At 72.0% G+C, this 53,929-nt stretch carries 57 protein-coding genes (2 of these 57 running past the window's edge); 35 read left to right on the top strand and 22 right to left on the bottom strand.

Features of this window, described 5'->3' with window-relative positions:
* Positions 1-740, bottom strand: partial view of a LuxR C-terminal-related transcriptional regulator gene (locus tag ABT041_RS27440; protein WP_351189031.1) — the 5' portion only. 247 nt of this gene lie to the left of the window's left edge; 740 of the gene's 987 nt are visible here — the first part of the coding sequence; its start codon is at positions 738-740; the stop codon falls past the left edge of the window.
* A gap of 161 nt (positions 741-901) precedes the next feature.
* Between ABT041_RS27440 and ABT041_RS27445 the strand changes: the two genes are divergently transcribed.
* Together ABT041_RS27445 and ABT041_RS27450 are read left to right on the top strand one after the other, a co-directional pair.
* On the top strand, positions 902-1,249 hold the full coding sequence (locus ABT041_RS27445; RefSeq protein WP_351189033.1) for a hypothetical protein: 348 nt from the start codon (positions 902-904) through the stop codon (positions 1,247-1,249).
* A 109-nt stretch (positions 1,250-1,358) separates the two neighbouring features.
* Positions 1,359-1,526: a hypothetical protein gene (locus tag ABT041_RS27450; protein WP_351189036.1), complete on the top strand. Its 168-nt coding sequence runs from the start codon at positions 1,359-1,361 to the stop codon at positions 1,524-1,526.
* Between the two features lie 11 nt (positions 1,527-1,537).
* Here ABT041_RS27450 and ABT041_RS27455 read toward each other — a convergent pair whose 3' ends face one another.
* The 3 genes from ABT041_RS27455 to ABT041_RS27465 are packed head-to-tail and all read right to left on the bottom strand — an operon-like array spanning position 1,538 to position 3,207.
* Positions 1,538-2,446, bottom strand: coding sequence for an isopenicillin N synthase family dioxygenase (locus ABT041_RS27455; protein WP_351189039.1), 909 nt, complete (start codon positions 2,444-2,446; stop codon positions 1,538-1,540).
* Positions 2,439-2,891, bottom strand: coding sequence for a nucleoside deaminase (locus ABT041_RS27460; protein WP_351189041.1), 453 nt, complete (start codon positions 2,889-2,891; stop codon positions 2,439-2,441). Before ABT041_RS27460 ends, ABT041_RS27455 begins: the two co-directional genes overlap by 8 nt.
* 31 nt (positions 2,892-2,922) lie before the next feature.
* The gene (locus ABT041_RS27465) at positions 2,923-3,207 is read right to left on the bottom strand and encodes a GntR family transcriptional regulator (protein ID WP_351189043.1); all 285 of its coding nucleotides are present in this window, start codon (positions 3,205-3,207) and stop codon (positions 2,923-2,925) included.
* Positions 3,208-3,357: 150 nt separating this feature from the next.
* On the opposite strand from ABT041_RS27465, the gene ABT041_RS27470 reads away from it, so the two are divergent.
* Positions 3,358-3,543, top strand: a complete 186-nt coding sequence (locus tag ABT041_RS27470; protein ID WP_351189045.1) for a hypothetical protein — start codon at positions 3,358-3,360, stop codon at positions 3,541-3,543.
* Positions 3,540-3,869, top strand: a complete 330-nt coding sequence (locus ABT041_RS27475) for a hypothetical protein (RefSeq protein ID WP_351189047.1) — start codon at positions 3,540-3,542, stop codon at positions 3,867-3,869. Before ABT041_RS27470 ends, ABT041_RS27475 begins: the two co-directional genes overlap by 4 nt.
* Before the next feature lie 21 nt (positions 3,870-3,890).
* Here the strand turns inward: ABT041_RS27475 and ABT041_RS27480 are convergent, their stop codons facing one another.
* A complete protein-coding gene (locus ABT041_RS27480) occupies positions 3,891-4,355 on the bottom strand; it encodes a hypothetical protein (protein ID WP_351189050.1) in 465 nt (154 codons plus the stop codon).
* A gap of 247 nt (positions 4,356-4,602) precedes the next feature.
* On the opposite strand from ABT041_RS27480, the gene ABT041_RS27485 reads away from it, so the two are divergent.
* Entirely contained in the window at positions 4,603-4,953 is a 351-nt protein-coding gene (locus ABT041_RS27485; protein WP_351189052.1) for a hypothetical protein, read from the top strand.
* On the top strand, positions 4,950-5,201 hold the full coding sequence (locus ABT041_RS27490; RefSeq protein WP_351189055.1) for a hypothetical protein: 252 nt from the start codon (positions 4,950-4,952) through the stop codon (positions 5,199-5,201). The genes ABT041_RS27485 and ABT041_RS27490 overlap by 4 nt, the downstream gene beginning before the upstream one ends.
* Before the next feature lie 60 nt (positions 5,202-5,261).
* On the opposite strand, the gene ABT041_RS27495 is transcribed toward ABT041_RS27490, so the two are convergent.
* Complete coding sequence (locus ABT041_RS27495) at positions 5,262-5,867, bottom strand: flavodoxin family protein (RefSeq protein ID WP_351189057.1); 606 nt, start codon at positions 5,865-5,867, stop codon at positions 5,262-5,264.
* Between the two features lie 168 nt (positions 5,868-6,035).
* On the opposite strand from ABT041_RS27495, the gene ABT041_RS27500 reads away from it, so the two are divergent.
* A complete protein-coding gene (locus ABT041_RS27500; RefSeq protein WP_351189059.1) occupies positions 6,036-6,959 on the top strand; it encodes a DMT family transporter in 924 nt (307 codons plus the stop codon).
* Here the strand turns inward: ABT041_RS27500 and ABT041_RS27505 are convergent.
* Both ABT041_RS27505 and ABT041_RS27510 read right to left on the bottom strand, forming a co-directional pair.
* The gene (locus ABT041_RS27505; RefSeq protein ID WP_351189062.1) at positions 6,862-7,746 is read right to left on the bottom strand and encodes a LysR family transcriptional regulator; all 885 of its coding nucleotides are present in this window, start codon (positions 7,744-7,746) and stop codon (positions 6,862-6,864) included. The genes ABT041_RS27500 and ABT041_RS27505 overlap by 98 nt on opposite strands.
* A complete protein-coding gene (locus ABT041_RS27510; protein WP_351189064.1) occupies positions 7,746-8,150 on the bottom strand; it encodes a PLD nuclease N-terminal domain-containing protein in 405 nt (134 codons plus the stop codon). The genes ABT041_RS27505 and ABT041_RS27510 overlap by 1 nt, the downstream gene beginning before the upstream one ends.
* A gap of 89 nt (positions 8,151-8,239) precedes the next feature.
* Between ABT041_RS27510 and ABT041_RS27515 the strand changes: the two genes are divergently transcribed.
* The 3 genes from ABT041_RS27515 to ABT041_RS27525 are packed head-to-tail and all read left to right on the top strand — an operon-like array spanning position 8,240 to position 11,288.
* Positions 8,240-9,691, top strand: coding sequence for a menaquinone biosynthesis decarboxylase (locus ABT041_RS27515; protein ID WP_351189067.1), 1,452 nt, complete (start codon positions 8,240-8,242; stop codon positions 9,689-9,691).
* Complete coding sequence (gene mqnP, locus ABT041_RS27520) at positions 9,688-10,590, top strand: menaquinone biosynthesis prenyltransferase MqnP (protein WP_351189069.1); 903 nt, start codon at positions 9,688-9,690, stop codon at positions 10,588-10,590. Before ABT041_RS27515 ends, mqnP begins: the two co-directional genes overlap by 4 nt.
* A gap of 23 nt (positions 10,591-10,613) precedes the next feature.
* Complete coding sequence (locus tag ABT041_RS27525; RefSeq protein ID WP_351189071.1) at positions 10,614-11,288, top strand: UbiX family flavin prenyltransferase; 675 nt, start codon at positions 10,614-10,616, stop codon at positions 11,286-11,288.
* Here the strand turns inward: ABT041_RS27525 and ABT041_RS27530 are convergent.
* The gene (locus tag ABT041_RS27530) at positions 11,285-11,422 is read right to left on the bottom strand and encodes a hypothetical protein (RefSeq protein WP_189806327.1); all 138 of its coding nucleotides are present in this window, start codon (positions 11,420-11,422) and stop codon (positions 11,285-11,287) included. The genes ABT041_RS27525 and ABT041_RS27530 overlap by 4 nt on opposite strands.
* Before the next feature lie 113 nt (positions 11,423-11,535).
* On the opposite strand from ABT041_RS27530, the gene ABT041_RS27535 reads away from it, so the two are divergent.
* The gene (locus ABT041_RS27535) at positions 11,536-11,991 is read left to right on the top strand and encodes an Lrp/AsnC family transcriptional regulator (protein WP_030691729.1); all 456 of its coding nucleotides are present in this window, start codon (positions 11,536-11,538) and stop codon (positions 11,989-11,991) included.
* Between the two features lie 50 nt (positions 11,992-12,041).
* Entirely contained in the window at positions 12,042-13,205 is a 1,164-nt protein-coding gene (mqnE, locus tag ABT041_RS27540) for an aminofutalosine synthase MqnE (RefSeq protein WP_351189074.1), read from the top strand.
* A gap of 62 nt (positions 13,206-13,267) precedes the next feature.
* Here mqnE and ABT041_RS27545 read toward each other — a convergent pair whose 3' ends face one another.
* The gene (locus tag ABT041_RS27545) at positions 13,268-13,801 is read right to left on the bottom strand and encodes a GNAT family N-acetyltransferase (protein WP_351189076.1); all 534 of its coding nucleotides are present in this window, start codon (positions 13,799-13,801) and stop codon (positions 13,268-13,270) included.
* Between the two features lie 135 nt (positions 13,802-13,936).
* Between ABT041_RS27545 and ABT041_RS27550 the strand changes: the two genes are divergently transcribed.
* From ABT041_RS27550 to ABT041_RS27560, 3 genes are all read left to right on the top strand, one after another.
* Positions 13,937-14,203 carry a DUF4229 domain-containing protein gene (locus ABT041_RS27550; RefSeq protein ID WP_351189079.1) on the top strand — a complete coding sequence of 89 codons (267 nt, stop codon included), beginning with the start codon at positions 13,937-13,939 and terminating at the stop codon, positions 14,201-14,203.
* 358 nt (positions 14,204-14,561) lie between these two features.
* Positions 14,562-15,872, top strand: a complete 1,311-nt coding sequence (locus ABT041_RS27555) for a dicarboxylate/amino acid:cation symporter (protein WP_351189081.1) — start codon at positions 14,562-14,564, stop codon at positions 15,870-15,872.
* A gap of 262 nt (positions 15,873-16,134) precedes the next feature.
* Positions 16,135-18,015 carry an AMP-dependent synthetase/ligase gene (locus ABT041_RS27560; protein WP_351189084.1) on the top strand — a complete coding sequence of 627 codons (1,881 nt, stop codon included), beginning with the start codon at positions 16,135-16,137 and terminating at the stop codon, positions 18,013-18,015.
* 102 nt (positions 18,016-18,117) lie between these two features.
* On the opposite strand, the gene ABT041_RS27565 is transcribed toward ABT041_RS27560, so the two are convergent.
* The 4 genes from ABT041_RS27565 to ABT041_RS27580 all read right to left on the bottom strand — a co-directional run bounded on the left by ABT041_RS27565 (position 18,118) and on the right by ABT041_RS27580 (position 22,685).
* Positions 18,118-19,401 (bottom strand): phospholipase D-like domain-containing protein, encoded by a 1,284-nt coding sequence (locus ABT041_RS27565; protein ID WP_351189087.1) that lies wholly within the window; start codon positions 19,399-19,401, stop codon positions 18,118-18,120.
* 82 nt (positions 19,402-19,483) lie between these two features.
* Complete coding sequence (locus tag ABT041_RS27570) at positions 19,484-20,140, bottom strand: pyridoxine/pyridoxamine 5'-phosphate oxidase (RefSeq protein ID WP_351189089.1); 657 nt, start codon at positions 20,138-20,140, stop codon at positions 19,484-19,486.
* Positions 20,137-21,411 carry an FAD-dependent monooxygenase gene (locus ABT041_RS27575; RefSeq protein WP_351189092.1) on the bottom strand — a complete coding sequence of 425 codons (1,275 nt, stop codon included), beginning with the start codon at positions 21,409-21,411 and terminating at the stop codon, positions 20,137-20,139. The genes ABT041_RS27570 and ABT041_RS27575 overlap by 4 nt, the downstream gene beginning before the upstream one ends.
* Positions 21,412-21,521: 110 nt before the next feature.
* Positions 21,522-22,685: a thiolase C-terminal domain-containing protein gene (locus ABT041_RS27580; RefSeq protein ID WP_351189094.1), complete on the bottom strand. Its 1,164-nt coding sequence runs from the start codon at positions 22,683-22,685 to the stop codon at positions 21,522-21,524.
* A gap of 106 nt (positions 22,686-22,791) precedes the next feature.
* On the opposite strand from ABT041_RS27580, the gene ABT041_RS27585 reads away from it, so the two are divergent.
* Both ABT041_RS27585 and ABT041_RS27590 read left to right on the top strand, forming a co-directional pair.
* Positions 22,792-23,937 carry an acyl-CoA dehydrogenase family protein gene (locus ABT041_RS27585; protein ID WP_351189097.1) on the top strand — a complete coding sequence of 382 codons (1,146 nt, stop codon included), beginning with the start codon at positions 22,792-22,794 and terminating at the stop codon, positions 23,935-23,937.
* On the top strand, positions 23,938-24,408 hold the full coding sequence (locus ABT041_RS27590) for a nitroreductase family deazaflavin-dependent oxidoreductase (protein WP_351189099.1): 471 nt from the start codon (positions 23,938-23,940) through the stop codon (positions 24,406-24,408).
* A 170-nt stretch (positions 24,409-24,578) separates the two neighbouring features.
* Here the strand turns inward: ABT041_RS27590 and ABT041_RS27595 are convergent, their stop codons facing one another.
* The gene (locus ABT041_RS27595) at positions 24,579-25,226 is read right to left on the bottom strand and encodes a TetR family transcriptional regulator (RefSeq protein ID WP_351189101.1); all 648 of its coding nucleotides are present in this window, start codon (positions 25,224-25,226) and stop codon (positions 24,579-24,581) included.
* A 307-nt stretch (positions 25,227-25,533) separates the two neighbouring features.
* Between ABT041_RS27595 and ABT041_RS27600 the strand changes: the two genes are divergently transcribed.
* Positions 25,534-26,325: a VOC family protein gene (locus tag ABT041_RS27600; RefSeq protein WP_351189103.1), complete on the top strand. Its 792-nt coding sequence runs from the start codon at positions 25,534-25,536 to the stop codon at positions 26,323-26,325.
* Between the two features lie 163 nt (positions 26,326-26,488).
* Positions 26,489-28,936 carry a protein serine/threonine kinase AfsK gene (afsK, locus tag ABT041_RS27605; RefSeq protein WP_351189105.1) on the top strand — a complete coding sequence of 816 codons (2,448 nt, stop codon included), beginning with the start codon at positions 26,489-26,491 and terminating at the stop codon, positions 28,934-28,936.
* Here afsK and ABT041_RS27610 read toward each other — a convergent pair.
* Positions 28,933-29,550, bottom strand: a complete 618-nt coding sequence (locus ABT041_RS27610) for a hypothetical protein (protein ID WP_351189107.1) — start codon at positions 29,548-29,550, stop codon at positions 28,933-28,935. The genes afsK and ABT041_RS27610 overlap by 4 nt on opposite strands.
* Positions 29,551-29,676: 126 nt before the next feature.
* Between ABT041_RS27610 and ABT041_RS27615 the strand changes: the two genes are divergently transcribed.
* Positions 29,677-30,276, top strand: a complete 600-nt coding sequence (locus ABT041_RS27615) for a hypothetical protein (protein ID WP_351189109.1) — start codon at positions 29,677-29,679, stop codon at positions 30,274-30,276.
* 52 nt (positions 30,277-30,328) lie between these two features.
* Here ABT041_RS27615 and ABT041_RS27620 read toward each other — a convergent pair whose 3' ends face one another.
* Genes ABT041_RS27620 through ABT041_RS27630 form a run of 3 tightly spaced genes read right to left on the bottom strand, consistent with a single transcriptional unit; the run spans position 30,329 to position 32,695 of the window.
* Positions 30,329-31,123: an enoyl-CoA hydratase/isomerase family protein gene (locus ABT041_RS27620; RefSeq protein WP_351189112.1), complete on the bottom strand. Its 795-nt coding sequence runs from the start codon at positions 31,121-31,123 to the stop codon at positions 30,329-30,331.
* On the bottom strand, positions 31,120-31,545 hold the full coding sequence (locus ABT041_RS27625) for a Zn-ribbon domain-containing OB-fold protein (protein ID WP_351189114.1): 426 nt from the start codon (positions 31,543-31,545) through the stop codon (positions 31,120-31,122). The genes ABT041_RS27620 and ABT041_RS27625 overlap by 4 nt, the downstream gene beginning before the upstream one ends.
* 7 nt (positions 31,546-31,552) lie before the next feature.
* Positions 31,553-32,695 (bottom strand): lipid-transfer protein, encoded by a 1,143-nt coding sequence (locus tag ABT041_RS27630; RefSeq protein WP_351189117.1) that lies wholly within the window; start codon positions 32,693-32,695, stop codon positions 31,553-31,555.
* Between the two features lie 87 nt (positions 32,696-32,782).
* On the opposite strand from ABT041_RS27630, the gene ABT041_RS27635 reads away from it, so the two are divergent.
* Genes ABT041_RS27635 through ABT041_RS27645 form a run of 3 tightly spaced genes read left to right on the top strand, consistent with a single transcriptional unit; the run spans position 32,783 to position 35,043 of the window.
* Complete coding sequence (locus ABT041_RS27635; protein ID WP_351189119.1) at positions 32,783-34,318, top strand: FadD3 family acyl-CoA ligase; 1,536 nt, start codon at positions 32,783-32,785, stop codon at positions 34,316-34,318.
* A gap of 42 nt (positions 34,319-34,360) precedes the next feature.
* Entirely contained in the window at positions 34,361-34,651 is a 291-nt protein-coding gene (locus tag ABT041_RS27640) for a hypothetical protein (protein ID WP_351189122.1), read from the top strand.
* Positions 34,648-35,043 (top strand): PIN domain-containing protein, encoded by a 396-nt coding sequence (locus ABT041_RS27645; protein ID WP_351189125.1) that lies wholly within the window; start codon positions 34,648-34,650, stop codon positions 35,041-35,043. The genes ABT041_RS27640 and ABT041_RS27645 overlap by 4 nt, the downstream gene beginning before the upstream one ends.
* 7 nt (positions 35,044-35,050) lie before the next feature.
* Here ABT041_RS27645 and ABT041_RS27650 read toward each other — a convergent pair whose 3' ends face one another.
* Entirely contained in the window at positions 35,051-36,424 is a 1,374-nt protein-coding gene (locus ABT041_RS27650) for a DUF2079 domain-containing protein (RefSeq protein WP_351189127.1), read from the bottom strand.
* A gap of 94 nt (positions 36,425-36,518) precedes the next feature.
* Here ABT041_RS27650 and ABT041_RS27655 point away from each other — a divergent pair, with 94 nt between their 5' ends.
* The 4 genes from ABT041_RS27655 to ABT041_RS27670 all read left to right on the top strand — a co-directional run bounded on the left by ABT041_RS27655 (position 36,519) and on the right by ABT041_RS27670 (position 39,810).
* Positions 36,519-37,193, top strand: a complete 675-nt coding sequence (locus ABT041_RS27655; RefSeq protein ID WP_351189129.1) for a response regulator transcription factor — start codon at positions 36,519-36,521, stop codon at positions 37,191-37,193.
* A gap of 22 nt (positions 37,194-37,215) precedes the next feature.
* Positions 37,216-38,664 carry a sensor histidine kinase gene (locus tag ABT041_RS27660; protein WP_351189131.1) on the top strand — a complete coding sequence of 483 codons (1,449 nt, stop codon included), beginning with the start codon at positions 37,216-37,218 and terminating at the stop codon, positions 38,662-38,664.
* A gap of 82 nt (positions 38,665-38,746) precedes the next feature.
* On the top strand, positions 38,747-39,277 hold the full coding sequence (locus tag ABT041_RS27665; RefSeq protein WP_351189134.1) for a matrixin family metalloprotease: 531 nt from the start codon (positions 38,747-38,749) through the stop codon (positions 39,275-39,277).
* On the top strand, positions 39,274-39,810 hold the full coding sequence (locus ABT041_RS27670; RefSeq protein WP_351189137.1) for a hypothetical protein: 537 nt from the start codon (positions 39,274-39,276) through the stop codon (positions 39,808-39,810). The genes ABT041_RS27665 and ABT041_RS27670 overlap by 4 nt, the downstream gene beginning before the upstream one ends.
* A 205-nt stretch (positions 39,811-40,015) precedes the next feature.
* Here the strand turns inward: ABT041_RS27670 and ABT041_RS27675 are convergent, their stop codons facing one another.
* Both ABT041_RS27675 and afsR read right to left on the bottom strand, forming a co-directional pair.
* A complete protein-coding gene (locus ABT041_RS27675; RefSeq protein ID WP_351189140.1) occupies positions 40,016-40,246 on the bottom strand; it encodes a hypothetical protein in 231 nt (76 codons plus the stop codon).
* Between the two features lie 211 nt (positions 40,247-40,457).
* A complete protein-coding gene (gene afsR / locus ABT041_RS27680; RefSeq protein WP_351189143.1) occupies positions 40,458-43,577 on the bottom strand; it encodes an SARP-family global regulator AfsR in 3,120 nt (1,039 codons plus the stop codon).
* 247 nt (positions 43,578-43,824) lie between these two features.
* Here afsR and ABT041_RS27685 point away from each other — a divergent pair, with 247 nt between their 5' ends.
* The 8 genes from ABT041_RS27685 to ABT041_RS27720 all read left to right on the top strand — a co-directional run.
* Positions 43,825-45,042: an amidohydrolase family protein gene (locus tag ABT041_RS27685; protein ID WP_351189146.1), complete on the top strand. Its 1,218-nt coding sequence runs from the start codon at positions 43,825-43,827 to the stop codon at positions 45,040-45,042.
* A 219-nt stretch (positions 45,043-45,261) separates the two neighbouring features.
* Positions 45,262-46,755, top strand: coding sequence for a hypothetical protein (locus tag ABT041_RS27690; RefSeq protein ID WP_351189149.1), 1,494 nt, complete (start codon positions 45,262-45,264; stop codon positions 46,753-46,755).
* 142 nt (positions 46,756-46,897) lie between these two features.
* Entirely contained in the window at positions 46,898-47,815 is a 918-nt protein-coding gene (locus ABT041_RS27695) for a TIGR03619 family F420-dependent LLM class oxidoreductase (protein ID WP_351189152.1), read from the top strand.
* Between the two features lie 17 nt (positions 47,816-47,832).
* The gene (locus ABT041_RS27700; protein ID WP_351189154.1) at positions 47,833-48,594 is read left to right on the top strand and encodes an SDR family NAD(P)-dependent oxidoreductase; all 762 of its coding nucleotides are present in this window, start codon (positions 47,833-47,835) and stop codon (positions 48,592-48,594) included.
* Positions 48,595-48,693: 99 nt separating this feature from the next.
* On the top strand, positions 48,694-49,818 hold the full coding sequence (locus ABT041_RS27705; protein ID WP_351189157.1) for an LLM class flavin-dependent oxidoreductase: 1,125 nt from the start codon (positions 48,694-48,696) through the stop codon (positions 49,816-49,818).
* Between the two features lie 612 nt (positions 49,819-50,430).
* Positions 50,431-52,158, top strand: a complete 1,728-nt coding sequence (locus ABT041_RS27710; protein ID WP_351189160.1) for an N-acyl-D-amino-acid deacylase family protein — start codon at positions 50,431-50,433, stop codon at positions 52,156-52,158.
* Positions 52,155-53,612 (top strand): aldehyde dehydrogenase family protein, encoded by a 1,458-nt coding sequence (locus tag ABT041_RS27715; RefSeq protein ID WP_351189163.1) that lies wholly within the window; start codon positions 52,155-52,157, stop codon positions 53,610-53,612. Before ABT041_RS27710 ends, ABT041_RS27715 begins: the two co-directional genes overlap by 4 nt.
* Positions 53,613-53,872: 260 nt before the next feature.
* Positions 53,873-53,929: the beginning of an APC family permease gene (locus ABT041_RS27720; protein WP_351189166.1), read on the top strand. 1,515 nt of this gene lie beyond the right edge of the window; only the first 57 of its 1,572 coding nucleotides appear in the window; it begins with the start codon at positions 53,873-53,875; the stop codon falls past the right edge of the window.

Raw genomic sequence — 53,929 nt, forward strand, 5'->3', positions numbered from 1 at the left:
TCGAAGAGGGCGCAGAGCGCGGTGACGGTCCCCTGGCCGGTGATGACCACCGCGCCGGCCGCCGAATCGTCACTGCTGACCGGCATCACCGCGGTCGCACGGTCGATGATGATCAGCCGTACGGGCAGCGTGGGGACGGTACGGGCCTGCCGGCCGAGCGTGCCGAGCCACTCCGCGTACGCCATGGTGTGCGGGCTGTTGCGGATGCTGTCCAGGTAGACGGTCCGCATCCGGACCCCGCGCTCGAGCAGGGCGACGTCCAGCGGTTTCGAGGCGTCCAGGTTGTCCTGCGACTGCGCGCCCTCGGGCGCGAAGATCATGACCTCTTCCCGGACCTGCCGGTGCAGCGAGGCCAGGCGGTCGCGGATCTCGTCCAGGCCGATCAGGTGCTCGACCCCCGGCTCGGCGGTCTGCGGCCGCAGCTGCGTGTACTCGGCGATGAGCTGCGCGGCGGCCGCGCGGCTCTCCTCGACCCGCTGCTGCTGGGCGAGGAGCTCGGCCTGCTGCCGGGCGAGCAGCAGCTCGAGACCGACGTCCGGGCTCACCGCGCGCAGCGTCCCGGGGGAGTCGTACGAGGAGCGGACCAGGCCGATCTCACTGAGCCGGTCGAGCGCTCCCCTCACGTCCTCCTCCGCGAACCCGATCCTCGTCCCGATGGCGACGACTCCGTCGCCCGGATACGCCAGCATGGCGCGGTAGACGGATTCGGTCTTCTGGTCCAGTCCCAACAGCGTGAGCATCCTGGAGGCCCCCCCTCGCACGATGGTTGATCACAGGGATCGTCGCACGACGTTCGTGATCATGGTGGACGGGAGGGGAGGTTGGACGTTTCCGTCCAGGGCATGAAGGGGCCACCGGGAGTTGTCGTGGAATCGGGTCCCGGCTTGACACTCTGGTTCCCATGTACCTGATCCACGCCCAACTCGCCTCGCCCGCCGGAATGTTGATGCCCTGCGACGCCGCCGCCAGGGCGCTGGGGCTCGCCCGCCCCGAGGAGGGGGTCGAGCACGTCAGCGCCCATGCGAACGGGCCACGCGGCCCCGTCCTCGGGGTCTACCTCCTCGCGGACTCGCTCGCCCAGGCCGAGGCCCGTACGGCGGCGCTCTGCGAGCGGCTCCTCAGCCGGCACCCGGGCTTCACCGGCTGGCGGCTGCGGCGGGCCGAGGCCGCCTTCCTGGCCCCATTGGGTCATGGCCTCTTGGGGCCACCCGGCAGGCCTACCCGAGGCCCGTCCGGCCGAGCAGAGTAGGACGTGCCGAAGGGGCGAGGAGCTCCGGAGGCGACCACCGGCCCGCACCACCGCGGGGTACGAGGCCGGACCCGTTCCCACTCCGTATCACCCCTGAAAGGTGCCTCCCATGACCAGCAGCATCCGTCCCGTCCGGACCACCGCGGTTCTCGTCTGCGCCCTCGCCGCCCTCCTGCTCCCCACGGTGGCCGCGGAGGCCGCCCAGGACACCGTGGTGTCGGCCCAGTCCGTCACCGGCGACACCGGCACCGGCACCAACGACTTCGGCTGGCAGTAGTCCGGGGAGCGTCACTCGGCGGCGATGGCGTCGAGTTGGCCGCGCAGGTACGCGTGCGACTCGATGCCGTGGATGGTCGTCCCTGGCGTGCACTCGTAGAAGTAGACCAGCGACATCAGCTCCTCGGCGGGCGCGTCGGCCGGCGGCGGCAGCACACGATGCCGCCCGGACCGCCACCGCCCACCGGTCCACCCCGCCATCAGATCGCCGATGTTGACGGTGAACGCGGCCGGGTCGAACGGGGCGTCCTGCCACCCGGCACCGTCGGTGAACACCTGAAGTCCCCCCTTCCCCGCCTCCCGGTCGAGGACGGTGACCGTGCCGAAGTCCGTGTGCGGTCCGATGCGGAACTGCCCGGGCTCCGGATCACCGGTCCGCTCGCGCCCCGGGTACCAGTTGATGTTGAAGCCGAAGGTGGGATGCCCGGTGTGCCGGGTGAAGAAGTCGCGCTCCTCGCCGAGCGCGACACCGAGCAGATCGAGCACCCGGTCGGAGAGCGACTTCATGGCGCCCAGGTAGGTCTCGACCAGCGGCCTGAGCTCGGGCACCTCGGCGGGCCACGTGTTGGGCAGGAACCACTCGGCGTCCACCGCGGGATCCCCGGTGGGCTCCTCGGCCGCGAAGGAGAGCGACTCCTTCAGGTCGGGCGGGGTCGCCGTCCCCTCCGCGTACCCGTTGGCCTCGGCCCCGGGCCCGAGCCACCCCCGCCCGCCGACGCGCACGGCGTACGGCTCCTTGACGGCGGCCGGGAGGTGGAAGAAGGCGCGGGCGGTCTCCCGAATGGCGGCCCGCAGCCCGGGATCCACCCCGTGCCCGGTGACGAGAAGGAACCCGGCTTCGCGCAGGGCGCGGTCGACGGCGGGGAGCTGGGGTGCGGGATCGCGGGTCAGGTCGATGACGGGCAGGTCGGCTTCACTCATCACCGATGTCCTCGTTCCACAGCGCCGGGTTCTTCTCGATGAACTCCCGCATCAGCGCGACGCATTCGGGATCGTCGAGGACGGCGATCTCGACGCCGTGCTCCGCGAGCCAGTCGTGCCCGCCGTGGAAGGTCTCCGCCTCCCCGACGACCACCCGCGAGATCCCGAACTGCCGCACGAGCCCGGAGCAGTACCAGCAGGGCGAGAGGGTGGTGACCATCGTCGTCCCCCGGTACGAGCGCTGCCGGCCGGCGGCCCGGAAGGCGTCGGTCTCGGCGTGCGTGGAGGGGTCCCCGTCCTGCACGCGCCGGTTGTGCCCGCGCCCGAGCAGGGCGCCGTCGGCGCCGTAGAGGGCGGCGCCGATGGGGATCCCGCCCTCGGCGAGCCCGGTGCGGGCCTCGTCGAGGGCGGTGCGGAGCCACCGGCGGTCTTGTTCCTGGTCCATGCGGGAAGGCTTCCCCGACGGACCCGGGCCGTCACACCTGCTGGTGGCCCTCGTCGGTCGGAAGCGGGTCGACGACGAAGGTCCCCTTGCCGTGAACGGTGAGGATCAGGCCGCGCTCGCGCAGGACTCCGGCTGCGCGGCGGACGGTCAGGTAGGCGACGCCGTACTCCTTGGCGAGGTCCCGCTCGGCGGGCAGACGGGCGCCTGCGGCCAGCTCTCCGGCCGCGATGCGGGCGGCGATGTGATCGGCCACCGCGACGTAGACCAGCTGGGGGCCTTGCGGGTTGAACTCGGGGATCTCTCTGCGGTCGGTCACACGACCAACGTAAGCATCGAAGACCTGTGCTAACCAGTAGTGAGCTATGCAGAGCTATACATGCCTCGTAAGGTCGTATGACACAAAGACCCCGGCGAGGTGGCTAGACCTCCCGGGGCATGGCCACCAACTACCAACGGAGTTGATGACGTGCGGAACCTTATCGCGCACCCCCTGGTCCCCCTCCTCCTCTGGCTGCTCACGCTGACCCTCCCGCCCACCGGCAGGCACCGCACGCGGACCGCGCAGCGGCGCCGCCGCAGGGCGTTGTGGCTGGCCACGGTCGGGGTGAACGTCGACCGCCGCAACATCCACGCCGTCGGGAGCGCCCGATGAGCCGCTGCGGGGCCCGGCGCTCCGTGTACGCCGTCGCGGAGGTCGTACGCCCGGTGTGGGGCGGCTCGGTCTGCGTGCGCACGGTGGGACACGAGGGCCCGCACCGCGACCGCGCGGGCGACGGCTGGTGGGTGACGCCGGAGATCGCCGACGTGGTCACCGTCTCCCTCCTGGCCCACGCCCTCACGCCCGAACCGGAGTTCCGCTCACCGCGCTGCATGATCGGCCGCCACGACCGCTGCCGCGACCACGTGCCCCGCGACAGCGGCGTACCGGGAGTCCGCTACCTCGTGTGCGGGTGCCTGTGCCATCCGGCGCGTCCGTGAGGCGGCGGCCGGGGTGACGGGTCAGACCGGGGCGTCGCCCCGTACGAACGCGGAGATCGAGCCGGCGCCGACGCTGACGCCGGAGACACGCGCCCGCGCACCCGAGCCGTCGACGGTGAGATCGAAACAGCACGGATCGGCGGAGTCGGGATCCCGGACTTCCAGATTCATCAGCCGGGGGTCGTCGGAGTCGCCGAAGTTCCAAGTCGCCGGTATCGCCCGGGGCTCGGGCCTCGGCGCCCCGCCGCAGAGGTCGGCCTGAGCCTCCCGCGTCAGCTCGGCCGAGCCGTCCCCTCGGACGACCAGTCGCGCGCCGTCATCCTCGGCGGCGATCCACACTCCCTCCACGTCGGACACGTGGAGGGGGGACCGGCCGCCGCCCCGGAGGTCCGTGAGGATGTCGTACCCGAAGCCCACCACCACCGCGATGACGGCCACCGCCATGCCGCCCGCCACCCAGGGCCGTACGCGCGCTACGTCGGTCATAGGAGTCCTTGTTCGGTTTGCAGACAGGCCGGGCGGCTACTTTTTCACGCGGCTCTGCCCCGGACCAGTAGCGTCCCCGTCCTCTTCCTTTCCGGGGGCGCGACATCTCGGTCACCCGGCGTCCTGCCCGCGAGACGCCACAGCCGTACGGCCACGCTCCTCGTGGTCTCCGCCTGGATCGACTTGCGGTCGGCGCGGGCTGTGCCCCGGCTGGTTACGCTGGCCGGGGCACCCCTTGGAGGACATGGTGACGACACAGCCTGACTGGACCGGAGAACTCATCCCGCGCCCCGAGCAGACTCCCGCAGCGCTGCGGGCAGCCCTCGCGGTCGTTGCTCCCGAGCGGTTGCCCGAGATGGACACCAGCCAGCGCGCGGCGGTGACGGAGGCCATCGAGCAGAGTGGCATCACCCCCCTGCGCATGTTCCTGATCCAGTGGGCTGCCGTCATCGAGATCGAACGGTTCCCCGACGTCGCCCGCGAACTGCGTCGCGCCGAATACCTGGCCCAGATCACCGAGGACCCGGAGGAGAGTCGCCGGTACGTACGAGCGGCCGGGGACATCGTCCGTGCCGCCCACAAGGCGGTAGGCGGGTGAGCTGGAGGTGGGAGTACGACCCCAGCGAGGAGTACGTCGTCGGGGGCGCCCCGCCGGCTTTCGTCGCCGAGGTGGAGAAGCGAGCCGATGAGCTGATCAGGGCAGCGGAAGCCCTCTACCTCGACGGCACCCTGTTCCAGGGGGAGAACCCCAGGAGCGAACACGTGCGGGTTCCGGGCGGGATGTTCGTCTTCCTTCTCGTCCCGCGCTACGAATGCGGATACGTCCTCCAGGTGACCTACCTCTGACAACACCGCACCGGCAATCTCGCGGGCGTGGGGTCAAGGCGCGGGACGGCGACCGGGCCCTCACGCCAGGGCGGCGGTCTCCTCCTCGTACGGGAAGCGGGCCAGCGGGGTCTCCTGGTGGAAGAAGGTCTTCGCGCGGATCAGGGCCTGCTCGTCCTCGCGGATCTGGCCCGGGCGGGAGGCCGTGCCCTTCAGGACTCCGCCGAAGTGCATTCGCAGGTAGGCCGCCGAATGGTTCAGGCTCGTCACCAGGCCGTCCGCGACCTCGTGCTCGTCGTGGGCCATCGCCGTCACCCCCCAGAGCGTGCCGCCCGCCATGCGCTCCTTGAAGTCCGAGCCGGGGACGTTCAACCAGCCCGACCAGTAGTCCAGGTAGCGCTTGGTCTGGGCGGAGAGGCTGTACCAGTACAGGGGCGAGACGATCACGATGTCGGTCGCCTCCACCGTGGCCCGCCGCAGCTCCTCCTCCGCCTCGTCGGTCTGCCGGCCGGTGCTCTCGTGCCGGCCGTCCTGGAAGTCGCGCAGGGCCGGCTCGTTCAGGTCCACCCAGCGCTGCGGGATGTCCGGCGGCAGGTGCGCGGCGGCCGCGCGGGCCAGGATCTCGGAGTTGCCGTCCGGGCGGGAGCTGCCCAGGACGAAGAGGAACGAGCGGTCTTCGGCGGTCATGTCTGCTCCGGGTTCAAGGGGGCCAAGGGAACCAAGGGGTGTCCGGTGCCAACTCCCTTTTTTCCGGAGGTATTCCGGGCCTCCATCGGCTGTGCCGATCGCCCCCATCGGGAGGACGCCCCAGTCGGGCGTGGACCCGTCCCCCGCCCCCTTCGTAGCGTCGTTCCCATGAGAAACGAGACCAGGGGAACCCTCGAACTGACCCTCGCCATGGTGCTCTCCGGCACCCTCGGCGTCTTCGTCGTCGAGTCCGGGGCCTCACCCTTCGAGGTGGTGTTCTTCCGGTGCCTCTTCGGGGCCCTCGCGCTCGGGGTCTACAGCCTCGCCCGCGGGTTCTTCACGGGGCACGGCTTCACGGCGAAGAAGCTGGGGCTCGCGGCGCTCGGCGGGGTGTTCATCGTCTTCAACTGGGTGTTCCTCTTCGAGGCCTACCGGGCCACCTCCATCTCCCTCGCCACCGTCGTCTACCACACGCAGCCGTTCTTCCTCGTGCTGCTCGGAGCTCTCTTCCTGAGGGAGCGGATCTCCGCCGCCAAGCTGGGATGGCTCGCCCTCGCCTTCGGCGGGCTCGTGCTCGTGTCCGGTGTGCGGCCCGGTGACACCGCCTCCCTCGCCGGGCTCGGGTTCGCCCTCGCCGCTGCCGTCCTCTACGCCCTCGCCACCTTCGTCACCAAGCGCATCACCGGCGTACGGCCCCATCTCATCGCCCTCGTCCAGGTGCTGGTGGGGATGCCGCTGCTGCTGCCCTTCGTCGACTTCGGAGGCGTCGGCGGAGGCGGCTGGGGCTGGCTCGTCGGGCTCGGGTTCATCCACACCGGGCTCATGTACGTACTCATGTACGCCGCCTACGCCAAGCTGCCCACCGCCAAGATCGCCGTCCTCGCCTTCACCTACCCCGCCGTCGCCATGGGCGTCGACTGGGCGGTGTACGGGCATCACATCGGGCTCGTCCAGGCGCTCGGCGTCCCGCTGATCGTGCTCGCCAGCCTCAAGGTCACCCTCGCTGCTCGGACACAAGGCGTCGCGCCTGCTCCACGAACAGCCGCACATGCGCCGGAAGCCGCTTCCCCCGCCGCCACGCGAGCTGCGTGAAGAGCGTGAACGGGGCCTTCCACGCCAACTCGACCAGGGTCCCCGACGCCAGTTCCTCCTCGACCGTCACCCTCGGCAGCAGCGCCACCCCCAGGCCCGCCGCCACCCCGCGCTTCGTCGCCTCGATCGTGCCGAACTCCATGAACGGCGGCGCCCACTCCCGCAGCTCCGCCTCGAACAGGTCGCGGTACGTGCAGCCCGGCTCGGTGCCCAGGAGCTGCGTCCCCGCCAGGGCCGCGTTCGTCAGATCCGTACGAGAGGTGAGGGGGTGGTGCGGGCCCGCCACCAGGACCAGCGGCTCCGGTGCCAGGACCTCCGACTCCAGGCCCTCGTGCTCCGTCTCCGGCTCCATCAGGAAACCCACGTCGTACGTGCCCTGGCGGAGGGCCTGGCGGGTCTCGTCGCCGAGGGTGGGGCGGAGGGTCAGGCGGACCTTCGGGTAGCGGTGGTGGAAGTACTCCAGGAGGGGTGGGAGACGGTAGGAGGTCAGGGATTCCATCGTGCCCACCGCTATCGGGCCCGACGGTTCCGCCGTGGCCGCCACCGCCGTACGCGCCTCGTCCGCGAGGTCCGCCATCCGGCGGGCGTACGGGAGCAGCCGTTCGCCGGCCTCCGTCAGGCGGATGCGCGAGCCGAGACGCTCGAAGAGGTCGACGCCGAGCGAGGACTCCAGGGCGCGGACCTGGCTCGTGACGCTCGACTGGGCGTAGCCGAGCTCGGCCGCCGCCCTGGTGAAGGAGAGGACGTCGGCCACCTTCTCGAAGGTCGCCAGGAGCCGTAGCTCCATCAGCTCTCGCCCTTGTCCTCGTCCTGCTCGCGCCGCTTCAGTTCCTCCTCGCGGCGGCGCAGGTCCGCCTCCCAGTCCTTGAGGAGGTTCTCGTCCTTCACGTCTTTGGAAGATGCAGCCTCTTCGCGCAGGGACTTCAGGAACTCGGGGTTGTCGTCCGGAGCCACCCACTCGTGGCGGTGGTTGCGGTGCCACTCGGAGGGCGTACGGCCTCCGGCCGGTGCGCGGCGCAGCTTGCCGGCGGCGAACCACACGATCGGGCCCACGATCCAGAACAGCAGGATGATGATGACCCAGACCACCTTCGGCAGGTGCTTGACCTCGTCCTCGGGGGTGTTCAGGCAGTCGATGAAGGCGTAGATCGTCAGCGCCAGCGGCAGGATGTACAGCAGTGCCCTGAGCATGTGGGACGGCCCCCTGGAAGCAGCGGCGGGGCCCGTTGCGACGGCCCCGGTGACAGGTCAAGCCTAGCCCGTGACCGATACTGGCCCCTATGGCTTACGACGATCTCCGCTCGCTGCTCAGGGCCCTGGAGCGCGAAGGCGACCTCAAGCGCATCAAGGCCGAAGTCGACCCGTACCTGGAGGTCGGGGAGATCGTCGACCGGGTGAACAAGGCGGGAGGTCCGGCGCTTCTCTTCGAGAACGTCAAGGGCTCCTCGATGCCCCTCGCGATGAACGTCTTCGGCACGGACCGCCGCCTCCTCAAGGCCCTCGGCCTGAAGTCGTACGGCGAGATCAGCGAGAAGATCGGCGGGCTTCTCAAGCCGGAGCTGCCGCACGGTTTCGTCGGGGTCCGCGAGGCCTTCGGGAAGCTGGGCTCGATGGTCCACGTGCCGCCGAAGAAGGTGAAGGACGCTCCCGTGCAGGAGGTCGTCCTCACCGGGGACGACGTCGACCTCGACCTCCTCCCGGCGCTCTTCACCTGGCCCAAGGACGGCGGCTCGTTCTTCAACCTGGGCCTCACCCACACCAAGCACCCCGAGACCGGTGTGCGGAACCTGGGGCTCTACCGGCTCCAGCGGCACGACAAGCGCACCATCGGCATGCACTGGCAGATCCACAAGGACAGCCGCAACCACTACGCGGTGGCCGCCGAGCGCGGTGAGCGGCTGCCCGTCGCCATCGCCTTCGGCTGCCCGCCGGCCGTCACGTACGCCTCCACCGCCCCGCTGCCCGGTGACATCGACGAGTACCTCTTCGCCGGCTTCGTGCAGGGCAAGCGGATCGAGATGGTGGACTGCAAGACCGTCCCGCTCCAGGTCCCGGCCCAGGCCGAGGTCGTCGTCGAGGGCTGGCTGGAGCCCGGCGAGATGCTGCCGGAGGGTCCCTTCGGCGACCACACCGGCTTCTACACGCCGCAGGAGCCCTTCCCTGCCCTGAAGATCGACTGCATCACCATGCGGAAGCGTCCGCTGCTGCAGTCGATCGTGGTCGGCCGTCCGCCGACCGAGGACGGGCCGCTCGGGCGGGCCACGGAGCGGTTCTTCCTGCCGCTCCTCAAGATCATCGTGCCGGACATCGTCGACTACCACCTGCCGGAGTCGGGCGGCTTCCACAACTGCGCGATCGTCTCGATCGACAAGAAGTACCCGAAGCACGCGCAGAAGGTCATGCACGCCATCTGGGGCGCGCACATGATGTCGCTGACCAAGCTGATCATCGTGGTCGACAAGGACTGCGACGTGCACGACCTCCACGAGGTGTCGTGGCGGGCTCTCGGCAACACCGACTACGCGCGCGACCTCACCGTCGTCGAGGGGCCCGTCGACCATCTCGACCACGCCTCCTACCAGCAGTTCTGGGGCGGCAAGGCCGGTATCGACGCGACGAAGAAGCTGCCCGAGGAGGGCTACACCCGGGACGGCGGCTGGCCGGACATGGTGGAGTCGGACCCGGCGACGGCGGCCCTGGTGGACCGCCGCTGGAAGGAGTACGGGCTGTGACCACCGCGGCCGTGCCCGGCGCCCAGCCGGGCCGCACCAAGGCTTTCCTGCGGCTCGTGATGATCGAGCACTCGGTCTTCGCGCTGCCCTTCGCCTACATCGCCTCCCTCACCGCCATGTTCCAGCTGGACCGGAACATCCACTGGTGGACGCTGTTCCTCGTCACCGTCTGCATGGTGGGTCTGCGGACCTTCGCCATGGCCTGCAACCGGATCATCGACCGCGAGATCGACGCGCGTAATCCGCGGACCGCGAACCGGGAGATCGTGACCGGTGCGGTGTCGGTGCGCTCGGCGTGGACCGGGGCCGGGATCGCCGTCGTCGTCTTCCTCGGCGCCGCCGCCCTCCTCAACCCGCTGTGCCTGGCGCTCGCGCCGCTCGCCGTCATCCCGATGGTCGTCTATCCGTACGGGAAGAGGTTCACGAACTTCCCGCACGCCATCCTGGGCCTCGCGCAGTCCATCGGGCCCATCGGCGCCTGGCTCGCGGTGACCGGCCAGTGGTCCTGGGACGCGGTCATCCTGGGCCTCGCGGTCGGCATCTGGATCGGCGGCTTCGACCTGATCTTCGCCTGCCAGGACGTGCAGGCGGACCGGGCGCACGGCGTGATGTCGGTCCCGGCCCGCTTCGGCGTCCCGGCGGCGCTGTGGGGGGCCCGGGTCTCGGCGGTCGTGACGACCGGCCTGCTCGTCTGGTACGCCCTGGCGACGGACGCCGGCCTCTTCTTCTGGGTCGGTCTCGTGATCGTGGTCGTCGCCTTCTGCTACGAGCACACGATCGTGAAGCCGCACGACCTGTCCCGGCTGAACAGGGCGTTCTTCACGACGAACGGCTTCATCGGGATCAGCCTCTTCGTGTGCGCCCTGCTCGACCTGCTGGTCCGCGGGCTCACGCCCTAGGCCCGGCGGATAGGCTCGACGGCATGAACGACGGCAAGCGCACCCCCTGGATCGTGGGGGTTTCCGGGGCGTCGGGTACGCCGTACGCCGCCGCCGTACTGAGGGGGCTGCTCGACGCGGGGGAGAGCGTCGACCTCGTCGTGTCGCGGGCCTCGCGGCTGACGCTGCTCGACGAGACGGGGATCGCCTTCCGCGACGCGCACTGGCGCGAGGACCTGGCGGCCTGGCTGGCGCGGGGCGCCGACGGGAAGCCGGGCACGTTCGACGTGGCGGACCGGCTCGACGACGTGCGGTACTGGGCTGCCGGGGATCTGGCCGCGGGGCCGTCCTCCGGCTCGTACCCGGCGAAGGGGATGCTGGTGGTGCCGGCCTCGACCGCGGCGGTGGCGGGAGTGGCACTCGGGCTCTCGAAGGACCTGCTGCAGCGGGTCGCGAGCGTGACGCTGAAGGAGCGGCGTCCGCTGGTGGTCGCGGTGCGGGAGACCCCGCTGAACGGACAGACGCTCAAGCACATGGTGGCGCTGGACGAGGCGGGCGCCGTGGTGCTGCCCGCCTCTCCGGCGTTCTACGCGGGGGCGACGCACATCCAGGATCTGGTGGACTTCGTCGCCGGGCGGGTGCTGGACGCGGCGGGAGTGCCGCACCAGCTGTACCGCCGGTGGGAGGGAGAGCTCGGTGGAGCCCTCTCGTCTGATTAGCGCTTCTTGGCGCGCTTCTTCGCGGCGCGCTTCGAGGCGGCGGTCGGCTGGTGGGCACGCGAGCGGTTGGCCAGGTCCTGCAGCTCGCGCATGCGTGCGTAGGCCATCTCGATCGTGTACACGGTGAACACCACTCCTGAAAGATCGTCTTTGATCTGCTGAAAGATTCACAGGGCGTCGACCCTGTGTACCTTAGATTCTATACCCAAACTCGCGGTATCGCTGGACAATGGAAGGCTTCATACCTATGGACGCCGTGGACAGGCAGCTCATCCAGGCTCTGCGCGAGAACGGCCGCGCCTCGTACGCCGAGCTCGGCCGGCTCGTCGGGCTCTCCGGCCCCTCCGTCACCGACCGCATCAACCGGCTGGAGGCCGCCGGGGTCATCACCGGCTACCGCGCCACGGTGAACGCGGCCTCGCTCGGCCTCGGCGTCACCGCCCTCATCGGCATCTCCCTCTCGGACGCCGCCGACCACGAGGACGTGGCCCGCCGCCTCAAGGACCTCGCCGAGATCGAGGACTGCTGGTTCATCGCCGGCGACGACTCCTTCATGCTCAAGGTCCGCGCCAACGACGTCGACGGCCTGGAGAAGACGATCCGCCGGCTCTCCGGCACCAAGGGCGTCTCCCGCACCCGTACGACGATCGTGCTCTCCACGAAGTGGGAGAACCGGGTCGGGGAGCTGCCTGAGGAGGGCTGAGAGTACGGTGGTCGGAGCTTGATTTCGGAGACAAAGGGAGGCGGCCGTACATGGACGCGGGACTCAAGCGCGAACTTGAGCAGAAGGTCCGGGACGGTGAGCGGCTGAGCCGTGAGGACGGCATCGCCCTGTACGAGTCCGACGACCTCGCATGGCTCGGCGGTCTGGCCCACGAGGTCAGGACCCGCAAGAACGGCGACGTGGTCCACTTCAATGTCAACCGGCATCTGAACATGACCAACGTCTGCACCGCCTCCTGCGCCTACTGCTCCTTCCAGCGCAAGCCGGGCGAGAAGGACGCGTACACCATGCGCATCGAGGAGGCCGTGCGCCTCGCGAAGGCGATGGAGAACGAGAACCTCACCGAGCTCCACATCGTCAACGGGCTCCACCCCAACCTGCCCTGGCGCTACTACCCGCGCTCCCTCTCCGAGCTCAAGAAGGCCCTGCCGAACGTCTCCCTCAAGGCGTTCACGGCCACCGAGATCCACCACTTCGAGACGATCTCCGGCCTGTCGGCCTCGGAGATCCTCGACGAGCTGATCGAGGCCGGCCTCGAGTCGCTCACCGGCGGCGGCGCCGAGATCTTCGACTGGGAGGTCCGGCAGCACATCGTGGACCACCGGACCCACTGGGAGGACTGGTCCCGCATCCACCGGCTCGCCCACGAGAAGGGGCTCAAGACCCCCTCGACCATGCTCTACGGGCACATCGAGGAGCCGCGCCACCGCGTGGACCACGTGCTGCGGCTGCGCGAGCTCCAGGACGAGACCGGCGGCTTCCAGGTCTTCATCCCGCTGCGCTACCAGCACGACTTCGTCGACATGCAGGACGGCAAGGTCCGCAACAAGCTCCAGGCGCGCACCACGATGGCGACCGGCGCCGAGGCGCTGAAGACCTTCGCGGTCTCCCGGCTGCTCTTCGACAACGTGCCGCACGTCAAGGTCTTCTGGGTCATGCACGGCGTCCAGACGGCGCAGCTGGCGCTCCAGCACGGCGCCGACGACATGGACGGCTCGGTCGTCGAGTACAAGATCACGCACGATGCCGACAACTACGGCACGCCGAACAAGCTGGGCCGCGAGGACCTGCTCGAACTGATCCGTGACGCGGGCTTCCGGCCGGTCGAGCGGAACACGCGGTACGAGATCATCCGCGAGTACCCGGGCCCGGACGCGGGCCGGCGCGAGTCGCCGCAGCCGATGCGGGTCTGACGCGATGTGACGGGAAAGGGCCGGTGGGGATGTCCCCACCGGCCCTTTCCCGTACCGCCGCGTCACGTCAGCGGCAGCAGCATGACGATGTCGTCGCGGTCGTCGCCGGGGGCGACCCGGATCGCGTCGGGGACGCGGCCGACCTCCTTGTAGCCGGACTTGGCGTAGAAGCCGTCGACGCCGGTGCCGCCCCGGCAGGTGAGCCGGATCGCCTCGATCCCCTCGAAGCCCTCGGCGGTACGGGCGGTGTGCTCGACCGCCGCCATGAGGTCGCGGCCGTACCCCCTGCCCTGGTGCCGGGGGTGGACCATCACGGTGTAGAGCCAGACCCAGTGGGTCATCAGCCGGTGCTTGTTGAAGGTGAAGAAGGCGGTGGCGGCGACCCTGCCCTCCTCGTCCCGGCCGACGAGCAGGCGGGTGCCGCCCTCGGTCATGGCGACGAGGTGCTTGAGCAGCTCGGGGCGGATCTCGTCGGGGGTCACGGGGGGTACGAAGCCGACGGCGCCGCCCGCGTTGGAGACGTCGGCCCAGAGGGAGAGCACGCCGTCGCGCAGGGCCGGGTCGACGGCCGGGTCCACCTCGAAGGTAAGGGTCATGAGGGAAGAGTATCTATTACTTCTGTGCGGCTCAAGAGGGCCGGTCCCGGAGCCGTCGCCGTCGCGTGCTTCACTGGAGAGCGCTCGTCCCGCATGGGAACTTTGGGATCTTTCGGAACGGAAGAGTGGACTGACATGCTCCGCTACACGCTGATGCGGCTCGGGATCTTCGCCGGGTGCTTCCTCGCCCTGTGGGGTCTCGTCTACGTCGGCGTGCTTCCGCGCGGCCTGGGCGACTCGAACCTCCTCTGGGTCCTCGTCCTCGCCATCGTCATCTCCGCCCCGCTGAGCTTCGTGCTCCTGCGCAAGGTGCGGGACGAGGCGAGCGCCGAGATCGTGGCGAAGGTCGACCGCGCCAAGGGCCGTCTCGACGCGAACCGGTCCCAGGAGGACGCGCTCTGACGGCGTAAGGGCTGCGTAAGCTTCCTCACAGACATCACACCCCGGGTAGGGCCTTCCAAGGTACCGACCTGGGGTGTTCTGCGTTTCGAAGGCGAAAGGGCGCCGCGCACCTCAAAGAAGAGCTTTGAGCATCTCAAAGTTCAAGTGTTAACGTGTTCGGCATGAAGACAGCAGTGCGCACCTCTGACGCCCCGGGCACCCCGCTCGTGGCGCGCCTGCACGTCGATCTCTGCCGCTGCCTGTCCGCGGTCTGTTGCCGCGCGCTCTGATCCGGCATCAAGCAGCGGCCCGCGCCCGAGCGCGTGTGTGCCGCACCCCCGTCCCGTATTCCCCCGATACGCACCTGTGGAGTGTGCCTGTGTCCGCGTCCGCGTCCGCCCCCGAGGCCAAGCCCTCGTCCCGGATACCCAAGGTCCCCTTCTGGGCCCAGATCATCGCCGGTCTGGCCCTCGGCGCCCTGCTCGGCTGGGTCGCCCGCAGCCAGGACGTCTCCTGGCTGAAGGAGACCCTCGGCCAGATCGGCGACATCTTCGTCCAGCTGCTCAAGCTGGCCGTCGCGCCGCTCGTCTTCTTCGCGATCCTGGTCTCGATCACCAACCTGCGGAAGGTGAACAACGCCGCCAGGCTCGCCACCCGCACGCTCCTCTGGTTCATGATCACCTCGCTGATCGCGGTCGCCATCGGCCTCGCCATCGGCCTGATCACCAACCCGGGCGCCGGCACCGGACTCACCCCGCAGGACGGCAAGCTGCCGAAGCGCGAGGGCTCCTGGATCGACTTCCTCACCGGCATCGTCCCGACGGACGTCATCACGCCCTTCACCGAGCTGAACGTCCTCCAGATCGTCTTCATGGCCGCCGTCGCCGGCATCGCCGCCCTCAAGCTCGGCGACCGCGCCAAGCCGATCCTCACCCTCTCCGAGTCGGTCCTGGAGCTCCTCCAGAAGGCCCTGTGGTGGGTCATCCGCCTCGCCCCGCTCGGCACCGTCGGCCTCATCGGCTTCGCCATCGCCGACTACGGCTGGGACCTGATCGGCAAGTACGCGACCTTCACCGCCGACATCTACATCGGCTGCGCCCTGGTCCTCTTCGTCGTCTACCCGACGCTGCTCGCCACGGTCGCCAAGGTCAACCCGCTCCGCTTCTACCGGGGCGCCTGGCCGGCCATCCAGCTGGCCTTCGTCTCCCGCTCCTCGGTCGGCACCATGCCGGTCACGCAGAAGGTCACCGAGCGCCTCGGCGTCCCGAAGGAGTACGCCTCCTTCGCCGTCCCCTTCGGCGCCACCACCAAGATGGACGGCTGCGCCGCGATCTACCCGGCGCTCGCCGCGATCTTCATCGCGCAGATCTTCGACGTCCAGCTCGGCATCGGGGACTACGTCCTGATCGCCTTCGTCTCGGTCATCGGCTCGGCGGCCACCGCCGGCCTCACCGGCGCGACGGTCATGCTCACCCTGACCCTCTCCACCCTGGGCCTCCCCCTGGAGGGCGTCGGCCTCCTCATGGCGATCGACCCGATCCTGGACATGATCAGGACGGCCACGAACGTTGCCGGGCAGGCTCTGGTCCCGGTGATCGTCTCCGCCCGAGAGAAGATCCTCGACGTCGACAAGTACGACACGGTCACGTCGTCCCCCGTGGACGAGCCGGAGCCCGTACTCGCGGCCTGACGTCCCACGCCCGTACCGCCGCGTGCCCCCACCCGTGATGAACCGGGTGGGGGCACGCGGCGTTCTGGCGTACAGACCCATGTCCCGGCGTTGAAAAGCGAGCGGTGGTCTCCCCGCCGGGGCCTACCCCGCAGTAAAGTTACCGGCTAGTCAGGGCAGTTGAGGCCGTCGAGTCAGGAAGCGGTCGAGGCGGTCGAGGCATCACAGGGCTCAACGCACCGTCGCACGACCTCAGTTCATCGCGCAGACCGAGGAGCCGCCCGTGTCCGTCGTCACCGCCGCATCCGGGGCCGAGTCCGCCGAGCCCGCCGAGCCGCACACGGTCGTCGTCGACGGCGTGGTGCGGGAGGCGTCCGTCCCCGCGCTCGTGCCGCAGGTGGCCCGCGGCTCGCTCGCCGACCTGCCGTACGACAACGCCCGCCAGGACCCCGAGGCCGTCGTCTTCTCCAGGAAGGGCGCCGACGGGCAGTGGCACGACGTCACCGCCGCCCGCTTCGCCGCCGAGGTGCACTCCGTCGCCAAGGGGCTCATCGCCCACGGCCTGCGCCCCGGCGACCGGCTCGCCCTCATGGCCCGCACCACCTACGAGTGGACCCTGATCGACTTCGCCGCCTGGGCCGCCGGACTCGTCACCGTCCCCGTCTACCCCACCTCCTCCGCCTTCCAGACCTGCTGGATCCTCCAGGACTCCGGCGCCACGGCCTGTGTCGTCGAGGACGCCGAGCAGGCGCGGCTGGTCTCCGCCGAGCGGCGCCAGCTGCCCGGCCTCGCCCACCTCTGGGTGCTCGGCACCGGTGCGGTCGACCAGCTCCGCAAGGCCGGCGCCCGGGTCGCCGACGAGGCCGTCACCGCCCGCCGGGGACTGCTCACGCCGGAGACCCTCGCCACCCTCATCTACACCTCCGGCACCACCGGCCGGCCCAAGGGCTGCGCCCTCACCCACGCCAACTTCTTCGCCGAGGTCGACAACGCCGTCCGGCTCCTCCACCCCGTCTTCGTCTCGGAGAGCAAGGAGCCCGCCGCCACCCTCCTCTTCCTGCCGCTCTCCCACGTCTTCGGCCGGATGGTCGCCATCGGCTGCGTCCGCGCCCGCGTCCGCGTCGGGCACGCGCCCTCCGTCGAGGGCGAGGAACTCCTCACCGACCTGGCCTCCTTCCGCCCCACCTTCCTCCTCGCCATCCCGTACGTCCTGGAGAAGGTCTTCAACAAGGCCCGCGCCACCGCCGAACGCGGCGGTAAGGCCGCCGCCTTCGACCGCGCCGCGAAGATCGCCCGGCGGTACGGGCACGAGGCCTCGCCCTCGCTGTCCCTGCGGGCCGCCCGGGCGCTGTACGACCCGCTCGTCTACCGCCGCATCCGCACCGCGCTCGGCGGCCGCGTGAGGTACGTGATCTGCGGCGGCTCCCCGCTCGGCGCGCCGCTCGCCGAGTTCTTCGCGGGCGCCGGCGTCGAGGTCTTCGAGGGGTACGGCCTGACGGAGACCACGGCCGCCGCCACGGTCACCCCGCCGCGCCTGCCGCGCTCCGGGACCGTCGGCCGGCCGCTGCCCGGCACGGCCGTCCGGATCGCCGACGACGGCGAGGTCTGGCTCAAGGGCGGCCACGTCTTCGCCGGCTACTGGGACGCGCAGCGCGGGGCGGCCCTGCCGTACACCGACGACGGCTGGTTCCCCACCGGCGACCTGGGCGCCCTGGACGCGGACGGCTATCTGCGGATCACGGGACGGAAGAAGGACATCCTCATCACCACGGCCGGCAAGAACGTCGCCCCGGCCCCGCTGGAGGACTGGTTGCGCGCCCACCCACTGGTCGCCCAGTGCATGGTGCTCGGCGACGACCGCCCGTACATCACGGCCCTGATCACCCTCGACCACGAGGGGCTGACGCACTGGCGGCGGATGCGCCGCAAGGACCATCTGGCGCTCTGGGAGCTGGCCCGGGACCCGGAGCTGCTCGCCGCGCTGCAGCGGGCGGTGGACGAGGCCAACCGGCTGGTCTCGCGGGCCGAGTCGATCCGCGCCTTCCGGGTCCTGACCTCCGAGTTCTCCGAGACGTCCGGGCATCTGACGCCGTCCCTGAAGCTCAGACGACGGGCGGTGCTGCGGGACTTCGCGCGGGACATCGACGAGATGTACGCGGAGTAGGGGGCGCATCCCGGGACGCGCCCCCGCGGTTCAGCGGGTGCCGCACCGGGGACGCGCCCCCGCGGTTCAGCGGGTGCCGCACCGGGGACGCGCCCCCGCGGTTCAGCAGGTGGCGTCGACCGGGTCGCCGTTGGCGGGCTGGTGCGTGGTCGCGGCGCGCAGCTGGTTGTAGTTGGCGACGTACGCGTCGTGGACCGCGGAGTCCTCGTACTGGAGCATCGTCTCGTCGCTCTGGCGCAGCGAGTTGGTGGACCAGTTGTGGCTTCCGGTCCACACGATCTTGCGGTCGGGGGTGTTGTAGTAGTTGCCCTCGACCAGCAGGTACTTGTCGTGGATCCAGGTGGAGTCCTTGCCGCAGTAGTACTTGGTGATGACGCCGTTGTAGGCGTTGGTCGTCCGGGCGAGGAGCTTCTCCAGGGAGGTCTTGGCCAGGCCGTTGGTGCCGTCGTAGGTGAGGGCGACCTCGACGTAGCAGCCCTGGGCGTCGAGCTCGACGAGCCGGTCCGCGAGGTAGGGGCGGGAGAAGATCGTCATGGCGACGCGGATGCGGGTGCGGTGGTTGTCGGCGGTGCCGACGACCGAGTTGCCGAAGCACTGCACGTGGTCGAGGACGGTGGCGACCGTGTCCTCGGCGGGGTCGTTGTAGAAGACGGAGTCGCTGGTCGCGGCGCGCGGGTAGAAGTGGATCTTCGCGTTGCCGGCGGCGACGGGAGGCCGGCCGGTGTCGTAGTAGTTGTTGTTCGGGACCTTGGCGGCGAGGTCGTCGAAGTAGCCGTTGTAGGCGTTGTAGATGCCGTCGTTGCCGGTCAGGACGAGGGCGTTGTTCCAGCCGAGGTAGCCGTCGCGGCCGGTGTGCAGGTTCGCCGAGGACTGCATGACGACGCGGGGCGTGCCGTTCGTCTCGGTGAAGAGGATGAACTTGTTGTGGTTGATGGCGTCGACGCCGCCCTTGGCCAGGGTGCCGATGCAGCCGCGGGCGGCACCGCAGTTGGTGACCCAGGACGGCTTGGAGGTGTCGGTGCCGAGCTTGGCGACGAGGGTGTTGTAGGAGCTGTAACCGGTGGCCTTGGCGTCGAAGACCGCCTGGACGTTCACACCCCGGTCGTGGGCGGCGGTCAGGGCGTTCGTGACCGTGGCGTCGTTCAGGTAGTAGTACGACAGCCGGATCCGGGAGCCGGCCGGGGCGCCGTCGATCAGCTCGATCTGCTTGTCGGCGATGGCCCTCTGCTGGGCCGCGGTGCCGATCGGGTTGTTGAAGACGGCCTGGGTCGTGACCGCCGTCGTGCCCGCCGTTTCGGCGCCGGCGGGCGCGGTGGAGAACGCGAGGGCGGTCGTCAGGAGCGCCGCCGCGAGGGAGGCGGCGCGAAGCGTGTGCCGGATGCGCATGGACTTCCTTTCGGATGCGGGACGTCCGTACGACATGCGCCCGGCCCCTCGGGTTGCGGCTCTTTTCGGTCAGGTCCGCGGCTCAGGGCCAGAGGAGTTCGCGGGTCCAGTCCCCGTCCGGCGTGCGGCGGTAGCGGAGGCGGACGTGGCGGCGGCGGGCGTCGCCCTGGAAGAACTCGACCTCGGCCGGTTCCACGACGTACAGGGTCCAGCTGGGCGCGGGCGCGTCCGGTTCCGCCTCGGCCCGGCGCCAGGCCGCCTCGCTCGCCTCGGCGAGGGCCCCGGGGGAGTCGAGGACCTCGCTCTGCCGGCCCACGAGCGCCGCGGCGAGGGCGCCGGTGGTGCGGGCGTGGAGGTCCTCGTACGCCTCCTCGGGGGTGCCGGTGGTGACGTGGCCCCGGACGCGGACCTGGCGGGCCTGGACCGGCCAGTAGAAGCCGAGCGCGGCCTCGGGGCGGGCGGCGAGCTGGCGGCCCTTGGCGCTTCCCGCGTGCGAGGCGAAGTGCCAGCCGCGGGCGTCGGCGTCGTGCAGCATCACCGTGCGGACGTCGGGCCTGCCGTCCTCGTCCACGGTGGCCAGGGAGAGGGTGTGCGGCTCGGTCTGGCCGGCCGCGACCGCCGTCGTGAACCAGTCGTGGAAGAGGGGGAGCGGCTCGGGCGGGGCGCCGGCCGGGTCGAAGGTGGGGAGTTCGGTGTCCCAGACCCTGAGGGAGCGGAGGGCGTGGTGGAAGTCGGTCATGCGGTCACGGTAGGGCGTGCGGCGGTGCCGGCGGCGGCCGGTGCCGTGTAGTCGACGAGCGGGACCGCGTGGGCCGCGGACTGGATGCCGTCGCGGATCTTCTTCGCGATGAGGTTCTTCCAGGGGGTCTTCGGCAGCGTGCGGACCATGAACATGCGCAGGGCGATCTTCCACCTGGAGCCGACGGTCATCTCCTTGACGAAGCCCTCGGCCATCTTCTGGTTCTGCTCGACGCCCGGCCGCATGTGCTGCTCGTAGCGGGCGTAGGCGACGGTGTGGTCGCCGCCGGCGCGGGCGAGTTCGCCCGCCAGGACGTAGGCGCCGATGAGGGCGAGGCCGGTGCCCTGGCCGGAGGCGGGGGAGGAGCAGTGGGCGGCGTCGCCGAGGAGGACGACGCGGCCGCTGGACCAGCTGTCCATCTCGACGAGGGACATGGAGTCGAGGTAGAAGTCGTCGGCGTCGGCGGCGTGTCCGAGGAGCCGGGGGATCTCCCAGCCGTCTCCTGCGAAGGTGTCGGTGAGCAGCCGCTTGTGGGCGGCCAGGTCCCGGTGGTCCTGCGGGAGTTCCTTCTCCGAGGAGAAGACGAAGAGGTTCTTGGCGTCGGTCTCGCCCGACGAGCTGTAGACGCAGACCAGCTTCCCCGGGAGCGCGTGGTACGTCTCCCAGCGGTCCAGGCCCAGGTGGTTGGGGGCGGTGAAGATGGAGATGTACGCGCCGAGGTGGCGCTTGAACCGCTCCTCCGGGCCGAAGGCGAGCCGCCGGGTGTTCGAGTGGAGTCCGTCGGCGCCGACGACCAGGTCGAAGCGGCGGACGGTGCCGGACTCGAAGGTGACGGTGACGCCGTCGGCGTCCGCGGGGTCGTCGGCGATCGCGGCGATCGAGTCGCCGAAGACGTACTCGACGTCCTCGCGGGTGCGCTCGTACAGGATGCGGGCGAGCTCGCCGCGCATGATCTCGTCGTCCTCCTCGACGCGCCCGCCGAAGATGTCGGCGGGCAGCTCGCCGATGGTGCGGCCGGCGTCGTCGACGTACGAACCGCCGCGCATGTCGGTGGACTTGGCGCGGATCTCGTCGAGGATCCCCATCCGGCGGCAGACCTCGATCGCGGTGCCCCGGATGTCGACCTTGTAGCCGCCGGTGCGCAGTTCGGGAGCGCGCTCGACGACGGTGGGGGCGAAGCCGTAGCGGTGCAGCCAGAGGGCGAGGGCGGGGCCGGCGATCGAGGCGCCGGAGATCAGGACGGTCCGGGCGGTCTTCGTGCTGCTGGTCATGGCAGGACTCCTTGTCGGGTGTCTGCGGGCCGTTCCCCTGCCCGCGGACATGACTATACGGATGTCCTACACGCTTGTCTATGACGCTTGTATAGATCCTTGGCCGGGGGTCAGCCGCGGCCGAGCACCACCGTCCCCGAGGAGCAGAACCAGCCCCCCGTCCCCGAGGCCACCGCCAGCTCCGGCAGCGAACCGTCCGGCCGCCGCACCTGCAGGCCCGGCGCCTCGCCGCGCAGTTGGCGCACCGCCTCCACCAGCAGGAACAGGCCCCGCATCCCCGGGTGGCAGGCCGAAAGCCCGCCGCCGTCCGTGTTCACGGGGAGGCCGTCCTTCTCCTGGACGAAGGCCCCGCCCTCGCCCTTGGCGCAGAAGCCCAGGTCCTCCAGGGTCACCAGGGTCATGTAGGTGAAGGCGTCGTAGATCTCGGCGACGTCGATGTCCGCGGGCCGCACGCCCGCCCGCTCGAAGGCGAGCCGGCCGCTGACGGCCGCAGGGGAGACCGTGAAGTCCTCCCACTCGGACATCGTGGTGTGCGAGACGTGCTCGCCCGTGCCGAGCACCCAGACCGGGGCCGTACGGCAGTCCTGGACGTACTCCTCGGCCACGAGCAGCACCGCGCAGCCGCCGTCGCTGCGGATGCAGCAGTGCAGCTTGGTGAAGGGGTCCGCGATCACCGGCCCGTCCAGGACCTCGTCGACGGTGATCGGCTCGCGGAACATCGCCTCCGGGTTGAGCGCGGCGTTCGCCCGCGCCCGCACCGCCACCTCGGCGAGCTGCTCCAGGGTCGTGCCGTACTCGTGCATGTGACGGCGGGCGGCCATCGCGTACTTGGCGATCAGGGTGTGCCCGTACGGGACCTCGAACTGGAGCGGGCCGCGCGCGCCGAAGGAGAGGTTCGAGGTGCGGCGCCGGGCCCGGATGTCGGCGCGGGCGGTGGAACCGTACACGAGCAGGACCGCGTTCGCGTGGCCCGCGGCGATCGCGTCGGCGGCGTGCGCGGCCATGACCTCCCAGGTGGCGCCGCCGACGGCGGTCGAGTCCACCCAGCGGGGGCGCAGGCCCAGGTACTCGGCGACCTCGACCGGGGCGAGCGTGCCGAGGCCCGCCGAGGCCAGGCCGTCGACGAGCGAGCGGTCGAGCCCGCTGTCGGCCAGGGCGCGCCGGGCGGCCTGGGCGTGCAGGGCGTACGGGGTGGCCTCGTCGACCCGGCCGCAGTCGGAGAGGGAGACGCCGACGACGGCGACGCGGCGGGAGCTGCGTGTGGTGGTGGGCATGAATCTGACGGTACATCAGATTCTTTGAATCGGGACCGGCCCTTCTCTGGGCAACCGGCCCCGCACCGCCCTAGCATGACGCACCGTCAGATACGGAGGAAGCTCCATGGACACCTCGCCATCCGCCCCGCCGGCGGAACCGCTCACCGTCCCGCTCACCCAGGAGCAGCAGGAGATCCGCCGCACCCTGCGCGAGCTGCTCACCCGGCGGCCCGGACCGGGCGCGCACCACACGGCCACCGACGGGCACGACCCCGCGCTCTGGAGCCGGACGGGCCTCGCCGGACTCACCCTCCCCGAGGAGTACGGAGGCGCCGGCCACGGCCCCGTCGCCCTCGCCCTCGCCTGCGAGGAGACCGGCCGCGCCCTCGCCCCTTCGCCGCTCCTCGCCACCACCGTCCTCGCCACCCCGCTCCTCGCCGCCCTCGGCACCCCCGCCCAGCGCGCCGCACTCCTCCCGCGCATCGCCGCGGGCCGCCTGACCTGCGCCCTCGCCCTCCCCGCCGCCCCCGCCCTCGCCCTCGGCCTCACCGGCGACAACACCGCCGGGGACTGGGCCGGCGGCGGCCGGGCCGGCGGCGTCCAGGCCGCGCGCGCGGCGGACGGCGGCTGGCGCCTCTACGGTGAGGCCGCCCGGGTCGTCGACGGGCACAGCGCCGGACTGCTCCTCGTCGCCGCCCACGCCGGCGGCTTCGCCCGCAGCCGCACCCTCCTCTTCCTCGTCCCCGCGGACGCCCCCGGGCTCGTACGGAGCCGGGAGCCCGCCCTCGACGTCACCCGGAGCCTCGCCACCGTCCAGTTCCGGGACGCCGCCGCCGAGCTCCTCGGCGAGGAACCCGCCGACGTCCCCGGGGCCCTCGCCGCCACCGGCCGTACCGCGGCCGTCATGCTCGCCGCCGAGGCCGTCGGCACCGCGGCGGCCGCCCTCGACCGCGCGGTGGAGCACCTCGGCTCCCGGGAACGGGCGGCCAGGCACCGCCTCGCCGACCTGTACGTCCAGGTCGAGGCGGCCCGCGCGCTCACCTACTGCGCGGCCCGCGAACCCGGCCCCGGACCCGAGGGCGGGCCGCTCGCCCTCGCCCACGCCCTGGAGGCCCTGCGCGCCACCGCCGACGAGTCCCACGCCTGGGAGGGCGAGCCGCACCTCTGCTTCAGGCGGGCCGCCTCCGACGAACTGCTCTTCGGCCCCGCCAGGCGGCTGCGCGCCCGCGCCGCGGAACGCACCGGACTCTTCGGAGAGGAGGCGGCGTAGATGCCCGTCGGAAGGAAGCTCGTGCAGAAGGTGTCCTCGACCCGCGCCTTCGCCAGGGTCGCCCCGCACGTCATCCCGGCCATGGACCGGGCCGTGCACCGGCTGACCAGGGGAAAAGTGCTGCTCAGCGCCCGGATGCTGCCCGGCGTGATCCTCACCGCCCGGGGTGCGAGGAGCGGCCGGCCGCGGGTCACCCCGCTGGCGTGCATGCCCGAGGGGGACGGCCGCTGGCTCCTGATCGGCTCCAACTTCGGCCGCCCGGGGCACCCGGCCTGGACGGCGAACCTGCTCGCCCATCCGGACGCCGAGGTCAACTGGCGGGGCGAGGACGTACCCGTACGGGCGGAGCTGCTCACGGGCGAGGAGCGGGCGGCGGCGTGGAAGGCGGCGCTCGCGTTCTGGCCGCCGTACGCCACGTACCAGGCGCGGATCGAACGCGAGATCCGGCTCTTCCGGCTGACACGGAGATGAGTGCCCGGACATGAGAACCGGCCCCGGCTCGGGGACTCGCCGAGGCCCCGGCCCCGGGGAGCCGCCGAGGCCCCGGACACGGCGACGCCGACGGCGGTCCCGCTCCGGTTCGGGGGAGCGGGCCGCCGCCGGCGTCGGCGACAGGACGGGTGAAGGAGAGGGGTCTCGGGCTATCTGGTCGGCTTCTTGCCGGTGATGCCCAGGTGCACCAACAGGGCGAGGTTCGGCTTGAGTTCGGCCTGCTTCACGCCCCAGGTCTGGAAGCCCTTCTGGTGACCGGCGACCGAGGCCAGCATCGCCACCAGGGAGCCGGCCATCGCCGCGGGGCTCACGTCCTTGTCGACCTTGCCCTTGGTCTGGAGCTCCTTCACCGCGTCCGTGAGGGAGTTGGTGACCGAGTTCAGGATCTTCATGCGGATCTTGTAGAACCGCTTGTCGCCCTCGGCGGCGCCGAGGTCCACGACCCGCAGGATCGCGTCGTGCTTCCGCCAGAAGTCCAGGAAGCCCTCGACGAGTTCCTCGGAGGTCTGCCAGCCGGCCTTGCCGACCCAGGAGCGGCCGGAGACCAGCTCGGTCAACGCGGCGCCCTCCTTGGCCATTTCCTCCGCGATCTCGAGGACCGCTCCCTCGACGTCCGGGAAGTACTGGTAGAACGTCGCGGGTGAAGTCCCCGCCTTGCGGGCCACATCGATGACCTTGACGTCCCGGTAGGGCGAGGAGCTGAGCATCTCACCGAGGCAGTCGAGCAGCTTCTGCCGCGTCGCCTGACCGCGTCGTCCGGCCACGCGGCCGTCGACGGTGCGTACTTGTCCTGTCATGCCGTCAGCTTACCGAGGGGGGGTCGGCGCGCGATTCGGCCGACTGCAAATGGGGTGCACGGCCGTTCTGCGAGGTCGGGGAGGGTCCCGGCGCGGGAGCATGGGGGCGGGTTCGCGCCACTTCGGGCCGGCCGGCGGATCCTCGTGCCCGACCCGTACTCCGGCCCTACCCGAATAGGCTTATGAACAGGCTGTGGACAACTTCGGTGGACAACCCCGGCACCGCAAGGGTTCCACCCCGATAAATCGCCTCTTTGTTCGTATGTCGGGGCGTGCGGGACCGCCCCCGCCGTCCTAGCGTGGGGACATGGCCGTACGTACTGAGGGCACCCCCTGCTGGGTGGACGCACAGCTCCCCGACCTCGAAGCGGGCAAGCGCTTCTACGGCGAGCTCTTCGGCTGGACCTTCGACCCCGACCGCGACGAGGCCTTCCTCGACGGCCGCCGGGTCGCCGGGCTCGTCCCCAAGCGCGACGGACGCATGCCCACCACCTGGACCCTCTACCTCGCCACCGACGACGCGGGCACCCTCGCCGCCCGCATCAAGGCCGCCGGCGGGCAGATGGTCATGGAGCCCTACCCCGTCGGCCCCTTCGGCATCTACGCGCTCGCCGCCGACCCCGGCGGCGCCGTCTTCGGCATCCGCCAGGAGGGCGACCCCGACGGCTTCGAGGTCACGAACGAACCCGGCGCCTTCTGCTGGATGGAGATCTACACCCGCCGCCCGGAGGCCGTCGACACCTTCTACGCCACCGTCTTCGGCTACCTCGGCCGCCAGGCGGACGCCGAGGAGGAGGGCAGGGACGCCGACTTCGACTACCGCGTCTGGTCGCCCCCCGGCTCCCGGCCCGGCGACGACAGCGCCTTCGGCGGACGGGCCGTGATCACCGACGACTTCCCCGCCGAGATGCCCGGCCACGTCCTCGTGTACTTCGCCGTCGACGACTGCGACGCGGCCTGCGACACCACCGTCCGGCTCGGCGGCCGCGTCGCCACCCCGGCCTTCGACACCCCGCACGGCCGCATCGCCGTCCTCCACGACAACCAGGGCGCCCGCTTCGCCGTCCTCGCGGAACCGAAACCTGCCGCTACGGACTGATCCGTCCCCGCCTGTACCGCCCGGTACCCCCCGTACCGCAGCACCCCTGTATGAGGTGTGACACCCCGATCCGCCCCCGGGTTCGCAACCGGGCCCTCGGACAGGAAGAATCAGGGTCCACGGGGCCGTACCCTCATGGCCCGTACGGGGAGGTGGCAGGCAAGTGGAACAGCTGACGCAGCACGACCCGAGACGTATCGGGCCCTTCGAGGTGCTGGGCCGGCTCGGCGCGGGCGGAATGGGCCTGGTCTATCTCGCGCGCTCGGCCTCGGGCCGGCGCGTGGCGATCAAGACCGTGCGCACGGAGCTCGCGGAGGACCAGCTGTTCCGGGTCCGCTTCACCCGGGAGGTGGAGGCCGCCCGGGCGGTCTCCGGCTTCTACACGGCCGCCGTCGTCGACGCCGACCCGCGCGCCGCCGTGCCCTGGCTGGCCACCGCCTACGTCCCGGCGCCCTCCCTCGAAGAGATAGTGAACGAGTGCGGGCCGCTCCCGGCCCAGGCCGTCCGCTGGCTCGCCGCGGGCGTCGCCGAGGCCCTGCAGTCCATCCACGGCGCGGGCCTGGTCCACCGCGACCTCAAGCCCTCCAACGTCCTCGTCGTCGAGGACGGCCCCCGGGTGATCGACTTCGGCATCGCGTCCGGCGTCTCCAACACGCGGCTGACCATGACCAACGTCGCCGTCGGCACCCCGGCCTACATGTCGCCCGAGCAGGCCCGCGACTCGCGCAGCGTCACCGGCGCCAGCGACGTCTTCTCGCTCGGCTCGATGCTGGTCTTCGCCGCCACCGGACACGCGCCCTTCCACGGCGCCAACCCGGTCGAGACCGTCTTCATGCTGCTCCGCGAGGGCCCGGACCTGGAGGGCCTCCCGGACGAGCTGCGGCCGCTCATCGACTCCTGCATGCAGATGGACGTCAGCCGCCGGCCCACCCCGGCCGACCTCCAGGCGCAGCTCGCCCCGCACCTCTTCGGCCCCGGCAGCGACGACAGCGGCACCGCCTCCGCGTGGCTGCCGCAGAGCGCCACCGCCATGATCGAGCGGCGTCGCGGCGGCGGCCGCCAGGCGCCCCCGGTCACCGCGCCGCGGCCCCCGGCGGACCCGCCGGGCCCCCGCCACGACCCGCGCTTCCCGGCGCGTCCGGACGCGGCGCCCGAGCGGCCCGAGCACGCGCCGGAGCACGCGCCCGTCGGCGGCCGGCACGCCGGCCCCGCCGAGAGCGCGGGCGGTCCCGTGCGCCTCGGCGGCGCGACCGTGCCGATCGGCCCCGGCCCCCGGGTCGCCGACACCCGGGCGGCGCTCGCCGTCGGCCGGGGCGCCGACGCGGGCCCCGCGACCGGCTGGATCCGCCCGCCCGGCGGCGGCCCGCACGGAGCCGAGTCCGGTGCGGCACCGGGGCCCGGCCCGCAGAACGTCCCCGCGCAGGGGACCGGGCAGGGGACCGGTCAGCAGCCCCCGCCGGAGCCCGGCCACTGGCGGCCCTGGCGCTTCCGGATGTCGAACGACGTCTGGGGCACCCCGGTCGTCGACGGCGACCTGCTGTACGTGACCTCCTTCGAGGTGCACGCCCTGGACACGGGCAGCGGCCGGCGCCAGTTCAAGACCCGGGACGTCGCCTGGTCGATGGCGGTCTCCTCGGGCCGCATCCACGCCTCCGACGGCCCCACCCTGTACGCGCTCGACGCCGGCGACGGCAGCGAGCGCTGGCGGCTGCACACGGACGCCTGGGTGTACTCCCTCCAGGTCGACCGGGGCACCGTCGTCACCGGTACGCGCGGCGGCGGGGTGCAGGGCTGGGAGGCTTCCAACGGCGCCAAGCTGTGGGAGGTCACCGGCGCCCAGACCGACTTCGAGACCCCGGAGGCGGGGCCCGCCGTCCACGGCGACACTGTGTACGTCTGGCGGGACGCCCGGCTCCAGGCCCTCGACGCCCGCACGGGCGTGGAGCGCTGGTCGTACCCGATCGGCGACGCCGCCTCCTGCGGCAACGTGCCGGTCCGGGTCGCCCCGGCCGAGGACGGCTGTGTGTACGTCTCCGCCGGGACCCGGGTCCTGTCGATCGACATCGCCGCCGGCCACGTCCGCTGGCACTTCGAGGCGCCGGCCGTGTTCCTCTCCCCGCCCACGTTCGCGCCGGGACCGGCCGTCACCGGTGGCGGGGTGTACCTCTCGGACCACCTCGGCACGGTGTACGCGCTCGACGCCACCACCGGGCAGGACCGCTGGCGGATCGCGACCGAGCCGCGCCAGGCCACCGAGCCGGTGCTCGTCGCCGACGGCAACGTGCACGTCGGCAGCGGCAGCGCGCTCTACACGCTCGACGCGGTCACCGGCACGCCCCGGTGGCGGTTCGCGGCGGGCGGCGAGCTGGTCGGCTCCCCGGTCGTCGCCGACGGCCGGGTGCACTTCGGCTCGGCCGACCACGTCCTGTACACCCTGGACGCGACCGGCGGGCAGCTCCGCTGGAAGCTCGCGACCGGCGGCGAGATCACCGGCTCGCCGGTGGCGAAGGGCGGGGTCGTGTACGCGTGCAGCAAGGACCGCTGCGTGTACGCGCTGGACGCGGTCAAGGGCACGGCGACGGGCCGGGGCGCGGCGGCGCCGCGGGCCTAGCTCCTGTCGGGACCCGGGGGGCCGTCCTGCCTGGGCGGCTCCTGCGGGGACCACGTGAGCGTCTGCTCCCGGTCGGTGGGGGGCCGGTCGGGCGTGCGGTCCGGCGGGGGCCGGTCCGTCGAAGGTCCCGGCGGTCCCGGCGGTGGCCCGGTCCGGGGCGGGTGCGCGCGCCCCGGTGGCCCGTCCACCCGGTGCGTGCGGCTCTTGCGGCCGGACATGACGAGCGCGCCGAGGAGCAGCAGGATCCCGCCGCCGAAGGCGTTCGCGACCCCGTCGCCGAGGCCCGTGCCGTCGGCGTCGATGGTGAGGCTGCCCTCCGCCTCCCCGACCCGCACCATCCACAGGATCGTGAAGCCGAGGACGACGAGCCCGGCGAAGGCGACGAGCAGCCGGGACCGGAGCACCACGCCGACCACGGTGACGAGGGCCGCGAAGGCGAAGGGCAGCAGGATCGAGCCCAGGACGTCGGCCTTCGCGTCGGTGATGCCGGTGAACAGGTCCCCGATCGCGTAGTCGCGACCGTGACGGCCGTCGTACCAGGCACGGAAGGGGCTCCAGACGGCGGCCGTCGCTCCGGCGAGAGCCAGGACGGAGCCGACGATGTTGCGGATCATCGCAGCGGCCTCCTCGCGGGTGCGGCTCTCGTTCCCGACGCTACGCCGGGTGAGGGGCCCCCGCCATGCGGCGCAGCCCCGCCCTCTAGGGTGGCGCGGACACGACACTCAGATGGGATGGCGGCGATGGTACGGACACGCCTGAAGCTCGCGGCGACGCTCACGGTGGTGGTCCTCGCGCTGACCGGGTTCCACACCGGCAAGGGCGGCCACGGCAGCAGCGGCGGCAGCGGGAAGAGCAAGAGCGGCAAGAGCAAGAGCCGGAGCCACTCGGACTCCGACGACGATTCGGGCGGCGGCTGCTCCAGCGACGAGCAGGGCAACAACGACTACAGCGGCTCGGGCGGTTCGACGCCCAGCGCGAGCCCTTCGCCCACCTCCGCGACGGTGGAGGTCGTGGTCGTCGACTGTGTGAAGCCGGCCCAGAAGAAGCGCAAGGGGAAGCCCGCCCGCAAGGCGGACACCACGTCGACCCTGAAGATCACCTCGCACGACGCGCTGCCCGGGACGTACGAGGTGACGCTGGAGTTCAAGGGCGTCACGGGTTCGGCGGTCGACTCGACCACGGCCCTCGTCACCGTCGGAGCCTACGGAGACAAGACCTTCGAGGTCGCGATGAAGAACCCCAGGGCCGTCGACAAGGTGAAGCACTGCTACGTGTACGACGTGCGCGCGAAGGCGACCGCCTCGACGAGCCCCTCTTCGAGCGCCTCCCCGAGCAGCTGACCGCTTCCGCGACCGCCTCCCCGAACAGCTGACGTCTTGGCCGTCGCGGCCGCTACCGGAGCCGGTACGCGCCGCTCCTGCGGGTGAACAGCTCGCCCTGCCGGTCCGCCGGCAGGTTCCCGAGCGTCACCAGGTGCGGGGCGTGGGCGAGGGCCGGGGTGCGGGAGGCGTCCTTCGTGGACCAGAGGGCCCGGACCGTGCCCTGGACGGCCTCGGTCGGGTACGAGGCGATGACGGCGGCGGCTTCGCGGGCGGCATCGAGGGCTCGGCCGGGCTCCGTCACCTCGCTGACCAGTCCCGTCTCGTACGCGCGCCGGGCGGAGATCCGTTCGGCGGTGCCCATGAGGGCCATCCGGGCGATTTCCCCGTACGGCATCCGCTGCGCCATGTGGATGGTCTCGAAGGCGCTGACCATCCCGTAGGTGGTGTGCGGGTCGAAGAAGGTGGCGTTCTCGCCCGCGATCAGGAACTCCGCCTCGCCGAGCAGGTAGAAGGCGCCGCCGCAGGCCATGCCCTCGACGGCGGCGATCACCGGTTTCCACAGGTCGTTCGCCTTGGGGCCGATGGTGAGGAGCGGGTCGTCGATCGTGTACGGGGAGGAGGGCTGCGGGATCCTTCCGGCGTCCTCGCGGTCGATCCCGGTGCAGAAGGCCCGCCCGCCGGCCCCGGTGACGACGATCGCCCGGACCTCGTCCTCGTACCGGAAACCCCGCCAGATGGCGGTGAGTTCGCGGGCCATCTCCAGGGTGACGGAGTTGTGCTTCTCGGGCCGGTCGAGGATGACGACAGCGACCCCGGTCTCCTTGTCGCGCTCGACCCGGATGCCGCCGGCTCCGTGGGTGCTCATGCGCGCTCCAGGAGCCAGCGGGGGACGGCGATGCCGTCGATCTCGGTGAAGGCGACCCGGACGGGGGCGCCGATGCGGAGCCGGGCCGGGTCGACCGAGTTCAGGGGGGCGTCGGGGGAGGCGACGACGTTGCCGGCGAGGCGGATGCGGGGGGCGTCGGCGAGTTCGACGAGCACCGCGTTGTACGGGGCCTGGGCGGCGTAGTCGGGCAGGAGCGGCGGGTGGGGGAGGACGTACGACCAGATCCGGCCGCGTCCGGACATGAGCCGCCACTCGCTGTCGAAGGACCGGCAGTGCGGGCAGCAGGGGCGGGGCGGGAAGCGGAGCTCGCCGCAGTGGGCGCAGGCCTGGACGCGGAGTTCGCCCCGGGCGGCGTACTCCCAGAAGGGAGCGCCGTCCTCGTCGACGACCGGTGTCAGCATGACGGGATCAGCTCCTCAGGAGGATGGCGGAGGTGGGGACGCCCTCGCCCGCGGTGACCAGGCAGGTGGCCGCGTCGGGGACCTGGGCGGTGGAGGTGCCGCGGAGCTGCTTCACGCCCTCGTTGATGAGGTTGAAGCCGTGAACGTACGCCTCGGAGAGCCCGCCGCCGCCGGTGTTGAGCGGCAGCCGGCCGCCGATCTCCAGGGCGCCGCCCTCGGTGAAGGCGGCTCCTTCGCCTCTGCCGCAGAAGCCGTAGCCCTCCAGGGAGAGCGGGACGAGCGGGGTGAAGGCGTCGTAGATCTGGGCGACGTCCACGTCGGCGGGGCCGAAGTCGGCCTGCTTCCAGAGGTGGCGGGCCGCGGTCCAGGCGGGGCCGGAGAGCGGGTCGTCGTTCCAGTAGTTGACCATGCCGTGGTGCTGGGCGGGCAGGCCCTGGGCGGCGGAGTGCACGTAGACGGGCTTCTGGCGGCAGTCGCGGGCGCGCTCGGCGGAGACGATGACGCAGGCGAGCGCCCCGTCGGTCTCCAGGCAGTTGTCGAAGAGGCAGAGGGGTTCGCTGATCCAGCGGGCGGTCATGTACATCTCGCGGGTCAGCGGCCGCTCGTACATGATCGCGGCGGGGTTCTGGTTGGCGCGGTTGCGGCAGGCGAGGGCGACGTTGAAGAGGTGGTCGCGGGTGGCGCCGTACTCGTGCATGTAGCGGCGGGCGAGCATGCCGATCTCGTCGGCGGGGCGGAGCAGCCCGAAGGGCCGGGTCCACTGGCCGGGGGTGGGCAGCTGGACGGCGGTGTTCTTCCAGGGGCGGGGGCCAGAGCCCCGCTTCCGGGACCGCCAGGCGACGCCGACGCTCGCCTGGCCGGTGGCGACGGCGGCGGCCAGGTGTCCGACGGTGGCGCAGGAGCCTCCGCCTCCGTACCCCACCTTGCTGAAGAAGGTGACGTCACCGGCGCCGATGGCCTTCGCCACCTCGACCTCGTCGGTCTCCTCCATCGTGTACGAGGCGAAGGCGTCGACCTCGGAGGGGTCGATCCCGGCGTCGTCGAGGGCGGCGAGGATCGCCCGGCAGGCGAGGGTCTTCTCGGTCTCCTGGAGCTGTTTCGCGAAGGCGGTCTGTCCTATCCCGACGATGGCCGTGGCGTCCTTGAGCACCGAACCTCCTCATGGGGCAGCACTGCTGACAGCGCGTCAGGCTACAACTAATCTGACGGATAGTCAGCTACGGGAGGTGGGGTCAGGATGGAGCACGGCTCGATACCGGAGTTGGTCCGCTGGGCGGCCGAGCGCTACGGACCGGGGGAGGCGGTCGTCGAGGGCCGCACCCGCGTCTCGTACGCCGAACTCGGCGCCCGGGTGGAACGGGCGGCGGCCGCGTGCCTCGCCACCGGCGTACGGGTCGGGGACCGGGTCGCCATCTGGGCGCCCAACGGCCTCGACTGGATCGTCGCCGCGCTCGGCGCGGTGAGCGCGGGCGCCGTCCTCGTCCCGCTCAACACCCGCTTCAAGGGCACCGAGGCCGCCGACGTCCTCGCCCGCTCCCGCGCCCGGCTGCTCTTCGTCACCGGCACCTTCCTCGGCACCTCGTACGTGGCCTCGCTGCGCCGCGCCGAGGCCGGGCTCCCGGACCTGCGGCGGGTGGTGGTCTTCAGCGACACGGTGCCGGACGACCCGGCGTACACCACCTGGAAGTCCTTCCTCGCGGAGGGCGACGGGGTGGATCCGGCGCGGGTGCGGGCCCGGTCCGACGCCGTCGCCCCCTCGGACCCCTCCGACATCATCTACACCTCGGGCACCACCGGCCGCCCCAAGGGCGCCGTCATCACCCACGAGCAGACCCTGCGCTGCTACGAGGTGTGGAGCGAGCTCGCCGGGCTGCGCGAGGGCGACCGCTACCTCATCGTGAACCCCTTCTTCCACACCTTCGGCTACAAGGCCGGGATCATCGCGTGTCTGCTGCGCGGGGCCGTGATGGTGCCGCAGCCGGTCTTCAACGTGGACACCGTCCTCGCCAACATCGCGGCCGAACGCATCTCGGTCCTGCCGGGCCCGCCGACCCTCCACCAGTCCCTGCTCGACCACCCCTCCCGAACCGCCCACGACCTCTCCAGCCTGCGCCTGGTCGTGACGGGCGCGGCGGTGGTCCCCCTGCGCCTCGTCGAACGCCTCCGCACGGAACTGGGCGTGGGCACGGTCCTCACGGCGTACGGCCTCTCCGAGGCCAGCGGCATCGTCACGATGTGCCGCCGCGGCGACCCGGCCGAGGTCGTCGCGCACACCTCGGGCCGCGCCATCCCCGGCACGGAGGTCCGCCTCTCGGAGGCCGGTGAGGTCCTGGTCCGGGGCTTCCACGTGATGAGCGGCTACTTCGAGGACGAGGAGGCGACGGCGGCGGCGATCGACGCGGACGGCTGGCTGCACACGGGAGACGTGGGAGTCCTGGACGGCGCCGGGAACCTCCGCATCACCGACCGGATCAAGGACATGTTCATCGTCGGCGGCTTCAACGCCTACCCCGCCGAGATCGAACAGCTCCTCGGCCTGCACCCCGACATCGCGGACGTCGCCGTCATCGGCATCCCGGACCCGCGCCTGGGCGAGGTCGGCAAGGCCTTCGCGGTCCGGCGGCCGGGGTCGACCCTGACGGCCGACGACGTCATCGCGTGGTCGCGACGGGAGATGGCGAACTACAAGGTCCCGAGGGAGGTCGAGTTCGTGCCGGAGCTGCCGAGGAACGCGAGCGGGAAGGTGGTGAAGGGAGAGTTGCGGGGTCGTTAGGGTGTGACTCAGGCCACTCCTGGCGGCGGTATGGTAAGCAGTATGGCAACCAAGAAGTACACGGTGACCCTGCCCGAGGAGCTCGCCGAGGAGATCCGCCGCCAGGTGGGTCCCGGCGGCTTCAGCGCGTACGTCACGCAGGCCATACAGCGCCGACGGGAGCAGGACCGGCTGGGGGACCTGGTGGACTGGTTGGAGGAGGAGTTCGGCCCCGTCACCGAGGAGCAGCTGGCGGCTGCCGAGGCGGAGCGGCGCGAGATCATGCGCCGGCATGAGGAACGGGCCGCGCGCGAGCGCCTGCAGGGCGATGCCCCGGAGACGGACGCCGCATGACCGAGCTCTGTTACGTCCTGGACAGCGAGGGGCTCTCCAGGGCCGTCCGGGGCGAACCCGTGATGCGGGCCCGTCTGAAGGACGCCCACCGCGCCGGCATCCGCGTGGTGACCAGCTCCATGACGATGATCGAGGCCTACCACTCCAAGGTCCCTTACGCGGCCTGGAAGTGGTTCCTTTCCCGGATCACCGTCGAACCCGTCACGGAGGAGGTCGCGGAGTCGGCGATCACGCTCCTGAAGGATGCCGGGCTGCACGGGCACAAGTACGCGATCGATGCGGCGCTCGCGGTGATCGCGGGGCGCCAAAGGGGGCTCGTGACCGTGTTCACCTCCGACGAGGACGACATGACCAAGCTCTGCCGGCCACCCGTGCTGGTGCAGCGCCTCTGACCGGCCGCTACAGGGCCTGACGGGTCAGGACCACGATTCCGTCCGTCTCCCGCACCACCCGCCATCCCCGGTCCCCGGCTCGCTCCAGGACGCGCTCGACCGCCCCTGCCGGCCAGGACTCCTGTGCGTCGGCGACGATCCACTCGACGGCCGGACGCCGGTCGAGGACCCCGTCCGCGACCAGGTGCACGGTCGTCCGGTCGGTCAGGTGCGGGGCCAGGCTGTTGCTCGCGGCGACCCGGGCCCCGTCGGGCACGAGGGCCAGGGCGTCGCGGGCGGCCACCTCCCGGGGGCTGCTCTGCCAGAAGCCGGGCGTGGCGAGGGCGGCGAGCGGCTGGGCGGGCAGCAGGAGGAGCGCGGCGCAGAGGGGCACGGAGAGCGGCAGCCGTACGCCCCGGCGCAAGGCGTCGACGAGGGCGGCGAAGGCGATCGGCACGAGCACCGCCGAGTAGTGCAGGCCCGGTTCCCAGTGCGCGGGGTTGGCGGAGGTGAACCGCCAGGCCAGGGTGGGCAGGAGCAGCAGGGCGAGCGGACTGCGCACGACGAGCCCGCCGGTCACGGCGAGCAGCAGGAGCAGGGTCAGCGACTTCACGGGCCAGCCGTCGAGGAGCCCGTACGCACCGGTGACCTGGCTCGCGTAGAGGTACTGCCCGTCCGCGGCGAACGCCGGGATCACGACGTAGACGATCAGGACCGTGCCGAGGGCGGATCCGACGGCGAGGAGCAGCCCGGTACGGCGGTCCCGCCGCATCAGCAGCAGCCCGAACACGGCCGCTGTCGCCCCCAGGTCCTCCTTCACCAGGAGCAGCGCGGCGGCCCAGCAGGCGGCCGCACGCGTCCGCCCGTCGAGGTACGCGCGGCAGGCGAGGGCGAGCAGCGGCACGGCGAAGGCGACCTCGTGGAAGTCGAAGCCGATCAGCTGCAGCGTCCCCCAGCCGAGCCCGCACGCCGTCCCGAGCACCACGTGGCTCCTGCCCGGCAGATGCCGTCGGGCGGTCCGCGTGAGGACGTACACGCCGAGGGCTACGAGCGCGGCCTGGGCGAGCAGCAGCGTCTCCACGTGCGGAGCGAGCCGGTAGAGCGGGGCGAGGACGGCGAATACGGGATGGAAGTGGTCTCCGAGCAGCGGGTACGCGTCCCCGGCGAAGCCGACGGGTGCGGTCGCGGCCCGGATCTCCGAGGCGGGCGCCCGGCCCTCCGAGTACGCGCGTACCGCCTGCCCGAAGATGCCGAGGTCGTAGCCGGTCGTCCGGAACCGGGCGTGCTCGCGCAGCGCGAACGTCGCGTACAGGAGGAAGAAGGAGAGGGCGAGGAGGGCGGGAACGGTACGGGCGCGGGCGGCACGACGGGCGACGGGCGGGGGAGCGGTGATCACGGCCATGGGGGGACCCTGGGCGATCCACCCTGAAGGGCCCCTGAGGAAGCCTGAGGATTTCCTCAGGGGCGGTCCCCGCCGTCCGGCGATACTCGACGGCATGCGCGTACTGGTGATCGAGGACGAGGTGCGGATCGCCGCCTCGCTGCGGCGCGGCCTGTCCGCCGTCGGGTACACGGTCGACGTCGCCCACGACGGCGTCACCGGCCTCCATCTGGCCCGGGAGCACCGCTACGCGGCCGTCCTGCTCGACCTCATGCTTCCGGGCCTCAACGGCTACCAGGTCTGCTCCCGGCTCCGCGCCGAGTCCAACGACGTGCCGGTGCTGATGCTGACGGCCAAGAACGGCGAGTACGACGAGGCCGAGGGCCTCGACACCGGCGCCGACGACTACCTGGCCAAGCCCTTCTCGTACGTCGTCCTCGAAGCCCGGCTCCGCGCCCTGCTCCGGCGGGGCGGCGCCAGGACCCGCACGCTCCTGGAGTGCGGCGACCTGTGGCTCGACCCGGCGCGGCGGAGATGCGGCCGGGGTCCGGTCGAGATCCCGCTCACCCCGAAGGAGTTCGCGGTCCTGCACTGCCTGCTGCTCCGCCTCGACGAGGTGGTGCCGACGCTCGACATCCTCGACGAGGTGTGGTCGGCGGACTTCACGGGCGACCCGAACATCGTGCACGTCTACATCAGGGCGGTACGGAAGAAGATCGACGCGCCGTTCCGGACGGAGACGATCGAGACGGTGCGGGGGGCGGGGTATCGGGTGGTGGGCCGTGCGTGAGCGGAGGCTTCTCCCCGTAGGGGTGTCAGGGCTCGCGGCGGCGCTCGTCGTTGCGGCGGCGGTGATCTGGCTGGAGGTGGAGGACCGGGCGGTGGGGCCGCTCCCCTGGGTGATCCCCGAGGTGATCTCCACCGACCGGGTGGGTCCGCAGATCGCGTTCCTCGCCCGGTCGGGCTTCCTGTGGGGCGCGGTGGCCGTCGGCGCCGCCGGCTGGTTCGCGGGCCACGGGCACCTGCGGACGGTGCGGCTCAGAGCAGCGGCCATGGCCTTCCTGACCTCGGGCGCTCTCCTCTTCACGTACACGCGGTGGCTCGTCCACGAGAACACGCGTCAGCCGTGGCTCGTGGCCAAGGAGGCGTACCGCTGGGGCCTGATGTTCATCGGCCCCTCGACGGGACTCCTGACGGCGGCGGCCGTGTGGGCGGCCCTCGGCGGCGGAGCGGTCCGACTCCCCTACCGCGGCCGTACCGCCCTGGTGGCGGGGGCCGCGACCGGGGCACTGTTCGCCGCGGCGCTCGAGGTCATGAGGCGGGCGCAGCCGGACTACCTCCTGGGCGGTCCCGCCTACTGGATCGCCCAGACCACGGGCGCGCCGCTCGTCGCCCTGCTCACGGGGATGCTCGTCCACTTCACGGCGACCCGCTCACTCCGCCCGGTGGAGGCGATCCGGCGCGAACTCGCGGACATCACGGGGCAGTCGCTGGACCGCCGTGTCCCCGTCCCGCCCACCGGCGACGTGATCGCGCGCCTCGCGGTGACGACGAACGACACACTCGACCGCCTGGAGCAGGCCTCGGCGCGCCAGCAGCAGTTCGTCGCCGACGCCGCGCACGAACTGCGCAGCCCCCTCGCGGCGTTGCGGGCCCAGCTCGAGACGGCCCTGCGCCACCCGGACTCGGTCACCGACTGGCCGGAGGCCGTCGCGGAGGCCGCCGCCGACGTCGTACGGCTCCAGACGCTCGCCGACGACCTGCTGCTCCTCGCCAGCCACCGGGCCACCGCGCCCGCGGGGGAACCGGTCGACCTGGCGGCCCTCGCGGAGGACCTGGTCCGCGAGTACCGGCACCTCCCGGACGCGAAGGGCCTCGACCTGCGTTGCGAGGCGCCGGAGGTGGCCGTCGTGCTGGGCAACAGCACCCGCCTGGAACGCCTCCTGCGCAACCTCCTGGCGAACGCGTGCCGCCACGCCGGGAGTCGGGTGACGCTCACGGCCGGCCTTGACGGCCCCTCGGTGGTGCTCGCGGTGACGGACGACGGCCCGGGCATTCCCTTGAAGGACCGCGCCCGCGTCTTCGAACGCTTCACCCGCCTCGACGCCTCCCGCACCCGCGTCTCGGGCGGCGCGGGCCTGGGCCTCCCCATCGCCCGCGACATCGCCACCCACCACGGGGGCACGCTGACGGTGGAGGACTCGGCGCGCGGGGCGCGCCTGGTGGCACGCTTCCCGGCGTGCGCTCGGCCGTCCGGCTGACGTGCCGTGGATCCGCCGCCCCGGGCCGCGGACCTGCGGATACGCTCCGAGGCCCGGTCCCGGAACGCGCGAGGAGCCCCGTATGCAGGCAGCCGGTCCCGTCGTGGCCGCCGCCGTCCTGGCCGCGGGCCTGCTCCTCAGCCCCCACGCGGCCGTCGATCCCGCGCCGTGCGTCGCGGGGGAGTCCGAGACCCGCGGGGACTCCAGCGTCGACGGCAAGGAGCTGCGCTGGGAGGACGACAGCAAGTACAACGACCCGCTGACCTGGGCCCACCGCGTCTGGTCCCTCGGCCTGGTGAAGATCGCGCCCGACGACGCCGGAAGCGTCAACGACCTGGAGTGGCGGGACTATTCGAAGGCCGACGGGCACGGGGGCTACTGGCAGGGCAAGCCGGGCGTCGACTACATCTACCTGAACGCGTACTACCTGGACGGCCGCTACAAGGACCGCGCCTCCCGCCGGCACGTCGCCGTCCACGAGCTCGGCCACGCCCTCGGGCTGTGCCACAAGCCGGACACCTGGGCCTCCGTGATGTGGACGAAGGTGCCCTCCAACCCGCCGACGGAGCCCACGGAGCGCGACGAGGCGAACTACCGGAAGCTGTGGAAATGACCACGAACTCGAAGCGGATCGCCGGTCTCGCCCTCGCCGGGACGCTCGTCCTCGGCGCCACCGCGTGGGCCGCGGCGGAGGCCTTCACCGCCCGCACGGCTCCCGTGCACGCCCTCTGCCTCCCCGACCTCTCGCGCGACGAGTACGTGCCGGCGGCGATGAGTCACCTGGCCTACGCCACGGTGGAGGAGGCCGTCGGCTACGACCCCGACACCGACGGCGGCCCCGGCGGCATCCAGCGCGTCCGCCTCCGCGTCCTCCACCCCCTCAAGGGCGAGGTCCCCACCACGCTCACCCTCGGCCAGGGCGTCGGCCGCGACCCCCAGGGCCGGTACACGAGCCACGACCCCCTCTACCCGGTCCTCAGCCCCGGCCGCACGTACGTCGTTGGCTACACGCCGGACCCCGCGTACGGCGACGGCTACACCCGCTACGCGAAGCAGGAACCCGACTCGGCCGTCACCCGCTGGACGACGTACGTGGCCCGCGGCGCGACGGCCCCCCTGGCGGAGGGCTGCGGCGAGGGGGCGTGAACGCCGAAGGGGCCGGGCAGTTGCCCGGCCCCTCCTTGTGCGGTGGTCCGATCGCGTTGCGCACGGGCCCTGCCCGGACGGATCCCCCCTGGTTCCGCCGGGTGTCCCCCGAGTCCGTGTGCTCCCCCGTCGACCGGACCTCCTGTGGCTGGCCCCGGCGGCTCCCCCGAAGTCGCCGCCGCGGCCGTTCCCCGTCGGGAGTGGCTTAGTTGGCTGGCTCGGACGTGGCGTGCATGTTGTCCGTGGTGGCCGTCACGGCGCTGCCGTCGATGGGCTCGGTGGTGGCGTGCATGTTGCTGCTGATGCCGAGCTTCTCGGCCACCGCGTCGGCGAGCGGAGCGTCCGTCGCGTGCATGTTCTTGCTGACGATCTCCTCGCCGGTGGCGTGCATGTTCGTCGGCTTGGCGATGGGCGTGGTCGGGTCCAGGTCGGCCATGGTGATCAACTCCCGTGATGACTTCGGATGGGGCGAGTGGGCCCTGCCGGCCGTTCCCCCGTGGACAGCCGGGGGGCCCACTCGGAGCCGTTCACCCTAGTGCGACGGTGTGACGGCCGTACCACCGACCCGTCTGCCCCCCGACGCGGCGGATCGATGAGAGAAGACTGCCGCACGGTCATAAACGAACGATGAACGGGCAGCTCAACGGTCAGGCGGCAGCCGTCGCCAGCAGCAGGGTCCGCACATCCGATTCCTCCGGCGAGCCCAGCTCCACGAAGATGTCGAGGGCCTCCTGCCAGCAGACCCGTGCCCGCCCGTGCTGCCCGATGCCGGACAGCGCGCGCCCCAGGACGACGAGGACCTGTCCGCGCCGCCACTCGCCGCCCACTCCCCGCAGGACCACCAGGGCCATCTCGGAGTTCGAAGCGGCCGGGGCGAACCGGCCGGCGGCGATGTCCACTTCGGCGATCCTGAAGAGCGACATGCCCTCCCAGAGACGCTGCCTGCTGTCCTGGAACACCTCGAGTGCCTCGGCGAGCCGAGCCGCGGCCTCGACGAGCTGGCCGCTCTGGGTCAGCGCGAGTCCCAGTGCGTAGCGACCGTTGGCACCCTTGAGCGCATGGCCCATGGCGTCGTACATGTCGGTTCCCCGCTGGGCCAGTTCGACCGCGGTGTCCGTCTGCCCCATGGCGAGGTGGATTCGGGAGAGGTTGCACAGGGCGCTGGCCTCGCCGGCCTTGTCGTCGCAGGCGCGGAACGATGCCGTCGCCTGGGTGAGGAAGCGCTCCCCGTCGGCGTTGCGTCCTTGGTAGAGAGCCATGATGCCCAGGGCGTTGGCCGCCCAGCACAGCGGAAGGTCGTCGCCTGTCGTGGAGGCGAGTTCCATCGCGTCGTGGGCGTGACCGTCGGCCTCCTCGAAGCGCCCTGCCACGTGCTGGACGTACGCCAGGGTCAGCGCCGCGCGCCCCTCCGCGCGTACATCCCCCGCCCCGCGCGCCGCCTCCCGCAGGACCGTCGCCACCGCCTCGTACTCCTTCGAGTTCGCGCCCGACTCCGCCAGGTCCAGGGACGCCCACAGGAGGTCCACTCCACGGCGGAGGGTCGACCGGGACGCGGCCGACTGGCGGACCGTGGCCAGGAGGCAGTTCGCCTCCGCGTAGAGCCAGTCCTGCGCCTCGTGGCGGTCCGTGAAGGTCAGGCCCTCGTACGACGTGGGTTCCAGGTGGTCCACCAGCCGGTCGCCGGGCCGTTCGATGGCGTAGACCCGCGCCGCCGTCGACAGGTAGAAGTCCAGGAGGCGGGACAGGGCCGCCTCCTTCTCCGACGGGGGCTGTTCGTCGCGGTCCGCGCACGCGCGCGCGTAGAGGCGGACGAGGTCGTGGTAGCGGTAGCGGCCGGGGGCCGCCGATTCCACCAGGGACGTGTCGACCAGCGCCTCCAGGAGGTCCTCCGTGTCCCAGAGCGGGAGGTCCAGGACCGCCGCAGCAGCAGCCAGGGAGATGTCCGGACCGTCCGCCAGGCCCAGGAGGCGGAAGGCGCGAGCCTGCGCGGGCTCCAGCTGGCCGTAGCCGAGTTCGAAGGTCGCCTTGACCGCCAGGTCGCCCGCCTGGAGCTCGTCCAGGCGCCGGCGCTCGTCCGCCAGCTTCGCCGCCAGGACCGAGACCGTCCACGTGCGCCGCGCCGCCAGGCGGGACGCCGCGATGCGGATCGCCAGGGGGAGGAAGCCGCAGGCCGCGACCACGTCCAGGGCCGCCTCCCGCTCCGACTGCACCCGCTCCTCGCCGACGATCCTCGTGAAGAGTTGCAGCGCCTCCTCCGGCGACATCACGTCCAGGTCCACCAGGTGCGCGCCCGCCAGGTCCACCATGCGGATCCGGCTCGTCACCAGCGCCGCGCAGCCCGCCGTGCCCGGGAGCAGCGGGCGGATCTGGGCCGCGTCCCGCGCGTTGTCGAGCAGCACCAGGACCCGGCGGCCGTCCAGCGTCGAGCGGTACAGCGCCGCACGGTCCTCCAGCGAGTCCGGGATGGCCGAGTCCGCGGTGCCGAGGGCCCGGAGGAACGAGCCGAGGACCGTCTCCGGCGCGGCGGCCCGGTTGCCCGCGCCCTGGAGGTCCACGTACAGCTGCCCGTCCGGGAAGTGCGGCCGCGCCTCGTGGGCGACGTGCACGGCGAGCGTCGTCTTGCCGACGCCGCCGATGCCCGCGAGCGCGGAGACCGCCATGACGTGGCCCTCCGCGGTGGCGAGCCGGGCGCCCAGCTCCCGTACGAACGCGGCGCGGCCCGTGAAGTCGGGGACCGTCGCCGGGAGCTGCGCCGGGCGGGCGAGGGGCGCCGCCGTCGGGGCCGGCTCCTCGACGGGGCGGGCGAGTTCGGCGTCGGCCTGGAGGATGCGCTGCTGGAGCCGGGAGAGTTCCGGCGTCGGGTCCACGCCCAGCTCGTCGGCGAGGAGCCGGCGCGTGTCCGCGTACACCGCGAGCGCCTCGGCCTGCCGTCCGCTGCGGTAGAGCGCCAGCATCAGGAGCTCGCGGAGGCGCTCCCGCAGCGGGTGCGCGGCGGTCAGCGCGGTCAGTTCGGAGACGGCCTCCGCGTGCGCGCCGACCTCCAGGTCGATGTCCAGGCGGGTTTCGAGGAGGCTGAGCCGCCACTCCTCCAGGCGGGTCCGCTGCGTATCGGCGTACGGGCCCGGCACGGACGCGAGCACCTCGCCGTCCCACAGGTCCAGCGCCTCCGCGAGCCGCGCCCGCGCGGCCGTACGGTCCCCGGCCGCGCGCAGCTTGTCCGCCTCGGCGGCCAGCTCCTGCGCCTCGGTCACGTCGAGCGCCGTCGTCCGCAGGGCGTAGCCGCCGGACTCGCTGACCAGGACCTTCGGGTCGAGGGCCTTGCGGAGCCGGGAGGCGTACGTACGGACCGCGGCGAGCGCCTGGGAGGGCGGCTCCTCGCCCCAGAGCGCGTCGATCAGCTCGTGCGCGGTGGCGGTGCGGCCGCCGCGCAGGAGCAGCGCGGCGAGCAGGGCGCGCTGCTGCGGGGAGCCGGTGGGGACGGGTTCGCCGTCGCGCCAGGCGCGGACGGGGCCGAGCACGCCGAAGCGGAACCCGCCGGCGGACGGTGCGCCGCCGGACGTCGTCTCCCCGGCGCCGGCCGTGTCCCCGGCGCCCGTCGTTTCCCCGGTGCCGGTCGTGTCCTCGGTTCCGCTCGTGTCCGCCCGCTGGTCGCCACCGGGGGCGGCCGTCCTCCGGCGCGTCCGCTGGGCGGGTACGCCAGGTTCGGCCTTGGCGTCGCTCCCGCCCGGGAACCGCTCCGGAACTCGCGGCCCGTTCTCACGGTCCATCGCTCCCCCTGCCCCTACCGCTGGTTTCGCCCAGGACAGTCTGCCTTGTCCGGAGGGAGTCCGTCAGCATCGGGTCAGCCGTTGTGAAGCCGTTGTGCGCCCGCGCCCCGTGCGTATCCGGCCCGTATCCCGGCCGTCTCCCCGCCCGTAGTCCCGGCCGCGACCGGGGTGGCGACCCCGGCCCCGACCCGGTCGTTCCGGTTCCCACTAGCTGACGATCCGTCAGATCAGCGCTACCGTGAAGGCCATGGAGACCTTCCCGAAGATCATCTCGGTGGACGACCACACCGTGGAGCCCCCGCACGTCTGGCGGGACCGGCTCCCGTCCCGGTACCGCGACACCGGACCCCGGATCGTCCGCGCCCCCCTCAAGGAAATGACCTTCCTCGGCGGCAAGTTCGCCCCGGTGATGGGAGCCAAGGGGGACGACGGGCCGATCGGCGACTGGTGGGTGTACGAGGATCTGCACAGGCCCCTCACACGCCTCGACACCGCCGTCGGCTACGACAGGGACGAGATACGCCTCGAAGTCATCACCTACGAGCAGATGCGGCCAGGCTCCCACTCCGTCCCGGACCGGCTCGCCGACATGGACGTCAACCACGTCCAGTCCGCGCTCTGCTTCCCCACCTTCCCCCGCTTCTGCGGGCAGACCTTCACCGAGGCGGGCGACCGCGAGCTCGGCCTCCTCTGCGTCCGCGCCTACAACGACTGGATGGTCGACGAGTGGTGCGGGCCCGAGGCGCACGGGCGGCTCATCCCGCTCACCCTCATCCCGCTCTGGGACCCCGAACTCGCCGCCGCCGAGGTGCGCAGGAACGCGGCGCGCGGGGTGCGGGCGGTGGCGTTCTCGGAGATCCCGCCGCACCTCGGGCTCCCCTCGGTCCACACGGACCACTGGGACCCCTTCTTCCGCGCCTGCGACGAGACCGGGACGGTCATCGCCATGCACATCGGCTCCTCCAGCCGGATGCCGTCCACCTCCGCCGACGCCCCGCCGGCCGTCGGCTCCACCATCACCTTCGCGAACTGCTGCTTCTCGATGGTCGACTGGCTGATGAGCGGCAAGTTCGAGCGCTTCCCGAACCTGAGGATCATGTACGCCGAGGGTCAGATCGGCTGGATCCCGTACATCCTGGAGCGCGCGGACGTCGTCTGGGAGGAGAACCGCGCCTGGGGCGGCGTCGCCGACAAGGTCACGCGCCCGCCGTCCGAGCTCTTCGCGGAGCACGTCTTCGGCTGCTTCTTCGACGACGCGTTCGGGCTGCGGAACCTCGACGCGATCGGGGCGGGGAACGTCCTGTACGAGACGGACTACCCGCACTCGGACTCCACCTGGCCCAAGTCGAAGGAGGTCGGCGAGGCCCAGATGGGCCACCTGCCGTCCGACGTCGTCGAGCGGATCGTCCGCGGCAACGCGATCGAGCTGCTGGGGCTGACGCCCGAAGGGCTCTGGAGGCCCTAGTGGTCCTCCGGTCGCGGCCGGGTCCTCCTGGGGAGGGCTCGGCCGCTTCCTTGTGAGCCGGTTCCGGCTGTTCGTCGCCCTAATGGCCCAAGAACGCGGGCCCCTGATGGCGGAGTGTCATGACGGACGCACAAATAGTAATCAAGTGTGCGTTTCTTGCACATCACGAGACAGCCATGGTGGGCGTCCCCCGGGATGTTCACGAACGGAGCCTGTGACATGACCCCCGACCTCTCGCACATACATCCGGCGGACGACGACATGGAGCCGAGCGCAGAGTCCCGCCCGGGTCCGTCCCGCCAGCCGGTTGTCTCCTCGTCCCCGGCGTACGGCACAGCCGTCTTCCCCAAGCATCCGGCCACGACCCCGGCCGTGTCGGCAGCATCCACCGCGTCCACCGTGTCCACCGCGTCCACCGCGTCCACCGTGTCCACCGTGTCCACCGCGTCGGCCGCCTCGGCCGCGTCGGTCGAAGCGGGCGTGCCGGCCGTGCCGGTCGCGACGGTGCTCCCGGTCGAAACGGAGACCTCGGCCGCGACGGAGTTCCCGGCGGAGCCGGAGGCCTCCGCGACGACCGAGTTCCCGGCGGATCCCGAGACCCTGGCCGCCCCGGAGTTCCGCGTCGGGCCCGAGGCTCCGTCCGCCCCGGAGTTCCGTGCCGAACCCGAGGCCTCGGTGGCGACGGAGTTCCCCGCCGGGTCCGAGATCCCGTCCGCCACGGAGTTTCGCGCCGAACCCGAGACCCCGTCCGCCCCGGAGTTCCGCGCCGAACCCGAGACCTCCACCGTCACCGAACCCCTGGCCTCGGCCGGCGCCTCGCCCGCCGATCCCGACCCGTCCGTCCCCGACGAGTCCGGCGACGAAGCCGTCCACACGCTGCTGACGACCGCGGCGACCGAGCGGCCCGTGGAGGAGGTCGCCACCCTCGTGGCCCGTCTCCAGGCGACCGGTGAGGTCTCCAGTCCCGCGGACGTGGCGCTCCGCGCGGCCGCCGTCACCCGCCCGCTCGAGGAGGTGCGCCAGCTCCTCGCGCTCCTGAACGCCTCCGGGTACGACCTCCACCAGGCCGAGACCACCCTGCGCGCCGCGGCCGTGGGCCGGTCGGTCGAGGACGTGGTCCAGCTCGTCGGCATCCTCGGCGCCGACAGCAGCGACTGGCAGTCCGCCGGGGGCGGGGAAGGCGAGCCGCGGAAGGCCGAACCCGAGGGAGCCGCACCGGCCGCCGCCGCCCCGAAGCGCGGCCGGGGCGCCGCCAAGGGCCGCAAGTCCCCCCTGGACGGCGCGCTGGCCGCGGGTCCCGGCAGCCACACCAGCTCTCCCGCGCTGCGGTCCGTACTGCGCTGGCCGGCCGCGGTCGCGCTGTTCGCCTGCGGCCTCATCCATCTGCCGACGGACCTCGAAGGCCTGCGCTCGGGCGGCGACGCCCAGGCGCTGTCCGTGGTCGTCACCGTGCTCTGCCTGGCGTGCTCGGTGTGGCTCGCGGCCCGGGACACCCTGATCGCCTGGGCCGCCGCCGCGGGCGTCGCCGTCTTCGTCATCGCACTCCACGGAGTCGCGGGGGCGCGGACCGTCGACCTGCTGGCGGGCAGTCTGGGCACCACCTTCGCCTGGGCGAAGGCGCTGGCACTCCTGAGCGCCGTGGCGGTCGTCTGCCTGGCCTGCGCGGCGGTGGTGCGCCACGTGAGGGCGGCCAACGCGGCGGACGGCACCTGACCCACCCGAAGGACGAAGGGCGAAGACCCACCCCCGCTTCCGAAGCGGGGGTGGGTCTTCGCCTACCCCTTGCCTGATGGATCGTCAGGTACGAGCATGGGCCTGCTCATTGAAGTGACGGTCCGTCAGGTGAGGGGTCCCCATGGTCGTCTACGGCATGCAGCTGCCGGTCCAGTCGCAGAGCACCCTCTACGCCGAGCCCTGGGAGGCGGCAGCCGGCCCGGCGGACCTGCTCGCCGTCGCCCGCGCCGCCGACGCCCACGGCTTCGACTACCTCGCGAGCTGCGACCACGTCGCCATCCCGCGCCGGCTCGCCGGGCCGATGAGCACCGTCTGGTACGACCCGGTCGCCACGCTCTCCTTCCTCGCCGCCGCCACCGAGCGGGTCCGGCTCCTCTCGCACGTCGCCGTCGTCGGCCTGCGCCATCCGCTGGTCACGGCCAAGGCGTACGCGACGCTCGACCACCTCTCCGGCGGCCGCCTGGTCCTCGGGGTCGGCGCCGGGCACGTCCAGGAGGAGTTCGAGGCGCTCGGCGTGGACTTCGCCCGCCGGGGCGCCGTGCTCGACGAGACGGTCGACGCGCTCAGGGCGGCCCTCGGGCCCGAGGAGTACCCGGAGCACCTGGGGGAGCGGTTCGCCTTCAAGGACCTCGGGCAGCTGCCCCGGCCCGCGCAGGAGCGGGTCCCGCTCTGGGTGGGCGGTTCCTCGCCGGCCGCCGTGCGCCGGGCCGCCCTCAAGGGGGACGGCTGGCTGCCGCAGGGCGACCCGCGCGAGAAGCTCGCCGCGCAGATCGGAAAGCTGCTGCGGCTGCGTACGGAGGCCGGGATCGCCGAGCCGATCACCGTCGGCGCCATCACCGAGGCCCTGTACGTCGGCACGCCCGGCTGGGAGGTCGGCCGTCGCACGCTGAGCGGCGCCCCCGAGGAGCTCGCCGCCTCGCTGCGCGCGTACGGGGAGATGGGCGTGCACCAGATCCAGGTCCGGTTCCGGTCCCGGAGCCGAACCGAACTCATCGACCAGATGGCGGCCTTCGCTGCGGAGGTCGCCCCCCACCTCTAGGAAACAGGGAGTGCGGCATGGGCAAGCTCGACGGGCGGGTCGTCCTCGTCACCGGGGCGGCGCGCGGGCAGGGCGAGCAGGAGGCGCGGCTGTTCGCCGCCGAGGGGGCGAAGGTGGTCCTCGGGGACGTCCTGGACGACGCCGGTGAGGCGCTGGCCAAGGAGCTGGGGGAGGGCCGGGCCGCGTACGTCCACCTGGACGTGACGAGCGAGGGGGACTGGGCGGCGGCCGTGGCGGCGGCCAAGGAGCGCTTCGGGAAGATCGACGGGCTCGTCAACAACGCGGGCATCCTCCGCTTCAACGAGCTGGTCTCGACCCCGCTCGACGAGTTCCGGGCGATCGTCTCCGTCAACCAGACCGGCTGTTTCCTGGGCATCCGCACGGTCGCGCCCGAGATCGCGGCGGCCGGCGGCGGGACGATCGTCAACACCGCCTCGTACACGGGGATCACCGGCATGGCCGGGGTCGGCGCCTACGCGGCGAGCAAGCACGCGGTCCTCGGGCTGACCCGGGTCGCCGCCCTGGAGCTGGCGGGGAAGGGGATCCGGGTGAACGCCGTCTGCCCGGGGGCGATCGACACCCCCATGAGCAATCCGGAGGGCGTCGACCCGGAGGCCACGGGCGAGCTCTACCGCAAGCTCGTGCCGCTCGGGCGGATCGGACGGCCGGAGGAGGTGGCGGCCCTCGCGCTCTTCCTGACCGGGGCGGACTCGGCGTACATCACGGGTCAGCCGTTCGTGATCGACGGCGGCTGGCTGGCGGGCGTGAGCCTCTTCTGACGCCTCGTCAGGTATTGACGCACCTGCGCGGCGGTGCGAGAGTCGGGCACATCAAGAAATCTGACGCATCGTCAGATAAGACGAGGACGGTGAACCCCCTTGGAATTCGGGATCTTCGTACAGGGATACGTCGGCAAGCGCGCCGAGACCGATCCCGAAGCCGAGCACAAGGCCCTCATGGAGGAGACCGAGTACGTCATCCAGGCCGACAAGTCCGGCTTCAAGTACGCCTGGGCCTCCGAGCACCACTTCCTGGAGGAGTACTCGCACCTCTCCGCCAACGACGTCTACCTGGGCTACCTCGCCCACGCCACCGACCGCATCCACCTCGGCTCGGGCATCTTCAACCCCCTCGCCCCCGTCAACCACCCGGTCAAGGTCGCCGAGAAGGTCGCGATGCTCGACCACCTCTCCGGCGGCCGCTTCGAGTTCGGCTCCGGTCGCGGGGCGGGCTCCCACGAGATCCTCGGGTTCATGCCGGGCATCACCGACATGAACCACACGAAGGAGATCTGGGAGGAGACCATCGCCGAGTTCCCCAAGATGTGGCTCCAGGACGAGTACGCGGGCTTCCAGGGCAAGCACTGGTCGCTGCCGCCGCGCAAGGTCCTGCCCAAGCCGTACGGGAAGTCCCACCCGGCGATGTGGTACGCGGCGGGCTCCCCGTCCTCGTACGCCATGGCCGGGAAGATGGGCCTCGGCGTCCTCGGCTTCAGCGTCCAGAAGGTCTCCGACATGGAGTGGGTCGTCGAGTCCTACAAGAACGCGATCAAGGAGGCCAAGGCGGTCGGGGACTTCGTCAACGACAACGTCATGGTGACGTCGACGGCGATCTGCGCGGAGACGCACGAGAAGGCGGTCGAGATCGCGGTGGGGGGTGGCCTGAACTACCTCCAGTCCCTGTTGTTCCGCTACCACGACACCTTCCCGCGGCCGGAGGGCATTCCCGAGTGGCCCGAGCTCCTTCCCGAGTACTCGGCCGAGATCATCGAACTCCTCATCGCCGAGGAGCTGATGATCTGCGGGGATCCTTCGGAGGTCCTGGCGCAGTGCAAGCGGTGGGAGCAGGCCGGTGCGGACCAGCTGTCGTTCGGGCTGCCGATCGGCATCTCCTACGAGGACACGATGAACTCGATCAAGCTGATCGGGGAGCACGTGATCCCGAAGATCGACACGGACCCGGTCCACCGCACGACCCGCATGCGCCAGTCCGCGGGCACCTGAGGCACCCGCACCCTGCTGGGCGGCGCCCCGCTGCCCGTGTGGGGCCCGCGCCCGGGCGGGCGGCGCCCTGGTCCGCCTCCGTGTGGGGCCCGCGCCCGCTGCCCGTGTGGGCAATCGTCCCTCCCCCAGACTTCGTCCGGGGGGACCCCCAGGGCGGGACGGGTGGGCACACGGGACGGCGTCCTCAGCGGCGCCTCCGCGTTCCGAGCCTGGACCCGCACCCCATGTGCAGCGAGCGGGTGGTGCGGGTCCAGGCGCGGAAGCCTCTGGCGCCGGCAAGGGCGCCGTTCCGTTGTGCCCACCCTCCCCCAAGCTCTCGGCTTCGCTCGAGCAGGGGGGACCCCCATCGCCCCTTGCGGAACGCCTGCCCACAACGGGCGTGGGCGCCGTTCCGTTGCGGGTGGGCACCGCCCCGGCGGAACGCCTGCCCACAACGGGGCGGAACGCCTGCCCACAACGGCGGGGCGCCGGCCCACAAGGGGGGCGCGACAGAAGCGCGAGGTGGTGGCTTCCCGGGCCGCCGTCTCGTATCCGCCCCGGCCGGGGCCCCGCGGCGGCCCCGGTCCGGGGCACACCCACGTCCACGGACAGAACGGACAGAGAGGGACCGGCATGCTCGACCACCTCATCAAGGGCGCCACCGTCGTGGACGGCACCGGCGCCCCCGCCCGCACCGCCGACGTCGGCATACGCGACGGCCGGATCGTCTTCCCCGAGCCCGGGGAAACGGCGACCACCACCGAGGACGCCACCGGCCTCGTCCTCGCGCCCGGTTTCGTCGACCCGCACACCCACTACGACGCCCAGCTGTTCTGGGACCCGTACGCCACCCCGTCCATGAACCACGGCGTCACCACCGTCGCCGGCGGCAACTGCGGCTTCACCCTCGCGCCCCTGCACCCGGACCGGCCCGAGGACGCCGACTACACGCGCCGCATGATGTCGAAGGTCGAGGGCATGGCCCTCAAGGCCCTGGAGGAGGGCGTCGACTGGAGCTGGTCCTCCTTCGCCGAGTACCTGGACGCCCTCGACGGCCGCATCGCCGTCAACGCCGGCTTCATGGTCGGCCACTGCGCCCTGCGCCGGTACGTGATGGGGCCGGACGCCGTCGGCGGGCAGCCGACGCCCGGACAGCTGGACGAGATGGTCGCCCTCCTCAAGGAGGCCATGGCCGCCGGGGCCTGGGGGCTCTCCACCACCCAGTCCTCCACCCACTCCGACGGCGACGGCGCCCCGGTCGCCTCCCGGCACGCGACCCCCGCGGAGCTCATCGCGCTCTCGAAGGCCGTCGGCGAGCACGAGGGGACGCAGATCGAGGCCATCCTCGCCGGCTGCCTCGACCAGTTCTCGGACGACGAGATCGAGCTGTTCGTCGAGATGACCGCCGCCGCCGGGCGTCCACTCAACTGGAACGTCCTCACCATCGACGCCGCCGTTCCCGAGCGCGTCCCGCGCCAGCTCACCGCCTCCGAGCGGGCCCGCAAGTCCGGCGGCCGGATCGTCGCGCTCACCATGCCGATCCTCACCCCCATGAACATGTCCCTCGGGACCTTCTGCGCCCTCAACCTCATCCCGGGCTGGGGCGAGATCCTCGGCCTCCCCGTCCCCGAGCGGATCGCGAAGCTCCGCGACCCCGAGGTGCGGGCCGAGATGCTGCGGCGCGCGGACTCCAGGGAGGCCGGGGTCTTCCGGCGGCTCGCGCACTTCGGCCGGTACGTCATCGGCGACACGTACAGCCGGGAGAACGAGGGCCTCACCGGCCGGGTCGTCCGGGACATCGCGGCCGAGCGGGGCCAGGACCCCTTCCAGGCCCTCGTCGAGATCTGCGCCAACGACGACCTGAGGACCGTCCTGTGGCCGATGCCCAGCGACAACGACCCGGCCTCCTGGGCGCTGCGCCGGGAGACCTGGGACCACGAGGACGTGCTGCTCGGCGGCTCGGACGCGGGCGCGCACCTGGACCGGATGTGCGGCGCCCCGTACACGACCCGTTTCCTCGGCGACTGCCTCCGCGGCCGGAAGCTGGTCCCCCTGGAGCGCGCGGTGAAGATGCTGAGCGACGACCCGGCCCGGCTCTTCGGGCTCCGGGAGCGCGGCCGGATCGCGGAGGGCTTCCACGCCGACCTGGTCCTCTTCGACCCGGAGCGGATCGACGCGGGCCCGGCGACCCTCGTGCACGACCTGCCGGGGGACAGCCCGCGCCTCGACTCGCGCGCGGTGGGGATCGTGTCGGTGCGGGTCAACGGCGTGGAGACGGTACGGGACGACGAGGTGACCGGCGCGGTACCGGGGAAGGTGCTGCGCTCGGGCCGCGACACGAGGACGGTGAGCACACGATGACCCGGATCGAGCGCCTCTACATAGGGGGAGAGTGGGTCGAGCCCGACGGCGGCCACTACGAGGTGATCGACCCGGCCTCCGAGGAGGTCGTCGGCCTGGCGCCGGAGGCCTCCCGGGCCCAGGTGTACGAGGCGGCCGCCGCCGCCCGCGAGGCCTTCGCGACCTGGTCCCGCACGCGGCCGGAGGAGCGGGCGGCGATCCTCGACCGGGCGGCGGACGCGATGGCCCGGGACGCCGAGGAGAACACGCTGCTGGCCCGCGCCGAGACCGGCGCGACCACCGGCACCGCGCGCGGGATGCAGGTCGCGGTCGGCTCCTCCCGTTTCCGCCGGTACGCGCGCGGGGCGATGGAGCCGGTCGAGCAGGCGCTGCCCCCGCAGATCAACGAGGCCGGCCCGATGGGGAAGGCCGGGGTGTTCGGCGCGGTGGCGGTACGGCGCCCGGTCGGCGTGGTCACCTGCATCACCTCGTACAACAACCCCTGGGCCAATCCGGCGGGCAAGATCGCCCCGGCGCTCGCCATGGGCAACACGGTCGTGGTGAAACCGGCCCCGCAGGACCCGCTCTCCGTCTACGCGATGACCCGCGCCCTGGAGGAGGCCGGCGTCCCGGCGGGCGTCGTGAACGTGGTGACCGGCTCCGCGCAGGCGGTCGGCGAGGCGGCGGTCGACTCCCCGGACGTCGACATGGTCTCCTTCACCGGCTCCACGGCCGTCGGGCAGGCGATCGGCGAGGTCTGCGGCCGCTCGCTCAAGCGCCAGCTGATGGAGCTGGGCGGGAAGGGGGCCGCGCTCGTCTTCGACGACGCCGACCTGGACTCGGCGGTGATGGGCATCGGGACGACCTTCGCCTTCTACAGCGGGCAGATCTGCACGGCCCCGACCCGGGTGCTCGCCCAGCGCGGGGTGTACGAGCGGCTGATCGAGAAGCTGACCGGCTACCTCGCCTTCATGAAGGTGGGGGACCCGGCCGAGCAGGGGACGGTCGTCGGCCCGGTGATCTCGGCGGCGCACCGCGACCGGGTGGAGTCGTACATCGAGCTGGGGAGGAAGGAAGGGGCCCGGGTCGTCGCGGGCGGCGAGCGCCCGGACTTCGCCCGCGGCTTCTACGTGGCGCCGACGCTGCTCGCGGACTGCACCAACGAGATGCGGGTGGTGCGGGAGGAGATCTTCGGTCCGGTCGTGGTGGTCGTGCCCTTCGACGACGAGGACGAGGGAGTCGCACTCGCGAACGACAGCGACTACGGGCTGATCGACTACGTGTGGTCCGGCGACGTCGCCCGCGCCTTCCGCGTCGCGGCCCGGCTGAGGGCCGGCGGGGTGGGGGTGAACACGATCGGCCGGAACATGGAGGCGCCGTTCGGCGGCTTCAAGAAGAGCGGTGTGGGGCGGGACGTGGGCTCGTACGCGCTGCACGCGTACAGCGAGCTGCAGGCGGTCGTCTGGCCGGGGTGAGGGCCCCGGGCGGCGGGGGTGAGCAGCGTCTCGAAAATTCCACGGGAAATTTTGGAAACGGACATTTAGGGCACGGCTGCGGTTCCCGCATATCGGACACCCGTTGACGGACCTACCAGTTGGTCGGTCCGTCGCGGTGGTCGATCTTTCAATCATTGGCGGGTGTCCGATTCGACCCGCGCAATACAAGGTCATGATCGATCAAGTGAGCGGAGTCCGATCTTCCGGATGTGGAAACCGCAGCATTTAACGTCCTGTTCATGACTCAGGTGGACGTACGGCAGCAGGCCGGAGACACGGTGAGGGGCGCGGAAGCC

It is taken from the genome of Streptomyces sp. NPDC002825 (assembly GCF_040295385.1).
GTDB lineage: Bacteria > Actinomycetota > Actinomycetes > Streptomycetales > Streptomycetaceae > Streptomyces.

Bases quoted from the DNA above. Each gene is read 5' to 3' on its own strand.
- ABT041_RS27670 (WP_351189137.1), top strand. From the start codon at position 39,274: ATGACCACGAACTCGAAGCGGATCGCCGGTCTCGCCCTCGCCGGGACG.
- ABT041_RS27585 (WP_351189097.1), top strand. From the start codon at position 22,792: ATGGACACCTCGCCATCCGCCCCGCCGGCGGAACCGCTCACCGTCCCG.
- ABT041_RS27655 (WP_351189129.1), top strand. From the start codon at position 36,519: ATGCGCGTACTGGTGATCGAGGACGAGGTGCGGATCGCCGCCTCGCTG.
- ABT041_RS27515 (WP_351189067.1), top strand. From the start codon at position 8,240: ATGGCTTACGACGATCTCCGCTCGCTGCTCAGGGCCCTGGAGCGCGAA.
- ABT041_RS27545 (WP_351189076.1), bottom strand. From the start codon at position 13,801: ATGACCCTTACCTTCGAGGTGGACCCGGCCGTCGACCCGGCCCTGCGC.
- ABT041_RS27500 (WP_351189059.1), top strand. From the start codon at position 6,036: ATGAGAAACGAGACCAGGGGAACCCTCGAACTGACCCTCGCCATGGTG.
- ABT041_RS27700 (WP_351189154.1), top strand. From the start codon at position 47,833: ATGGGCAAGCTCGACGGGCGGGTCGTCCTCGTCACCGGGGCGGCGCGC.
- ABT041_RS27460 (WP_351189041.1), bottom strand. From the start codon at position 2,891: ATGGACCAGGAACAAGACCGCCGGTGGCTCCGCACCGCCCTCGACGAG.
- ABT041_RS27710 (WP_351189160.1), top strand. From the start codon at position 50,431: ATGCTCGACCACCTCATCAAGGGCGCCACCGTCGTGGACGGCACCGGC.
- ABT041_RS27510 (WP_351189064.1), bottom strand. From the start codon at position 8,150: ATGCTCAGGGCACTGCTGTACATCCTGCCGCTGGCGCTGACGATCTAC.
- ABT041_RS27620 (WP_351189112.1), bottom strand. From the start codon at position 31,123: ATGAGCACCCACGGAGCCGGCGGCATCCGGGTCGAGCGCGACAAGGAG.
- ABT041_RS27640 (WP_351189122.1), top strand. From the start codon at position 34,361: ATGGCAACCAAGAAGTACACGGTGACCCTGCCCGAGGAGCTCGCCGAG.
- ABT041_RS27450 (WP_351189036.1), top strand. From the start codon at position 1,359: ATGACCAGCAGCATCCGTCCCGTCCGGACCACCGCGGTTCTCGTCTGC.
- ABT041_RS27690 (WP_351189149.1), top strand. From the start codon at position 45,262: ATGACCCCCGACCTCTCGCACATACATCCGGCGGACGACGACATGGAG.
- afsR (WP_351189143.1), bottom strand. From the start codon at position 43,577: ATGGACCGTGAGAACGGGCCGCGAGTTCCGGAGCGGTTCCCGGGCGGG.
- ABT041_RS27685 (WP_351189146.1), top strand. From the start codon at position 43,825: ATGGAGACCTTCCCGAAGATCATCTCGGTGGACGACCACACCGTGGAG.
- ABT041_RS27475 (WP_351189047.1), top strand. From the start codon at position 3,540: ATGAGCCGCTGCGGGGCCCGGCGCTCCGTGTACGCCGTCGCGGAGGTC.
- ABT041_RS27665 (WP_351189134.1), top strand. From the start codon at position 38,747: ATGCAGGCAGCCGGTCCCGTCGTGGCCGCCGCCGTCCTGGCCGCGGGC.
- ABT041_RS27645 (WP_351189125.1), top strand. From the start codon at position 34,648: ATGACCGAGCTCTGTTACGTCCTGGACAGCGAGGGGCTCTCCAGGGCC.
- ABT041_RS27570 (WP_351189089.1), bottom strand. From the start codon at position 20,140: ATGACCGACTTCCACCACGCCCTCCGCTCCCTCAGGGTCTGGGACACC.
- ABT041_RS27675 (WP_351189140.1), bottom strand. From the start codon at position 40,246: ATGGCCGACCTGGACCCGACCACGCCCATCGCCAAGCCGACGAACATG.
- ABT041_RS27455 (WP_351189039.1), bottom strand. From the start codon at position 2,446: ATGAGTGAAGCCGACCTGCCCGTCATCGACCTGACCCGCGATCCCGCA.
- ABT041_RS27535 (WP_030691729.1), top strand. From the start codon at position 11,536: ATGGACGCCGTGGACAGGCAGCTCATCCAGGCTCTGCGCGAGAACGGC.
- ABT041_RS27615 (WP_351189109.1), top strand. From the start codon at position 29,677: ATGGTACGGACACGCCTGAAGCTCGCGGCGACGCTCACGGTGGTGGTC.
- ABT041_RS27575 (WP_351189092.1), bottom strand. From the start codon at position 21,411: ATGACCAGCAGCACGAAGACCGCCCGGACCGTCCTGATCTCCGGCGCC.
- ABT041_RS27695 (WP_351189152.1), top strand. From the start codon at position 46,898: ATGGTCGTCTACGGCATGCAGCTGCCGGTCCAGTCGCAGAGCACCCTC.
- ABT041_RS27715 (WP_351189163.1), top strand. From the start codon at position 52,155: ATGACCCGGATCGAGCGCCTCTACATAGGGGGAGAGTGGGTCGAGCCC.
- ABT041_RS27565 (WP_351189087.1), bottom strand. From the start codon at position 19,401: ATGCGCATCCGGCACACGCTTCGCGCCGCCTCCCTCGCGGCGGCGCTC.
- ABT041_RS27635 (WP_351189119.1), top strand. From the start codon at position 32,783: ATGGAGCACGGCTCGATACCGGAGTTGGTCCGCTGGGCGGCCGAGCGC.
- ABT041_RS27610 (WP_351189107.1), bottom strand. From the start codon at position 29,550: ATGATCCGCAACATCGTCGGCTCCGTCCTGGCTCTCGCCGGAGCGACG.
- ABT041_RS27600 (WP_351189103.1), top strand. From the start codon at position 25,534: ATGGCCGTACGTACTGAGGGCACCCCCTGCTGGGTGGACGCACAGCTC.
- ABT041_RS27505 (WP_351189062.1), bottom strand. From the start codon at position 7,746: ATGGAGCTACGGCTCCTGGCGACCTTCGAGAAGGTGGCCGACGTCCTC.
- ABT041_RS27445 (WP_351189033.1), top strand. From the start codon at position 902: ATGTACCTGATCCACGCCCAACTCGCCTCGCCCGCCGGAATGTTGATG.
- ABT041_RS27550 (WP_351189079.1), top strand. From the start codon at position 13,937: ATGCTCCGCTACACGCTGATGCGGCTCGGGATCTTCGCCGGGTGCTTC.
- ABT041_RS27625 (WP_351189114.1), bottom strand. From the start codon at position 31,545: ATGCTGACACCGGTCGTCGACGAGGACGGCGCTCCCTTCTGGGAGTAC.
- ABT041_RS27580 (WP_351189094.1), bottom strand. From the start codon at position 22,685: ATGCCCACCACCACACGCAGCTCCCGCCGCGTCGCCGTCGTCGGCGTC.
- ABT041_RS27495 (WP_351189057.1), bottom strand. From the start codon at position 5,867: ATGACCGCCGAAGACCGCTCGTTCCTCTTCGTCCTGGGCAGCTCCCGC.
- ABT041_RS27590 (WP_351189099.1), top strand. From the start codon at position 23,938: ATGCCCGTCGGAAGGAAGCTCGTGCAGAAGGTGTCCTCGACCCGCGCC.
- ABT041_RS27525 (WP_351189071.1), top strand. From the start codon at position 10,614: ATGAACGACGGCAAGCGCACCCCCTGGATCGTGGGGGTTTCCGGGGCG.
- ABT041_RS27595 (WP_351189101.1), bottom strand. From the start codon at position 25,226: ATGACAGGACAAGTACGCACCGTCGACGGCCGCGTGGCCGGACGACGC.
- mqnE (WP_351189074.1), top strand. From the start codon at position 12,042: ATGGACGCGGGACTCAAGCGCGAACTTGAGCAGAAGGTCCGGGACGGT.
- ABT041_RS27650 (WP_351189127.1), bottom strand. From the start codon at position 36,424: ATGGCCGTGATCACCGCTCCCCCGCCCGTCGCCCGTCGTGCCGCCCGC.
- ABT041_RS27480 (WP_351189050.1), bottom strand. From the start codon at position 4,355: ATGACCGACGTAGCGCGCGTACGGCCCTGGGTGGCGGGCGGCATGGCG.